This is a genomic window from Chitinophaga terrae (ex Kim and Jung 2007), assembly GCF_900107795.1.
Lineage (GTDB): Bacteria > Bacteroidota > Bacteroidia > Chitinophagales > Chitinophagaceae > Chitinophaga > Chitinophaga terrae.
On record NZ_FNRL01000034.1, the window covers coordinates 1 to 57,671 of the forward strand.

The following is a 57,671-nucleotide window of genomic DNA, read 5'->3' on the forward strand; positions in this document are numbered from 1 at the left end:
GGCGCTTTATCCAAACCCAGGTGGGACAACTTGCCCTCACAGGCCAACAGCCCCTCGCATAGCTCCCGCAGCCCGTTACAGTAACTGAACACCCCATACAGAAGGCTTACCAAATGAACCCGCAAGGGTAAGCGCTTATAATAACGGTTTGATTGATGCTTTCTGTTTGCCGCATTGATTATAGCACTGGGTATTACATCTAATATTTGAGATAATACCGGCTGTCCGGAAAAACTTTTATTTTCGCCCATGGTAATTTTAAGTGTGGTAACTCAAACTTACCAAATTGGGCGGTTCTTCGGAACTGCCTTTTTTCATCCTAAAACATTATTTTAGTCGGACAATAGTGATTTTTTTTATTTATTTTTAAGAAAAAGAACCCAAATCAACAGCCCTGTTAAAATACCCAAAGAGCAATCTATTTCATCTCAGCTTTTATATTAAATGCACTATGAAAAGAACTACTATTTTTTTTGTAACAACCCTGATTTTTTTCGGATATATTTTATTCCAAAGTTGTAAAAAAAATAATACTGAAATCTCTTACAAGCCTAAAGGTTTACCGGCAGAAATAGAAGAAATCAAGAAAGAATTTACTGCTCTAAATTATCAAGATAGGTTAGAATCAAAGTTAAATGATTCTGTAAATCAGGTTCTTTACCCCAATTGGAAGCTCGCGTTTCAAATAAGGCATGGTGATTCAGCAGTCTACACTTACATAAGGCTAAGACCTAACCTCTATATAAATGGTGCACCATTCAGCTACGTTTATAAAAATTCCAGCAGAGAATATCTTTTAGTTGAGAAGAAGAAAGGTAAAACTGTTTACTATAAAGCGACGGCGATGGATGCAAGAGATCCAACAATACCAGGTTTCAAAGGGGACTTGTTGTTGGAAAATCTTCAAAACCATAAAACTAATGTACTACATTTTGGGGACGAAAAATATAAGAAAACGGCCCTTTCAAGAATTCAAGCTACAGATGATCCTAAATGCTATTACTATTTCACTTGTAGTTGGGGAGGTGTTTGTAACGGAATAGTTACCATAGTTGGCACATATGGAGGTCCGTCAGTCTATAGTACCGTGACCTGTACTTATCCAAACATTTCAGAGTGCCCCAGTACTAGTTGGTCAATTAATCATTCGACAACAACTGTTGATTGTGATGATCCACCCCCAATGGTACCCCAACCTCCGACACCTGACCCAACCGGCACCGTAGGAGGAGGGTACATTCCACCGATAGGTACATCTATTCCTGGAACAGGCTTCAGCGTAGACCCAATAAAAGGCCATATGTGCGGTATTATCAACTGGCTTAAAGTTGGAGATGCTTACGTGGCGAATTTATCTGGGGTTGGCATTATGTTTATGCATCCACAATATGGTATATATAATTTTGAGATGAAAACACTTTGCATAACTATACCTGCATATTATATGACCAATCAACGTGGTGCGACAAATGCTTTCATTGCCAATTGGAATTGGACTGCGGATCAGGTGCTTGCCGAATTAAATGAGCATCCAACAGCGGTCCCCGTTGCTCAAACTCTCTTAAACAGATTTAAGTATTTACTAGTTCAGAATTTACAAAGTACAAATAGCGGTTCATCAATTAACTTTATGGGCCCCTGTATGAGTCCTGGAGTACCAACTACAAAGGCCCAATATGATTGCTACTAGGGATGTTATTAATTAATAATTACAAAAGTGATGAATAAAATGGAACAGGACGCAATATATTATCTCCTAAAGAAGGTTCACGAATTTTACCCAGTTGGAATGACTACTTTAGCCGAATATCCCGGGGAGAAAAAAATCATGGAAATAATTGAAAAGAAAATTAATGCAATGATTGCTGAAGAAGATACCTTGGGCTCTGCGCTCCGGGAAGCCATTAAGCTTTCAACTGGAGATTACCAACTTTTTGATCTTTCATCCCGACAGTTTCCGTGTTATTTGATTGGTATTTTTTATGAAGAAGATACTTCCGGAGATTTAAGCCGAAGAACATTCTTATTATTTACCATCTCCCTATTATGTAATTGTTACACTTATTTTATTCATGACTATTATAGGGTATTTGGACAAATAACGTTTTCCCAACGAAGGAAGATGTATCCAATAGATTCTGTATCCCTTGTAAGCCATGCTAGTTTTGAAAAGATTAAACCTATTGTTGAAAGTGTTTCAATGAAAATTGAAAATATTTTACCTACCTACAAATACGTTAGTCATCTTCAACTTTTTGGCTCTAAGGTTACTGGGGCTGCACCATATGGAAAATCAATAGATGATAATCCAACACAATCATATTCGATCTACCATTTTCTTTTTGATAGTTATTTTGAAGAAAATCCGCATGTCGCACCTTAAAATCAAGATTGGAACTATCTATATCTTAAAAATGATTGCTATATACAACCCGCTAGATCTGTTATTCAAACAATTTACTGAGAGTTGTCCTTTCATAGGCTTTCCTTTTTAAATTACAGTTGAATATCATTATTGTTCGGTAAAAAAAAGTTAATACAGCCGTAATCATGACCCGGTATGGGTTACGGCTGTATTAACTTTTTTTTTACCGGATAACAATGCGTTTTTAATATTAAGCAAGCGTTTCAGTAATTTTCTCCTATTCAGTGTTATTTACTGTATGATTATAATGATTAGAAATAATGTTGGATCTATCTCCACAATTCTCGTAGAAGTTAATCGTATTATACTGTATTTTGTTATTAGTAAAATCCAGCAACCCTTGCTCTGTAACACCCAAAGCAGATGCGATTTCTTTAATCCTACTAACATCAATACTTTCAAGCTACTCTAGTAAAGACACTTCGTCTGTCGATATACCCAGGTAGTTCCTAATTCCATTTGACTAATGCTCGCAATTGACGAATACCCTGAACACATCGACCAAAATGCTTTATAGATTAAGTTCTGTCATTGAACGCCTGGTTTCCTACTCTTCAGTTTATCAGCTTTAACTTTCTCACCTGCAAGAAGTTTTTCATATAGCGACATTGCTTGATGAATGTCAAATGTGTTTAAATTCTCAATATTATTGCAGCAAATCCCTGAAGCAGACACGCTTTTATGGCTACCTTCTTTACCTTGTATAGCGTTGATGGTATAGGGTCGAAACAGCGGCTGCCCATTTATACTTAACAATGCAGGCGGTTGTGCAATTTTCTTACGTGAAGCCTTTTTTACCTGCTCCACATTCTTTTCAAGAACTTTTAATTCTTCGTCAATGGTTTTTCTTTCGGTGAAATTCATGGCTATGTTTAATTACGAATAATGTAAAATACATTGATTCCAAATTCCAAATGTTAATTATCTGTAAACGCCCACTAATTTTTTGGAATCAGGCTATCATGTTTGTGTAACAAATGCGTGTATGTATATATGTATATATAGCTATTGAAACACGCATACATTTATCGCGGGAGAAAGTCTGATTGGAGGGTGCGAATATACGCCATTGGAGACGCTCCGACAACCCTTTTTACCAGCCAGCCGTTCATTCGGTAAAAATCAACTGCATTTCGGTAAAAGTCAACACCCTCAAATTTAAGGAAATTTGCCAATTCGCGTATTTTCCGATTATACCTTAATGCTATCCCAATCCTCCCTCAAATATTTGCTGACAACCGATATAAAAAATGGTCTACGCAGCAGCTCGGCCAGCAGCTCAAAAAAACGGAGCTGCATCTTTATGAACTAGGAAAACGTATTGCTTTCATCAATCACATAGAGCCGAAAAACCTATTACAAAAATTCAAGCGGCAGCTCCTTATTTGCCAGATTGGTTACTACTTCGCTCTTTATGAACATCTATACGACATTTATATGGAAAAGGAGAAACTACAACTTATCAAGGATCGCCCAGGCATGAAAGTACTATTTGATAAGGGTATCGTAAAAGACATTCAAGACGTTATTACCCTTCGTCAAAAAGCGAAAAATAGACCCTCTAATCCTCCATGAGTAACTAAAAAGGCAATTAATTTTTTCAAGGATTTATTAAACGTTTTCTAAATTTTTAAAAGTTGTGGCACATAGATACATCTTGCTTTGTCCTGAACGATTGCACAATTGTCGTAAGACTTGAAAGGGCAACAAAACAATGCACTATCCTTAGTAATTTCGTTATATCCCTCGTAGCACTTGGTATTGTGAAGCATGAACAAGTGTGTGTTATGGACAAAAAAATGAAGCCGGAAACCGCAGTTAAGATACTCGGCGAACAGGGCATTACTGTATCTGTTGAAGAAGCCGCAGCCATCCTCGACATTATCTATCTATTTGCTGAAATTACAATCACTGAAATTTTAAGTCATGAAGAAAGCTGATTTATATCTGCGGGTAGCAGCCCGTGAGATTTCCGCCCAACAATTTAGTATTGCACAACAAGAAAAAGTACTTTCTCAATACTGTGCTACCCACCAGTTAGAAATACGGGAAAAAATATTTGACTATGGCTCCGCCCGTAACTTTGAAAGAAGCGGATGGTCAGAATACTACAAACGCCTTCATTCTACTGCTGCCAAACCGGATTTAATACTTTTTACATCGTGGGATAGGTTCAGTAGAAACTTTGTGGAATTGCAAAATGTCAGAGCTAATCTAAACAGAATGGGGATTACCGTTATGCCAATTGATGCTCTGGAATCCTTTGCCGACGCATGGAAAATATACGACCCTCAAAACGACAATTACGCACGAACAGTCATTGCTAATCAATTTTTTTTAAAAGTAACCATATGCAAGTAGCAGATTTATACATCAGAGTGAGTACAGACGACCAACGGGACAAAGGCTTCTCCCAACGAAGCCAAGAGGAAGTGCTGCGTAGATACTGCGATCACAATTTTATTCAAATACGCCAAGTTATTTTTGAGGATCACAGTGCCAAAACGTTCAATCGGCCACAGTGGAATAAGCTACTGTTTGATTGGCGGAAAAAGAAAAATCAGGTTGATCTTGTGCTTTTCACCAAATGGGACAGGTTTTCCCGTAATGCTGGAGATGCCTATCAAATGATTAGTACCATTCGCAAACTCGGGGTGGAACCGCAGGCTATCGAACAGCCGCTGGACATGACAATTCCCGAAAGCAAAATCATGATGGCTGTGTACTTGTCCACGCCCGAAGTCGAAAATGACAGGAGGGCGCTTAATGTTTTTTATGGAATGCGCCGCGCTCGAAAAGAAGGCCGCTGGATGGGTACAGCTCCAATCGGTTATCAAAACAAGACCGACGAAAGCGGCAAGATTAAATATATCTGCCCCAAACAACCGGAGGCAGATATTATGCGTTGGGTTTTTGAAGAAATTGCCTCCAACCGCTTCAATACAGAGCAGATCCTACAGATGGCCCGCAAACGTGGTTTAAAATGCAGCAAGAATAATTTTTGGGTAGCTATCCGCAATCCGATCTATTGTGGTAAAATTCATGTTCCTAAGTTCAAGGACGAGGAAAGTATCTTTGTACAGGGGAAACATCAGCCGATCATCTCTTCGACCTTGTTTTATCTAGTACAGGAGATTCTCGATGGAAGGCGTAAAGAGCAGCGCACAAAGATGGTCGTTGACAGCAAACTGCCGTTACGAGGTTTTTTAGTTTGCCCCCGTTGCGGCAGGGTGTTAACCGGTAGCGCGTCGAAGGGCAAATACAAGCATTATCACTATTACCATTGCATAACTTCATGCGGATGTCGCTTTCCCGCAGAGAGAGCAAATCAGCTTTTTTCAAAAGAGCTTCGCAAGTTTGTGCCACAGTCTCCATTCCGTGATATTTTCCGGCCTGCCCTTGAATACTATTTTAAGGCCCAAACCAAAAGCATCAATGACGAACGGGACAGCTTACTATCACAAATAGATACCTATACAGACCTGATAAGGGAAGCAAGGAAATGCCTGTTCCAACACAAAATCACTGACGAAGATTTTAGGCAAAGTAAAGAAGAGTATGAAAAAGCCATTTCAAAGCTAGAGGATCGTTTGGCCGAGATTCCGAAGAAAAACTATAATATCGAGGGCATTCTTGAAAAAGGTATGCGAAACCTTTCTCAGCTAGATACTTTATATGAAAGTGGTGGAGTAGAAACACAGCGACAGATCATAAGTTCGATATACCCCGATAAACTGGTATTTACTGGTGACGCATATCGAACTCCGAGAGTAAATTATGCGGTTCAGCTAATATACAGCATGGATAAGGCTTTGGCAGAAAAAGAAAATGGGACAAGCCTATCAGTTTTAGACTTGTCCCATAAGGTGATCCCGCTGGGACTCGAACCCAGGGCCCATACATTAAAAGTGTATTGCTCTACCAACTGAGCTACGGAATCATTCCCCTGAAGGGAGCGCAAAGGTAATCAATTATTTATTCCTTCCAAATTTTTACAGTAAAAAATTTTTATAACAGAAACGACTACACGCCTTTTTATTCTGTATTTTTATTCCTATGGAAGCACCTATCGTAACCTTTACCACGGCGGCAGATTGGGAAAAATGGCTCGCCAAACATCATACCCAGCCAGAAGGCGTATGGCTGCGTATCTATAAAAAGGCAAGCGGAAAACTTAGCGTCGATTACCAGCAAGCACTGGACGAAGCCCTCTGCTATGGCTGGATAGATGGGATAAAAAAATCCTATGATGAGGAATCTTTTATACAGAAATTCACGCCCCGCCGGCCTAAAAGCCTCTGGTCAGAAAAAAATACACAACGAATAGAACGACTGACCACCGCAGGTAAAATGAAACCTGCCGGTATTAGGGAAGTGGAAGCAGCAAAAGCAGATGGACGCTGGGAAAAAGCCTATGCTTCCGGATCTGATGCCCAGGTACCGGAAGATTTCTTAGCCGCATTAAAGAAGAACAAAAAGGCGAAAGCTTTTTACGAGACCCTCAATAAGCAGAATCAATATGCCATCTATCACCGGCTGCACACCGCCTCCAAACCTGAAACCAGGGCAAAGCGACTGGCCGCCATCATCGAGAAACTGGAGAAACAGGAGAAATTCCATTAAACAGGAAAGCCACCTGTAAACTTATACAGATGGCTTTGATTAAAAAATTTTAGGATCAACCCATCGCGTTGCTGTAGATCTGTTTTGCGTCGTTTTTAGACTTGCGCATATATTTCCGGATGGTACCCTGCGCATCCTTTGCCGCTTCTGCGCCTTCTTCCATTAAACGTTGACCTGTACGGCTCCTGCGAAAATACATTATCATGGAGGCAGCGGCTCCTACTGCTGCGGCAGCGATCAGTAACTTTTTCATATTCCACAATTTTGGTACGCCTTCCTAAAATCCAATAGTCATGCCAACGGGAGCACCCTCTGCCAATCCCGCACTCCCTAATACACCTCCTTCCCGAATGGCGTAAACGCCAATGATACCAGCTTAAAATGCTGAACGGCAAAAGGAATTCCGATAATCGTAAGACACAGGATCACCCCAAAGAACAGGTGCGTTAATGCAATACCGATCCCCGCGCTCAAAGCCCAAATGATATTCAGGATGGCAGAAAAACAGCCCGCACTGGAAGGCATATTCCGGATCTCGCGGCCAAAAGGTAGCAATATGAAGAGGGCAATCTTGAAACACTGCAGACCAAATGGTATCCCTATAACAGTTAAACACAAAAGGAACCCCGCAAGCATATATTGAATAAATGAAATGAACCCTCCAAAGATCAACCAGATAATATTTCCTATAAAATTCATCGTGATAAGAATGTCGTCTTTTTTAATAATTGGTTTTTAATGTATCAGAACTGCAATTAACCGGTATAAGTGCCAATTCTATATTAAAGACTATATCATTAGATAAAAGTTGCTTCAAATAGATTGAAATAACTTATTCATATTAATTAATAAAATATACCAAATGCATATAGACCATACATAAACTGCTCACAAGATAAATTAATGACATATATAATTATAAATCAACAAGATAACAAACAATACAGCCATTTTAATATAATATTATTAAAATAAATATATAGCATATTAATAGGCAATTGCGGCATTTTTTAGGCATAATTCAAAAAATTAAATGAATTAAATAATTTATTCTTCTACTTTTATACTTAAGTACAATGATCGATCAACCAAAAAAGTACTTAAGTACCTTAATTCATTTTTAATTACTTTTTTATGAAATCTGCCATCCTTATCATCACACTAAGTTCCCTTTCTTTCATTGCAAAAGCCGAAAATGATCCTCCCATTAAGAACAAAAAGAAAAAAGGAAGTTACCTCATAGAACTTCCCGCTTCCTTAAACACAGACAGTACGACCGCCTCCGTTTCCCTGCCAGACATAGACGTACCATTCAAACCTTCCATACAACTGGGAGCAATCGTACACATGTTTGTTTCAGGAGAACAATCAGGCTTCAGCGCTCCCTCTAACGACAAAAGCGCGAAAGACTGGAACAAAGGATTTTCCCTTTACCGCGCCCGGGTACTGGTAGGCGGACAACTTACCAAAAAAGCCAGCTTCTTCATGGAAACAGAAATACCCTCCCCTATCGGTATTCAATCCAACGGCGAAAAAAATGTGAAAGTCGCCCCTATCATCCTCGACGCGCAACTGGAATATACCTTCTCCAATGCCTTTCAACTGATAGCCGGCATGCAACTCGTTTCCAATAACCGCAACGGCCTGCAAGGCGCCGCCGGCTTAATGGCCAACGACTTCACCTACTTCCAGTACCCCTACAACCTCTTCGCCAACAGTCCCCTCCAGGGAAACTTCGGCCGGGACCTGGGAATCAACGCCCGCGGCTTCCTCGCTAACGACAAACTGGAATACCGCCTGGGCGTTTTCACCGGCCGGAACATCGACGGCGGCGCCCCGCTACGCACCGTTGGCCGCCTTGCCTACAACTTCCTGGATGCTGAAAAAGACTTCTACTATGCCGGCACCAAACTGGGCAAAGGCAAAACCCTGGCCTGGGCCGTAGGCTTCGACGAACAAGCCAACTATGTCAACTACAGCACCGACGTATTCTTCGACCACCCGCTTGGCAACGCCGGCTCCATCACCGCCAACGCTGCCTTCCAATATATGTCTGGCGGTACCGATCTTTCGTCCAAATATTCCTTTGCCACCCTTATTCCTAAACAAACTGTCCAATACCTGGAACTGGGTTATTATTTCAAAGGACCTAAACTCCAACCCTGGATCCGGTACGAAAACCAGGCTATAAAATCCGAACCCGAACAAGCAGGCAGCATTAAGCCTTCCTCTTTCGATAAGGTCAATTCCAGCAGCGTAATGGGAGGCGGGTTAAACTACTTCTTCAACGGAACCGGTACAAACCTCCGCCTGTCATACACCACCCGGACCTACAACGTAGCAACGGCGCCCGACGACTATACGAAAAAAACATTCGGGCAACTCTGGCTGCAGGCCCAATTCTTCATTTTCTAAACTATCAACCATCTGATCATTATAAAATACAGGCTCATGAAATGCTCAATGTTTAAATCATTCTCCCTGCTTCTACTCGGCGCTGCTGTAAGTTTTTCTTCGTGCCAGCAAGGCGCATCCAAATCCGGCACTACCGACTCTACTGCCACAGCCAGCAAAGAAACCGTTAAGATCGGCGTATTGCACTCTCTCAGCGGTACCATGGCTATTTCAGAAGTTTCACTGAAAGATGCCGTTCAAATGGCCGTGGATGAGATCAACGCCAAAGGCGGCGTGCTAGGCAAACAAATAGAACCTGTGATAGTAGACCCCGCCTCCGACTGGGACCTGTTTGCAGAGAAAGCTAAAGAACTGCTGATAGATAAAAAGGTTTCCGCTGTATTCGGCTGCTGGACCAGCGTTTCCCGCAAATCTGTTCTCCCGGTTTTTGAACAGAACAATGGCCTCCTCTTCTACCCTGTACAATATGAAGGGGAAGAATGCTCCAACAGCGTGATCTACACCGGCGCTACGCCTAACCAGCAGCTCATCCCGGCGGCAGAATACCTGATGAGCGAGAAAGGCGGCGGATACAAAAAATTCTACCTCCTGGGTACCGATTATGTATTTCCCCGCACCGCCAACAAGATCCTGAAAGCATACCTGCTTTCCAAAGGCATTCCTAAAGAGAATATCGTGGAAGAATACACGCCGTTCCACCACCAGGACTACCAAACCATTATCTCCAAGATCAAACGCTTCGCAGCCGATGGTAAAGCTTGTATCCTGTCGACTATCAACGGCGACTCCAACGTGCCATTCTATAAAGAGTTCGCCAACCAGGGCCTTTCTGCCGCCACCTGCCCTATTATGGCCTTCTCTGTAGCGGAAGACGAATTAAGATCTATGGATACGGAATTCCTTGTTGGCCACCTCGCTGCCTGGAACTATTTCCAATCCAACGATCTGCCCGAAAACAAAAAATTCGTGGAAGACTTCAAAGCCTTCTGCGCGAAGAAAGGATTACCCGGCGGCGACAAACGCGTAACCGACGACCCGATCTGCTGGGCCTACACCGGCGTATACCTCTGGGCTAAAGCCGCCGAAAAAGCCGGCTCCTTTGAAGTATCAAAAGTTCGCAACGCCTTATACAGCCTGGAATTCGATTCGCCCGACGGCCTTGTGAAAATGGACCCGCGCAATCACCATTTAGCCAAGCCAGTGGTGATCGGGGAAATCAAACCAGACGGACAGTTCGATATCATCTGGAAATCTGCAGGCCTGGTAGATCCTCAACCCTGGTCGCCGCTTACCTCTCCAGATAAAGATTGCGATTGGGTGAACCACAACGGCACTTATGCGAAAAAATAAGCGCCGATCACCAGACAGGCTTTTTCCAAACCAAGAAATTATGAAGCTATGAGACATTTCCTCAGACCAGGATGGATACTATTATTCCTGCTCTGCTCCCTCCGGGGCCGCAGCCAGGACAGCGCCTCCATTTATGTAAACCAAATACTACAGCCGAGTGCCGACTCCGTGCGTACCAATGCCATTCACAGGCTGGTCGCTCTCCGCGATCCGTCTACCTTCCCTCTCCTGATGGCAATCAATGATAAAAAGTTGTATTTGCTCGACAATAAAGCGGTTACGACTGATAGCAAACCATCCGGCGACGGAAACTACAGGCTTTATACTGTCTATCCCACTTACCAACTATTACAAAACAGCAGCGGGCAACCGCTGCTGTTGCCTCCGGGCAAACTAACGGCAGTGGATATCCCAAGAGCCGACAGGCTGGCATTAGTGGGCATTGCTCCCTTACTGAACCTCTTCAGCAACGACGTGCAGAAAAGAATGCTGGCATACAGCCAGGTCGGCAACCTGCAGGATCAGTCAACACTCCAACTGGTAGCCGCCGCAGTGAACAGGGAAACCGACGAAAACGTACAGCGCATAGGCAGGGAAGCGCTATATGCCGCCAGGCTCTATGCGGCCAAAGATGAAACTAACGCCAAAGTATATATCGACAGCATTGCACTTAACTGGAGCGATAACGCCGCTACCTTGTTAACATCATACAGCAAAGAAAAAGCATTCAGTCCTGCTGCCGGCAGCTATGCACTGGCGAAAGCATCCAGGCTGGAAAAGAAATACGACAACCTGCAACGCATACAAAACCTCTTCAGCGGTTTAAGCCTGGGCAGCATCCTTATCCTGATAGCGCTGGGCCTATCCATTGTGTATGGCCTCGCTGGGATCATTAATATGGCGCACGGAGAATTCATGATGATAGGCGCCTATACTACTTATTGCATGCAACTGGTGTTCGGTCACCAGGCAGGCGATTGGTTTTACGTAGCCGCATTACCGCTTTCGTTTATCAGCGCCGGTATCATGGGCCTCATACTCGAACGGCTGGTGATCCGGCATCTCTATAGCAAACCGCTGGAAAGCCTCCTGGCTACCTGGGGGATCAGCCTCATTCTCGTACAAACTGCCAGGCTGATATTCGGCGATCTTACCGCTGTAAAAACGCCCCAGCTCCTGGCCGGCGGATGGCAGGTAGCGCCGCATCTTACCCTTCCCTATAACAGGATCTTCATTATAGTACTGACGCTGGTAATGGTTTTACTCACCTACCTGATGTTATTTAAAACTAAACTGGGCCTGCAGATCAGGGCTGTTACACAGAACCGGCAGATGAGCGCCTGCCTGGGCGTTGAAACCCGCCAGGTTGCTGCGCTTACCTTCTTTATCGGGTCAGGATTAGCGGGGCTGGCGGGATGCGCCATCACTCTTATCGGCAACGTGGTACCCGACATGGGTCAGACCTATATTGTAGACTCCTTCCTCGTTGTTGTAACAGGCGGCGTAGGAAAACTGGCCGGAACCATCGTTTCGGGGCTGGGCATAGGATTCTTCACGAAAATATCGGAAGCTTTCTTCCAGGCGGTATACGGGAAAGTGTTCATCCTTTTATTCATTATGCTGTTCATGCAGTATAAACCCAAAGGATTGTTCCCGGACAAAGGACGTATTGCAGAAGAATAAAACCAGGATTATGAAAACGAATAACAAACCACTTTACTATATATTATTTGTCGCCATCTTCGCGATATTATTACCGGCCGCCTATCTTTCAGGCCTGCTCTCTATCAATACCATTTCCATCTGGGGCAGGTACTTCTGCTTTGCGATCGCGGCGCTGGGTATTGACCTGATCTGGGGATATACCGGCATCCTCTCTATGTGCCAGGCTTTCTTTTTCTGCCTGGGAAGTTATGGCATTGCCATGCACCTGGTGCTGCAAAAAACTTCGCTGCCTGATTTCATGGCATGGAATAAGATCACCGAACTTCCTTTTTTCTGGCAACCATTTCACAACGCAGGTGTAACGTTTGCATTGTGCCTGATCATTCCTGCGCTGTTTGCCTTTTTTATCGGGTACGTACTTTTCAGGAGCAGGATACGGGGCGTTTATATGGCCATTATTACGCAGGCCTTAACCCTGGCCATGTGGCTGTTGTTCCTGCGCAACGAAACCAACCTGGGAGGCACCAACGGCCTGACGGATTTTAAAACCCTCCTGGGCTTTGACCTGTCTTCCGCCCAGGTGAAACTAAGCCTGTACCTGGTATCGTTTGCAGTATTATGCCTGGCCTATATCGCCTGCCACCGCATTACCCGCTCAAAGTTTGGCAAAGTATTGCAGGCCATCAGGGACAGCGAATCCAGGGTGAGTTTCACCGCATACAAAACAGCGAATTTCAAACTGGCAGTTTTCGTACTGGCGGCACTGTTAGCAGCTGTGGGCGGTATGCTATACTTGCCCCAGACAGGTATTATCACCCCGGGCCGGATGGATGTAAAAGCCTCCGTGGAAATGGTGATGTGGGTAGCCCTGGGAGGAAGAGGCAACCTGAAAGGCGCAGTGATCGGCGCCCTGCTGGTAAACTTCCTGTACAGCCTTTGCACCAGCTGGTTCCCGGACTCCTGGCTCTTCATACTGGGCTTCCTGTTTGTATTGACAGTACTGTATTTCGATAAAGGACTGATAGGGCTGGTAGCTACTGTTCGTCAACGTATTCCCGGCCTGCATTTCAAAACCTCTCAAACTACCAACCGATATGTTGCTGACAGTAAATAATCTTTCCGTTTCCTTTGGCGGGGTACATGCCCTGCACCTGGATCATTTCAGCCTGGGAGAAAAAGAATTGCGCGTGATCATTGGTCCCAATGGCGCCGGCAAATCCACTTTCCTGGATATAATCTGCGGGAAAACAAAAGCTGATAGCGGGGAAGTGATCTTCAAAGGAAAACCGGTATTGGGTAAAAGCGAAGTACAGATCGCCGAACTGGGCATTGGCCGGAAGTTCCAGAAGCCAAGCGTTTTCCCTGAACTCACCGTATATGATAACCTGCTGCTGGCTGTAAAAACAAAGAAGGATATTTTTTCGACGCTTTTCTTTAAAGTATCGCCTGCCATTGCAGAACGGATTCATGATGTAGCAGCCCGCCTGCAACTGAACACGGTGATCTACAAACAGGCAGGCGCTTTGTCGCACGGGCAGAAACAATGGCTGGAAATCGCCATCGTCATGCTGCAGGACCCTACCCTGATGCTGATAGATGAACCTGCAGCAGGGATGTCGGACGAGGAAACAGAAAAAACAGGAGCCCTGCTCCTGGAGCTGGCCAATACACACAGCATCATCGTTATTGAACACGATATGAAGTTTGTTGAACAGATCGCCAATCACCTCGTTACCGTGCTTGTCAGGGGCAAAAGGCTCATGGAAGGAACTTTTGAAGAAGTAAAGAACGACCAGCGGGTGATCGATTGTTATTTAGGAAGAACCAACGCACAACTTGAAACATTATGATACATGCTTTTTCAGCCCCTGTCCTGGTTGTAGATAACCTGGTAGCGGCATACGACCAAAGTATCATTCTTCGGGGCACCAGCCTCGCTATGCAGAAAGGCGCCGTTACTACTGTAATGGGCAGGAATGGTGTAGGAAAAACTACCCTGCTGAAAACAATTATGGGCCTGTTGCCGGTACAGGAAGGCACTGTTACCTTCGGGAACGAAGACATCACTTTCATGCCTTCTCACAAAAAAGCTAAAAGCGGCATCGCCTATGTTCCGCAAGGCAGGGAAATCATTCCTAAACTGACTGTTTACGAAAACCTGCAACTGGGACTGACCGCGCATAAGGATAAAAATGCGAAAGTGCCGGAAGAGGAGATCTACCATCTTTTCCCCATCCTGAAGGACTTCAGGAAAAGGGCCGGCGGTAACCTGAGCGGAGGACAGCAACAGCAACTGGCTATTGCCAGGGCATTGGTCAGCAATCCAACTTTGTTATTGCTTGATGAACCAACCGAAGGCATTCAACCTTCCATTGCCCAGGAAATTGGCTGTATATTGCAGCAATTGGTTAAAGAGAAAGCAATTTCTGTATTGCTGGTAGAACAGAAGATCGATTTCGCCAACCAGGTGTCTGATCATTACTATTTTATGGACAGAGGTAAAATGGTAATGGACGGTGCCGCGGAAGAGCTGAAGCATACAGCATTAGAGAAACATATTTCCGTATAGCCGGTAACGTTTTATCATAATTGCATGGATCCAGCCAGTATATCTGCCGGCTGGATCCATATGCCTTTTAAAAAGCCTGGTAGTTATGCATCCTGTATCTGAAGACAGAAGCGTTTTCAAAATATTCACCATCCTTTATGCCGTTGCACTGACAACGATTGCATTGTTATCGGTATTCAGCCAGATAAAGATACAGCAGGCGCTCAATCACCAGATGAATGATTCGCATGTGATCAACTTCGCAGCCAGGTTGCGCACTTATAGCCAGACGCTAAGCAAGCTGGCACTGCTGCTGGAATCGGGCAGGGATATAGAAGATAACAGGAAAGAATTTATCAATACGCTTAAACAATGGCAAAAATCGCATGAAGGCTTGCAGGAAGGAAGCAACTTCCTTAACCTGCCGGCCAACGACCAGGATGAACTCAGGCAAATGTTCGAGATCATCAGAACTCCGCACCAGGAAATATGGAATGCCGCCAGCCAGATGATCACCGTATTGTATAGAGATACCGCCTTCAACCCGGCTCATATCAGGCCTTACGTACAAACCATCCTGGCTTATGAAAAGTCCTATCTCATAGGCATGGAGCTGATCGTGTTCGATTACGACAGGTTCAGTAAAGAGAGGATCAGGAACCTGAAAGAAATAGAATACATCGTATTAGGATTGGTACTGTTTACGCTGCTACTGGAAGTAGCGGTTATTTTTTACCCCCTCTCCACCCGCATCCGGAAGATCATACGCGGCTTGGTCACTGCCCAGGAAAAGGCCAGGCAGCTTACGGAACAGGTACAACTGGCCAACCAGGAAAAATTGCTGCGGCAGGAAACCGAGCAAATGATAAGGTCTTACTCTATTATTAACGGGGTAGAAAAAGAAAGAAAGAGAATAGCGACAGAAATACATGACGGGATAGGCCAGATGCTGACCAGTCTCAGGATGAAGCTGGAACAGGTAGAAGACAGAAGCCCGCAACCCGACCCCGAGATCACGCTCCTGAATAATATGATGCGCAGCATTATTACAGAAACAAGGCGCATCTGCGCCGACCTGCTGCCCAGCGTACTGGAAGACTTCGGGCTAAAGGCGGCTATAGAAGAGTTGATCAAAAACGCCAGGCTGACTGCTCCGGGTATTACTTTTTTACTGGAAGAAACCCTGGGCGGCGCTCCATTGCCAAGAGAGGTAGAAATTGGCATTTACCGTATCTTGCAGGAAGCATTGAACAATGCTATGAAACATTCGGGAGCCGACACGATAGAGATCGAGATAGACGGCAGTCCCGGTTGGTTACAACTAAGAGTAAGGGATAACGGATGCGGCTTCCATTTCGACAGTCACCAGCTGTTCTCAAAAGAGTTGGCAAAAAAAGTCAATGGTATCAGGAACATGAAAGAGAGAGCTGAACTGCTGGGAGGCAGCCTCCAGATCATATCAGCTCCCGGCGCCGGAACAATCGTACAGTTAGAATTAACTTATCAGCAATGAAAAAAATAAGTGTGTTTTTAGTAGATGATCATGAAATTTTCAGGAATGGATTGAAGCAACTGATCAACAGCGAACCTGACATGGAAGTTACAGGAGAAGCCAGCAGCGGCGAAGACGCCTTGCATATACTGGAAACAGCCAGACCCGATGTTATTATGATGGACATCCGCATGCCCGGACTGAACGGATTGGAAACCAGTTCCCGGTTATTGCAGAAAAATCCCCAGGGCAGGATACTTTTCTTCAGCCTGTTCGATGAACCCGATTATGTAGCTACCGCCCTTGAAATGGGAGGAAGAGGATATATATTGAAAGATACCAGCAACAAGATCCTGCTGAATGCTATTCGCACCATTCACCAGGGAAAGTATTATTTTATAGGGGAAGTAAGTGATGTACTGGTAAAAAAATACCTCGATGCAAGACAGGGTAATGGAGGCAGCCAGGATATCTCCTTGTCCAGGAGAGAGGAACAGATCATGGGAATGATCAACCAGGGGAAGAACAATAAAGATATTGCGGAGTCTTTGCAATTGAGTATCCGGACTATAGAAACGCACAGGATGAACATACTCCGCAAATTCCAGGTAAATAGTATCGAAGAAGCTATTGAATATTGCAAAACAAATAACCTGTTAAATTAGATGGAAGACGCGGAGGTTAGCAGTGCTCCGCGTCTTCCATTTCCTTATAAAGTTACTTTATTATCTTTCTCTGTAGCATCCATATACAAAACTCCATCTAACAGCACCTCTTTCACCTGTTTCTCTGCCTTCACTTTTAATGCAATCGTTTTCCCTGCTTTCCATACTGCAGGTGTCTGATGTACCCTGGAGCTGGTACCATCTGCGTAGGTAAGCACCACATCAAACGGGATAGCGAAACCGCCGGCGTTATTTATTTTCAACCCCAGTTCCTTTCCGCGCTGGCTGGCCGATACAATACCCAGGTCTATATAATTATTGCTGAAAAACCAGTTATTCCAGAACCAGTTCAGGTTCTGACCTGAGGCAGTATTGAAAGCGTAAAAGAAATCCCATGGGATTGGATGCTTGCCATTCCAGTTATCCATGTAGGCATGCAGGGATTTGCGGAAAAGCTGGTCGCCTAACAGGTCTTTCAACGCAAGATAAGCAAGGGAGGCTTTTCCGTAGGAGTTACTTCCATAGCCCATTCCGCTCACTTGTGTAGACATGCTGATAATAGGCTGGTCTTCCTCCGTCGATGGATCGCTTATATATTTCTTCACCCTGAATTTCCTGTAAAAATTATCGGCCACTTCTTTTCCCTTTTCTGCGATCGCAATCAGGTACTCGAATGTAGTGGCCCACCCTTCGTCCATAAAGGCGTACCTGGTTTCATTAATACCCATATAGAAAGGGAAATAGGTATGCGCCATTTCATGGTCCTGCACCAGTTGGGCAAAGGCCAGGTCGTTGCCCACGGAACCATCGTTCACCATCATAGGATATTCCATATCGGCGAAGCCCTGTACGGCTGTCATTACCGGGAAGGGATACGGCACCCCGGGCCAGTGGTGCGAAAACCAGTTCAGGGCATATTGGCCGAACTTCACGGAATTCCGGAAATCAACAGCCGTATCGTTATAGGCAGCCTGCATGCTGGCTCTGCGCATGTTGCTGCTGTCTACAACGGCGCTGGCGCCGTCCCAGACATAATGATTGCTCACCGCATAAGTTACATCTGCAATGTGTTTGGCCGTAAAATGCCAGGTATTCCAGTCCTGTTGCCTGGTTACTTTCTTCTGCTCCATCTCTGCTTTATCAGCAATATGGATCACTTCCTCGGAGGTATAAGATTTCTTCAACCTGCCGGCTATTTCCGGCTGCAGCACTTCAGCGGCATTCAGCAGATCGCCGGTTCCCCATACCACGTAGTCTTTAGGTGCTGTCACCATAACATCATAATCATTGAAGTCGGAATAGAATTCAGCCCTGTCTGAATGCTCCAGCATATCCCAGCCGTTATAATCATCATACACTGAGATCCTCGGGTAAGCGTAAGCGAGGAATGCGCTGGTAGCATCCAGCATGCCTTCCCTCCCGCTCAGCACGGAGAGATCGTAGCGGTATTTAATGAAAACGTTTGCCTGCTCTCCGTGTTTCAAAGGCTGAGGCAATTTTACTTTTCCGATCGTTCCTATATCGTTATTGAAAGGGATCAATGTACCATTGATCACCAGGCTGTCGATAACCATCCCGTCTGTCAGGAAATCTTTGGCTGTATACCCTGAGCGGGTGGCTTGCGGTTTGTGAATATTGACCAGTATCCTGATTGCGAGATCCTTCAGGGTATCGGGGCTGTTGTTGATATACCTGATCGCCGTAGTGCCGGTAACCTTCCTGGAAGGCGGATCAACGGTGATATGCAGTTGGTAGATCCCTTTATTCTGCCAGTAGTTCTTTCCGGGCGCCCCGGTCACAGACCGGGTATTGTTCTTATACGCCTGGCGGATATTGCGGGGCATATACAATTCCTGTGCTGTTACAACGCTGTTCACATACAAGAATGCCAGCAGCATAACACATAGTTTCTTCATAAGCCGTATTGGATTGTTGTGGGCTTAAAAATAGCCAATCATCCTGAAATGGCACAAATGCCCCCGAAAAAAGGCGCAATTACCGACGTTCCAAGTCGTACGAACTTCAGACATTTGTATCACATCAAAAGCAGATCACTATGCAAACAAATGCGACGACTGGTTTTAAAGATGAGTTAGTTAAACCCAGTCCTGCCTCCAGAGCAGTTTCACATACCGACTGGCTGATCGCCAGAAAAAAACTTTTGCTGAAGGAAAAAGAATTAACCAGGCTGCAAGATGAAGTTGCAAGGGCCAGGGCGGCAATGCCCTGGGAAAAAGTGGAGAAAGCATATACGTTTAACAGTCCTGACGGCCCTGTTACCCTGGCCGATCTTTTCGATGGGCGCCGGCAGCTGATCGTTCAGCACTTTATGTTCGGCCCGGACGATGCAGAAGGTTGCCCGGGCTGCTCTTTATCTGCCGACAGCATAGACGGCGCACTGCCGCACCTCGAAAATAACGATGTAAGCGTAGTTGCAGTTTCCAGGGCGCCGCTGGCCAAACTTAACGCTTATAAGAAAAGAATGGGCTGGCATTTTAACTGGGTATCGTCAGAGAACAATGATTTCAACTACGATTACAATGTATCCTGGACCAAGGCCGACCTGGCAAAAGGATACATCACCTACAACTACGCAGCAATAGAAAATCCTTCAACTGAGACGGAAGACCTGCCCGGCGTAAGTGTTTTTTATAAAGATGAGAACGGGGATATTTACCATACCTATTCCACGTTTGCAAGAGGCGGCGAATTCCAGGCAGTGGCTTTAAGGTATTTCGAGATTGCGCCATTGGGCAGAAGCCTGGCGCCTTTTGATCAATGGATCCGGCGGCACGACAGTTATACGACTCCCAATACAACAGCTTCCTGCTGCAGTTCAAAATAATACGAACATGAAAAGAAGTTGCGCCTGCGGCACTCAAACGGGCAAGAGTGCCGGCAGGCAAACAGCTGCCACAAGCCCCCGCAGTATCGCGCAAAAAATTAGCACATCAGTCCGGTGGCTGATCCCGGGCATCACCCTGGTACTGATCCCTAAATGCCCGATCTGCCTGGCGGCGTATATCGCAATAGGTACCGGCGTTACGCTATCGGTAACCACGGCTAGCTACCTGCGTACCGGGCTCGTGGTATTTTCTGCCGGCATGTTGGCTATAATGGCTTTACTGCTGGCCAGGAAACTAATGGCCCGCAAAGAGGTGAAATAGGCTGATGATTATTTCCAGCCTTCAAAAAGGAGTTTTTTGAACAAAAGCAGTGGCTCACTTTCTCCCGCCGGCTGAATAGTGCCATGCTGGTTAAATCCAAGCCTGGTAAGCAAACGGCCCGAGCGACGGTTTTCAGGATGGGTGATTGCATAGATCATCGGCAAATGCAGCTGCCGTTGCGAATATTCCAATGCCGCTACCGAGGCTTCATACGCATACCCTTTGCCTTCCGCATCGGGTAAAAAAGCAAAACCGAGGTCGGGGTGTTCCAGGTACCGGCGCTTAAACAAGCCGCAAATACCGATAGGTTGTTCTGTTTCCTTCAGCACTACTACCCAGGCGCCGTAGCCCTGGTCTTTATACAACCTCAACAAACTGTTCATGATATAACGTTGCGCATCTTTCAGGGTCTTTACTTTCCGGTCGCCGATATACTTCAGCCATGAGGGAGTGTTCAGCAACGACAATACAAATGCATCATCATCTGCGGAGAAAGTACGTAATTGCAGTTGCGGTGTTTCTGTGATAGTTTTCATAGCGAAACGGGAAAATACAGCTTTTGAATTAATGCTACAAATCAACTTCCAACTGATTAACTACTCTCACATAATCGTATTGCAGGTCGGGATGTAAAGAAGCAATTACCTTAACGGATTTTTTCAGCAGTTGCATGTAGATGTTCTGCACCTGCACGTTTCGCCTGTTCACCATATACGCATCTTTCATATGTTGACATATATACAGCAATAACTCCGGCTCAGCCTCTTTATTTCCCATATAGCGTATATACTTGTTCGTTATACGGATGATCTTCCTTAGCTTTTTCTTCGCCAGGTAGGTACGATCCCTCCCTATTTCCGCGAAGGCCTCGTCTATTTCCTCCTTCACGCTGGCAATAAAGCCACGAACGTCATTTGCCTCGAACAGCAGGTAAGTAAGCAACTCCTTGTTTTCCGCTTTGAATTTTGCCAGTCGTAAACAAATTGCCAGCAACTCCGATGGAGGCAATGTCTGCAATTCCTTTTTAATATCGCTAACCGATGCGGCTTTCATATATTTCTAAATTACTCTTTTGCATGTATTCCGTTCTTACCAGCCAGCCAGGAGGTGAACACGGTATAGAATACTGCCATAATAATGGCGCCTTTGAATATCCCTGTGAATCCCCAGGCTGCCAGTCCTCCTATTACCCCCAGGAACAGTACCAGGAAAGGGAGCTTGCCGCTCCTGGCGATCAGCAGGGGTTTTAAAATGTATTCTCCTATCTGCAAACCTGCGCCATAGATCACCAGGAACAATGTCATGCCCGGGTGCCCTTGCGTGGCCATCCAGATTATTACCGGTATCCAGATCACCAACGGGCCTATCTGGATCAACACTACAAAGAACACCAATGCTGATAATCCCAAAGCGAAAGGTACGCCTCCTATGGCAAACCCGATCCAGGAAACGATGCCTGTTATGAAAGCAGTGCCCATCACGCCGATAGACACGCCTTTGATAGCCATGATCGTTGCATCCAACAATTCTTCACCGTCTTTTTTCCCCAGCAGGTGCTGGATGGTCGATTTAACCGGCTTTACGGCATTGTTGCCGCCTACGAGGAAGAATGCAGAGATAATGATCCCGATGATCAGCTGCAGGGCTGCGGCTACGATTCCGGCGCCTCCGCTCAATACATGCCTTATCACCACGCCTACCTGTTTTTCGTGCCCGCTCATAGTAGCCCGCGGACTTTCCTGCAGGTGCTGCCAGAAGGTATTGATATCCGGCCCGATGTATGGAAGCGCCACCAGCCAGGAAGGCAAAGGCGGCAACCCATTCTGCCGGGTATCGTTCACCCAGTCCACTATTTCACGCATGTGCTTGCTCAGCGCACTGATGATAAAAGTAACGGGCAGGGCTATTATCGCTATCAAAACAATGGTATAAAGCACTGCTACCAGCTTTCTTCTTCCTTTCATCTTCAACACTACCTTTTCGAATAAAGGATGAAAAGAAACGGAAAAAATAAGAGCAAACGTCAGCACACCGAAAAATATATGCAGGACCTGGTACAAGGCAAACAGTAATCCCAGCAACAATAACAGAACAAGAACCGTTTCAATCAGGTTCCGGGAACCTTGACGAAAATGCGTATTCATAAGCGCTTCTTTACAGTTACATGAATTTACTAATTTATCGTCTTATGCGTATCAATACAGCAGGTTAGCCCACCAGCGCCTTGCGGAGGTACGACAACACTTCTTCATTCAGGTCTTCTTTGCTGTACATCCTGAAATGATGATTGTATTGGTTTTGTCCCGGCACCTGGGCTATTTTCTGGAAACAGAGGTTATCCGGGTACTGTTCTTTAAAAGGGAAAACGATATGTACAAAATTCTTTCCCAGCTGTGTGATCCATACTTTCCCTTTCCCTGTACCGACGCTGATCATTGTCTTGGCCGGGGAAACAGAAACGGCGGCCTGTTGGCTGCAGGCCTCCAGGAAATGCGATAATAAGGAAAGGGTAACATCCGACTTGCCACTGGTAAATTTTACAAGTTCAGGGTCCTCGTACAACGATTGCATCTTTTTTTCGCTGAAAGATAGGATAAAAAGATTTGCCAGCCTTGAAAGGCCGGCAGTGCATATCAGGTCGAATAATAAACAATTACGCATTGCGCCTTCTCCCCGGCGCGTGGCCGAAGAGAGGCGCAGCTTTATAGTGAGCTATTTTTTGCGGTAAAGCACATAATCTTTCAGGTTAGCTCCTCCCGTTTCAAACACGAACTTCACCAGGTGCCTGCCTGCTTTCATCCTGATAGTTGTATGCACATAGGCGTATTTCTGCCAGTCGCCAGTATTGGGAATGTCTATTGAACCTGTCTGGTTTTCATCATCAACTTCCACGTGCATTTTCTGGTCGTTATTCGGCGAGGCGATGCCGATAGCGAAATCCCATTCTCCGTCTGCCGGCGCTTCAACCGTATATTTCATCCATTCACCGCCTCCCGTGAAACCAATATTATTTCCATTTCCTTCAATATCCACTCCCTCGTTTGGCCTGTAAGTACCCGGCTGGTTGTTGGGATCATTGTCGTGGTACCCCCAGCCTTCGCCGCCCAGGTCGAAATCGGCGGCTTTGATGGTTATGCTGCCCGACGCGCCAATGGAAGCCGGCAACAGGAACGGAACGCCCAGGTAAGGATTGTATTTTAACCCATCTGCATCCACCAGTAGAACGATGGTACGCCTGGCCGAATCGATCTTGTACATGCTCGGTTGCACCAGGTCTACTGCCAACGCCACTTTTTTACCCGGGTTAGCTGTAAAATTGGCCAGGTTGACATTTACCGGGAAACTCAAAGTATTATTGAAATCCCTGAACGTGATGGAGTCTGGCAATGCAAACCCGCCTCCTGTCAATGCCACTGTGTTCGGCAACGCTCCCGAGGCTATCAGTTTAGGCACCGTATCCAGGTTTGGAGTTACCTTCAGGTAGAAGGATTTCCCGGCGCTGCTGGTATAACTTACACTCAGCGGCACCTGTACAATACCGTTTCCAACCACGTAATTCTTAGGTTTTTCTACCGGTACATCTATCCGCTTTCCAAAATCTGTAAAGTAAACGTAATGGATCTGGTCTACCGGCACTATAGCCGTGGTATTGATCTGCACGATCACTGTTTTCTTACCTTCTTCCAGCGAATTGTTCTTGGTAGGGTCTTTCAGCTCTACTGCTAATGCCAGCCGCTGCCCGTAATATTTTTCAAAGGTGCCCAGGTTCACTTTCAACTTGAAAGAGGCATTTTCAGAGCCAAACGGCACGGTGATGCGGTAAGGCAGCGAATAATCTTCCGGCTGCAGTAATACCGCGTTTTCCAATGCACCCTGTGCTATCAGGTTAGTGATGGTATCGTTATTCACGGAAACGCCTATATCAAATATGGAAGGCGCGGCATCAGAGAGTTTGACAGTTAACGGAATATCCACCGTGAAGGCCTCCTTTACATAGCCGGTATCCGCCACTGGTACCATCAACATGCCATTATTGCTTTGCAGGGCCACGCTTACTTTCTGAACATTGATCTCTTCGCCTTTAATATCCTTCTTTTCGCAGGAATACATTGCTGCCAGCAACAGGGGCAAAGAGAAGTATTTAGTGTATTTCATCCTGTTATCTTTAAGGCTAAATGCCTGGTTAGTTATTAATCATGCTTACATACCGGGTAGTCCATACCTTGCCATCGAGGTTCCAGGCCGGGTCTATGGCCACCTGCATCCAGTCCATTACCTGGCGACTTACATCGATCGACTGCGGCATGGTCTGGGCAATGTTATTGGGAGAAGCAGGACAGATTAGATTGTCGAAGTTGATCCAGCTGAAAGATCCATGCACGGTGAAATCAGTCAACAAGGTACTTTGGTCTTTCAGGCTTGCTCCCTGCCCATCCCTTGCGGGCCAATAGCCCAGGAGTTTTGTGTACAGGGGGTGTGATGTTGGCATGGAAGTCTGGCAGGCATAGTCGGCGATGTTCTGATCGGTAGCATCTTCCAGGAAGATCTTCACTTCTGTAACATACGCATCCGGGGCCGGGTAACTACCCGCGTATGGGAGGTATCCCAACCGTAATGGCGCTGTACTGTTCAGGTTGCCCGAACCTGTCAGATCGCCGCTGTTATTAGGTTTGCCATCGGTATAGGTTTTCAGGGTACGGGCGCCGCTGGCGCTATCCGTAACAATAACGGCGGCAACATCATGCCAGTTGCCATCGCTGATATCCGCGCCATTCACTACCACGTTATCTGTTTTTCCCGGCGCATTGCGGCCTACATTCACCTGCCAGCCTTTCTGGTTCAACACTATGGCCCAACCAATTTCTCCTGCATCCAGCGATGCTCTTTTCGACAGGATAGCGGTATTGGAATAGGTATAGTCCCCGTTTACCCCCGGCATAACCTTGATCTTCAGTTCAATGGTCAACCCGCTCTTTTCATCTATATCATAATTCCGGCTATTGTCTATCGTCGCATAAACGGCGTTCGCTGCATCGCCCGACAGGTGCAGGCCTTTACCTGCATAACGGTTACCGGTATACGGTTTGTCGATGAACGACGGGAGATAGTCTTCGGTGTAAAAGAGGATGAAGTTATTGACATTAGGATTGCTCAGGATGGTATGATCATCTTCTTCCGGGGCAATGGCAAAAGGCCCGCCATGGCTCGACATAACCACTACCAGCCACTTCTCCTGCTTATATGTTTTACGTTGCCTGACAGCCGACAACAAAGCTCCCAGGTTATCATCCGCTTTTTCCAGGGCGGCGCGATACTGCGGAACGCTCAGGTCGAACCCGAACTGCTTTCCTTTTGTATTCATATCGCTGTACTGGATCATTACGATCCCTGCGCTGTCATTCTTCAGTTCGCCCAGCGCTGCCTCTGTGGCAGCATCGTCATCGTTGATGAACGCCCGGTTATCATCAGCGTCCGTGATCAGCTTACTGCCTATTTCCCCCACTGTTGTATAAGCTGCAATACGGGTAGATGGCTGTCTTTGTTTGATATATTTAAAGAAAACCGGGAAGTTGTTCAGGTTAGTGTTGGTCAGGTCGGTACCGTAAACGCTATGTTTATCTTTAGTCACCCCTGTAAGAATATCCGCCCAGGTTGTATAACCATTGATGTCTGCATCCGAGATCGCGTTCCAGGAATAGATGGCATGTTCTGTGAGTGCGCTGATGTTTATACTATTAAGATCGCGTACCGACTGGCCCCTGGCGCCATCCAGCACTACCATCAATACCTTGGGGCGTTTACTCACAGCGCTGGTAGTATCGCTGTTCTCTCCAGGTGGCAACACTCTTTCAAATCCTTTATTACATGCCAGCCACATTACCGGCGCCAATGCCAGCAACAACAGCCATCTTCCTTTTTGTTTCCAGTTATATTTCTGCATGTTCAATGAATTAATCATTTTAATAAAATCCTCGTAACATTACCCGCAGGTTGCTCGTCAAACTTGTCGAAGCCTCCTGTCAGCAACACCTGTATCTGTCCCGCAAAATTTTTTGTTTCATAAATATGCCTTACCACTCCTCCCAGGTCGCCATTGGTATTGTACCCTTTCAGCAAGGCGCCTTTCTGGTCCAGCACCATGAAGTTGCCGCGATGTACCCCCCCGTAATTCCTGAAGTTGCCGCTTACGATCATCCAGCCGTTCGATAGCTGGGCGGCAAACTCGTATACATCCGTATTTTCCTTTGTAGATCCTTTGAATGCCTGGTCCAGCGACCCGTCTTCCTTTAACAGCGCCAGCCCGTTTTGTTCTACCCCGTCGAAAGTGGTGAAATTGCCCGCCAGCGTAAACCGGTGAGTAAACTTATTATAGGTGATGGATGAAATGTCGAGATCCGATCCGTTGCCGCTTTTGAATGTACGGTCTATGCTGCCGTCGGCATTTAATCTTACAATATTGTTAGCCGCCTCGTTGTTGTATTTGGTGAAGCGTCCCACGAGTATCAGTTTGCCGTCTTCCTGCATAAACCCGTCATTGATGGGGCCATTCGGTCCGTCGAAGCTCTTATGCAGCGCGAGGTTATAGTTGAAGGAAGAATCCAGCGATCCGTCAGGGAAGAAACGCACGAGGTTTTTGATCCGTACGGAATCAATGGCCAGCGAATCATATTTCCCCCTGTAGTCGCCATAGCCGTATACCCGTTGCAGGTAGAAATTGAAGCCGCCTATCGCTGTAATGGAGTTGCCGTTTGTAAACACCTTCCTGATGCTGCCATCTACGCCGCCGTTAAAAGCCGGTACCGTATCCTGGTTGGTAAACGTTCTTACCACCATGCTATCGATAGTTCCGTTGCTGTTCAGTACTGTAATATTGCTGATCTCTCCCAGGTGTATGTTATAGGAAGAAAAACCTCCTCCTATTACCATTTTTCCGTTTGGCAGGGAGGCAATGCTGGATATATAACCGGGAGACCCGCCGTCGGTCAGCAGGCTGCGATCCAGGTCGCCGTCTTTCGTGGTCATAAGGATACGGTTAATAGGTTTTACCGTTCCTTTCCTTTCATAGTCGGTAAAATCTCCTACCATGATCATCCTTCCATCAGCCAAAACCAATACATCGGTGATCACCCGGTCGGCGCCTACTGTGGCTTTGAAACTATTATCCAGCTGCAGTTTTCCCGTCACCCGGAATACCGGGCCGAACACGATTCTGTCGTCTACCGCTACGGCTCCCACCCCGGTACTGGCAGATTCGGGCACTTTCACCTGGATGCCAGTACTGTCGATCCCCACCACTTCGGCAGGCTCGCCATTCAGGAGGAACCTAAGCGTGTTCTTGTAAGGTAAAAGTCCTGTAGCCTTAAACTTAACCACAGATCCCGGCTCTCCCATCCTGGGTTCAGGATAATCGGTGCTCATCCTGATGCCTAATACAGGTCGTCCTCCTGCATAGGGATCTTCGTATGTTTTTTCTTTTGTTGTGCAACTGGTGCTAAAGCCTATATAGATCATCAGCGCCAGCAGGATATAACGAAATTTGAAACTCATCTGCATAATGTTTAATAGATTATTTACCCGCCGCAGTGAGCGCGGCAGCAACATCCCTGGAAAATCTCTGCTGGTCGAAACCGAAATAGGAATGTGCGGTGCTTAACACATGTACCACCCCGTTATCTGTGAGTATGTTGCAGGAAGCCACCGAAGCTGTTCTCCAGCCATCCATCGGTTTGGAGGCATCGGGTATAAAGGAAATGGTCAGTTGCCGGTACCCTACATACTTTACCCCGTTTGCATCGTTGTAGACAACCCCGATGTTCATAGGTTGCTTATCCCATGAGTAATAAGCCTGCCCGGGGTAATTGATAAGCAGGTTGAAGTCTATCTGCGGGTAATCCTTCAACTGGTTAGCCCCGTGAAATATGTACAGGTTCAGGTATTTGCGCCAGATAGCGGCAGGAATTTCCTGCAACGCGCGGATAGTATCATAACCATTTTCGTACAGCGATTTATTTGTTTCAACTATCAGGTTGCGGATACTGTAGTCCAGCGGCGAGAAAAAAGTAACGGTATCTGACTTCAATACCTCCTTCATCCCTGCCAGGTCGATGATGGTGGATACAGAATCGAAGAGGAAAGGTTGCGCATCCAGGTAATCGATCACCGAGCCTTTAAAGTAAGGGTTGGCTAAACCTGAATCCAGGTAATAATCCTTCTCTTTCTGACAGGCGCTGAAGCCAAGCAGCGCAAGCAAGAGGATCAATAAATATTTATGATGTGAATACATAGTTGCTGGTTTTATTTGAGCCAATATAAATTAAGCTGGATGTATGGATTCTGGTTCTGAACCGATGCGTCCAAAGGCCATGTCCATCCTCCCTGGTCGAACTGCAGTTGCGTGAACGGGCGGTAAGTCCATTTAGAGCTGAATATCCTCCCGGTTCTTACCAGGTCGAAGAAATAGTGGCCTTCTCCCATCAGTTCCCTGGCCCGCTCCGCGAAAATGGCATCTTTCAGGGCCTCGCCTGTCAAACCTGAAACGGGCGCTGCAAACGCCCTTGTTCTTACTTCATTCAGTCTTGCCATTGCATCATCATCCCTTCCTCCTACTTCAGCCAGCGCTTCGGCTAATAGCAGCAAAGCATCCGCATACCTGAAAATGATCACGTTGCCATCGGGGTTATAATCTTCATCGTCGGTAATGGCATAGATATTCACAAACTTCAGGTATTGAAAATCCCCGTTGTCTGCAAACATGTTTTCATCAAACCATACCTGCGTACGGCCGTCCGGCGATCCCGGCGGGAATAGCATAGTCAGGAAAGAAGCGCGGTAATACGAGTAACTCCACTGGTGCGTTGCTACGGGGCGCTTATAAGGAAAATGCAGTACCAGGTCAGAAAAGGTGTTATACCTGATCACTTCATTATAGTTGGAGTTCTGCGCTATTTCAAACAGGCTTTCACGGGTACGGCCCTGGAACAGCTGGCGGTATTCGCTCAATGGCAGCAGGCTGTATTGGCCGCTGTTCACCACTTCCGTACCGGCATCCACTGCCTGCTGGAAATACTTCTTTGCATTGGCTTTATCAAAACCTGCCGCCCAGGCATCCAGTTCCATAATGAGGGTAAGTAATGCGCCTTTGGTGGCGCGTACACCCAAATAAGCGGCATTGCCATAGTTCCATGGCAGATCGTCTTTTACCTTCATCAGGTCGTCCAGGCAGTTTTTAGCCACCGTCACATGGTTTTCCCTGGGTAGCGGATCTATATGATAGGCGTCTGTATAGTAGGGTACATCTCCCCATACTCTTATCATTATCCAATAGGTAACGCAGCGAAGGAAAACCGCTTCCGCCTGGTAGGCTTTTGCCTGGGCTTCAGAAACGCCGCCGATCTTGCGAACGCCCAATTCGTAATACAGGTTGTTAGCCGCCTGTATCACCTTATAAAATCCCTGCCATTTGGTTAATTCATTCCAGTGATATAAACCATCATTACCACGGATAGCGATAAAGTTAGCCAGGTCATTTTCTGATACGAAGTGTACATAGTTGCGTTGCTTCTCTTCCGGCGATTCTGCCATCATTCCCGAACGCACGTCTCCTGCATTCGGAAGAAAAGGACAGGATCCCAGCTTATCTCTCAGCAATCCGTAAGTATCCCAAAGATTATTCTCCACATCCTGTTTGGTCTGCAGAAAAGCGTTTCCTGAAAGTCTGTCCAGCGGCTTTACGTCCAGGAACTTTTTGCAACTGCCCGGAACAACCGAGAGCAATGCGAGTAAACAGATAATCCTGCGGTTCATGTTCAATTTCTTTTAGGTAAAAATTATCTTAAAACTGTACGTTAAGCCCGAAGTTCCAGGACCGGGCAATCGGGTAACCGTTAGACTGGTCGCGGCCCAGTGACGATACGTTCTCCGGGTTGGGACCACTGTAATTACTGAATGTTTTCACGTTATTGCAGGTCAGGTAGAAACGAACCGTGTTCAGGCCGAACCGTTCCGTGATATATTTATTAAGCGTATACCCCAGCGTGATGGTATTGATCTTGAAATAAGATCCGTCTTCCTGGAACAGGGTCTGATCGCCGCGGAAAGGATTGATAGCGCCTGCTCTCGTGTAGTCGAAAGGGTTAGGATACCTGGCATTCCCGCCGTAAGCTTTCCAGTAATTGATGGAATTGAAATCAACAATGGAACGCTGATCAAACGGCTGGCCGAGGTATTGCATCCTTTGTACCAGCGCGTCGTTCAGGATATCCCTTTTTGCAGTAAAAGAAGCGTTCATATTAAAGGAGAATCCTTTGTAGGTAAGCATCGACTGCATACCTCCTGTAACCAGGGGTTGGGAGTTACCTGCAATCGTATAGTCGTTGGCGTCGAGGATGTAGTTGCCGTCCCTGTCTTCCCAGTACGGATCACCTGCTTTAAAGAAAGTACCATTATCGGCCCGGTAACGCAAACCGGTTGCCGGATCTACCGGTACATCATCGAAATTGCCATATACGCCTTTAGTGGTCAGCAGGTAATTGCTGAGCGAGTTCCTGCCTACGCGGAATACCGTGTACTGACCCTGGTCTGTCTGGATAAGCTGCCTTGCATCGCCCGGCAGGCGGGTAAGGATATCCTTGTTCAGGGCGCCATTAACGGAAATGCTCCATTGAACAGGATTGGTTGGAGGAAGAGGCCTGAAGGTCAGCGACAGCTCGTAACCATAGTTCACCAGCGAGGTTTCATTCGTGATCACACTGTTGAAGCCTGTAATATCCGGCAGGGGCTTGGAACGAAGCAGGTTGAGAACAGATTTGTAATACACGTCAAACACCATTTCCAGCCTGCCTTTAAAGAACCCTGCTTCCACGCCGCCATTGTATTGCGTGGTAGTAGTTGGTTTCAGATCAGGATTCGGCATCTGCCCGAAATCCGTACCTATTCTCGGGTTGCCGTTATATGTACCCCTTGGGCCATAAGCTCCGTAGATGGCAAAGAGGTCGGCCATCGGAACAATGTTCTGCCCCCAGCTCCCGCGTAAGGAACCGTAGTATAACCAGTTGGATGAATTTTCCAGGAATTTCTCCTTACTGAAGTTCCATCTTAAACCTATTGAAGGGTTTTTAGAGTAAGGATCTTTGAAGCCTGTAGCGGAAGTCCCGTCCATCCTGTAACTGGCGTCCAGGATATATTTCTGCATGTAGTTATAGGAGAAAGTCCCTGCAAAAGAAGCCGTATGGCCTTGTGAAAAGTTATCCAGCAATCCGCCGCCGTTGGAACCTTCTTTACCGTAGCCCAGCGGCCCCTGGTATTGATCGTTAGGCATTTTATCCTGCCGGATCACACGGGCCTGCATTCCCCTGTTATAGATCTCGTTGAACCCCATTACAGTGAAATTGTGCTTCTTGTTGATGCTTTTATAGTAAGTGATGCTGTTGCGGTTATAGAGCGTAAAGTTGCGGTCGTCATACGCTTCTACCTGTGAATAGTCGTTATTGGCGGCTGCCGGCACAAACTTGTCGGAAGTATTGGACGCATAGGTATAACTAACGCTGGAGCCTAAACTAAGCCCGTCTATCAACTGGTAACTGGCGTCGATGCTGCTGGTGATGTTCAGCGTTTTGTTATTGTTCTGTACTTCCAAAGCTCCCAGCATATCTGAGGTAGTAAGGAAGAAAGAAGGATCGGGTAAGAGGGAAGATGACTGCCCGTTGCTTGCAACACCCGTTTGCAGCAAGCCATTGCCGCTGCCCAGCTTCCGGTTACCCACCTGCGTATTCAGCATGGCAAATACTTTCAGCTTGGGTGTAGGCTGGTAGTTCATGTTGGTGTTGATAGAATACCTGTCAAAACCTGTATTGCGGATAATGCCGTTCTCATGGTAGTACGAGAGATCCGTCTTATAGTTAAATGTAGGATCCCCTCCGCTGATGTTAACGTTATGCGTCTGGTTATAGGTTGTTCTATAGAAGATGCCCTGCCAGTTGGTAGAACTGTTGTAATAGGGATTAAGACTGTCTGAAAGGAAAGGCGTCTGCGAAATGCGCTGCCAGTCGGCATAGGTGCCGTTCTGCATGATCTCCTTGATCCGGATCTGCCGTTCCATGTTACCTCCTATGGTTGCTCTTAACTCCGGCGGCGTGTTCATAAAGAAGTTGCCAGTATAACGCACTACCGGCACTTTGGAACTACCTCTGCGGGTCGTGATCACGATCACCCCATAGGCGGCGCGGGAACCATACAAGGCTGTCGCCTGTGCATCTTTAAGCACTTCAAATGTTTGTATATCTTCCGGCGGAATGAGAGACAAAGGGCTCACACCGGGACCCGGCGTCTGGAACCCGTATGTAAAGTTGGCATCTGCATCTATCGGTACTCCGTCTATCACGTATAAAGGAGAAGTCGGGGTCAGGAAAGAATTACTACCGCTTCCTGTAACAGTAATATTGGAAAGACCACGGATCGCGATCATACCACGACCGCCCGGGGCGCCTGTATTGTTCTGGATATTCAGACCCGCTACCCTGCCCTGCATAAGCTGTTCAACGTTGGAAACCGGCACGTCCTGCAGGTCCTTACCACTGATCACCACGGAGCTGCCTGTTGTCAGCTCCCTGGTTTTGGTCTGGTAACCGATGATCACCGTTTCTGTAAGTTTGTTTTCACGAATGGACATACGAACATCCAGGCGGCGGGATGTGCCTATCTTGGCGGTATATTCCCTGTACCCTACAAAACGGAAGGTAAGGGAAGCCTCGGGCGACACCTGGACGCTGAAGTTTCCTTTTGCGTCTGTTACGCCAATCACTTTCGACGTTTTGCCTATCACCTCCATGATGCCTACGCCTATCATTGCTTCCGTCGACTCCTTATCGCTCACCGTACCGGTAACCGTGATCTTGGGTTGCTGGGCCTGCGCAACTGTTGTAAGCAGGAGCATTGCCAGCAGCCAACCTACCGCTTTGCCCTGCCTGTATGTTTTATGAAGAATTGAATTTTTATATGGTTTCATAACATCAGATCGTTTAGAATAATTTAATTCGCTTTATATACCCTCATCACTCGTCCCTGAACCTTGGGGTGTCGCTGGCAAAGAAGAAAATGACATCCCAGTCTCCTTTCTGGTATATGGCAAATTGAAAGTTAAGCGTGGCCCTGATCGTACGCCCTCCAAACCCTTTCCTGTCAAACGCAAAGCTGACATTGGCCTGGGAGCCGTCTGAAGTTGTCCACCTGGTAGGAAAATTCACTACCGGGATGGGGTATGCCACGTCGTAGCGGATAGCGGTCGCAGAGCGTTTGGCATTAAACCCGTGTATGAGACTATCCAGGGGTTGCGTTTTTGTAAACAGCGCGGGGTCCATGAGCACTGAATCCTTGTTCAGGAATTTAAAGCTCACTGAACTGCCGTTGCCGGTTTTACGGAAAAGCACTCTCACGCTGTCGTTTATAATAGGCAATTCGGTACTGTCGCCTATCATATTCGAAACCGAAGGATGATTATAGATCAATACCGTCTGGTTGGTATCATTCACATACTTCTCTGTCATTGGCTGGCCTGTCAGCGGGTTTATATCCTTTGCAGGGCTATAAGGCAACTGCCACATCGGAGCCAGGGAAATATCCTTGTATGTGTTGGTGCCGCCGGAGTTGGTAACAACAACATCGAACAGGTAGCCCGGGTCAGGCATCTGCCGCAGCATAGTACTGTCGGCTGTATTCCAGAGAATAAAGTCGCCCGACTTTTCCCTGATCTCCCAAACCGGGTGATTTTCCTGGGTTCTTTTGGCATCGATCTCGGCTACTGATTTCTCATCGCCTGTATATGCTTTCTTCCAAACCCACACCGGCACCATCTTTTCCAGGTCGTGGGTAATTTCTCCCGTGCTTTTCAACCTCACGTTCACGATCCTGAACGACAGCGGCGTAGTGGAATTATCGGTATTAAAAACCCTTGAATACACGGTGGTACGGCCTAATACCGGGTTAAATACTTTCTGGGTGTACCCGGCCTTAGGACTCAGGTAGTCCAGGTCTTCAGGCAGCCATTTCCTGCAGGCGCCGAGCGTAACAGCCAACAGCAATACAAGGCTGATGAAATAATATTTTGGTTGTCCTGACATAACTTTCATCATTTAGTTTCACTAATTGTAAATGACCTGATATTATAGTTCCCGTTCTCGAGGAAGAATTTCATTTTGTATGTTCCTTTCTTCAGTGATACAGGCCGTGCGGATACCACGTCTGTCCAGTTTTCCCAGCCCCCGGTGTTAGGACAGGTCATAGGCCCTGTAACATCCTGGCCGTCTATCTCGAAGTGGAAGCGGCTATTGCCGTTAGGATCATTGGGGCTGCCTACTCTTGCTTTGAAGAAGTAATCGCCATCTTTAATGACACGGATAGAATACATGAGCCATTCTCCATCGCTGGTCCATCCAACATTATATCCGCCGCCTTCTTTCGTTTGTGAGATATCCACGCCTTCGTTTGTCCTGTATTTGCCGCCATTGTTGGAAGCATCCGCATCGTGGTATCCCACGCCTTCGCCGCCCTGGTCAAATTCTTCCACGGCAATGGTACCCGGTACAGGGAATACGCTGTCTAACGGCAGGAACCGCATAAAACGGAGGTTATAGAAAGCCAGGTCATAACTTACCTTCAGCACGTGTTTCCCTGCTGTGAGCTCCCTGGTTATCACTTCATGCTCTACCCAGTTCTGGTCGCCTTCCGTTCCTTTGATCTTGATGGCAGGGGTAACGGTTGTTCCGTCCAGTTCCATGTGCAGGGTACCGCCGCCCTGTGCCGGCGTTCTGTTGGCGGCGGCCCGAACGAGCAGCCTGTACTTGTTGGTTTCACTTACCATCACGGTGTATTTCAACCATTCGCCGGATGATGTCCAGCCTATGTTATAGCCATTCTCTCCATTGCCTGCATCCTGGATATCCACTCCTTCGTTTGGCCTGAACTTACCGCCGTTATTGGGGCCGTCGTTGTCGTGGTAGCCAACAGACTCGCCGCCTTTATCGAACAGCTCGAACCCGATAGTACCGGGGATAGGTAAAGGATAACCGTAGAAAGGAGCCGGCAATGTGGGATTAATGCGGCCGATAAATTCATCGAACCCGAAGATGTGGTTCCTGTCCATTACGTTCACCAAACCGTTGCTGGTTTTGATATCTACCGCCACCGTGTTGCTGGTGCTCCACTGGCGGGTGTACACTACGTTCTTGGTGTTGCTGAATTCTATAATTCCCGGCCCTCCTTTCACATATCCTTCCGAGCGGGTGCTGCGATATTTGCCATGCATCCTGAACCCGTACCTGGCGCTCAGGAAGTCGATGCCATCCTGTGTAGCCATGCTGTCGGAAGGAATAATGCCGGGGATGATATAGCAGGCCACCATCGAATCCAACTGGTTAGGCGCGGAGGTAGACAGGTAAAGCATAGGCCGTCCCTGCGCTTTACGAAGATTGTTCATATTGGAAATGGCTTCCTGGAAACTGGCGTTTGTCGGCGCAAATACCGTGTAGGAACCATTTATAAGGCTATCGGCGAATCCGGTCTTATCGATCACATAGAGGAAAGAATCGTAAACTCCCGGCTGGCTTTTCAAAAACTCGTAGGTATTGCCTGAAAATTCATGGACCACATTCTCATAATCGTAATACCCGCTGTCTTTCTTACAACCGATGTACGAGAAGAGTATTACCAGGATGGCCAGCCCACTAAAACGAAATATATTCTTTTGCATAAGAAATAATTTGGTTACCTGTTTAGCCAGTAAGGCTGTTGAGAGATCAAATGATTTGTAGACAATACATCATCCGCTATCGGCCAGTAGATCCCACCTTCATTCATCATTTTCAGGAAAGCAGGGTCGTTATGTTTGATCTTATTATACCGGATAATGTCGAACCATCTCCATCCTTCTCCTATCAGCTCTTTCCTTCGTTCCTTGAAAATGGCGTCTACCAGGTCGCCTTCCAGTGCGGCATTGTACTTGCCGATCTTGCGCAGATCGCGTATCTGGTTCAACTGGTCAATCGCTCCCTGCGTATTTCCCAGGACCGCAAGGGCTTCGGCCCTTAACAGGGTGAGTTCCTCCATTCTTGTAACGATAATGGCGCTGGCAAATATCCTGTAGTTGGGATTGGCCACGCTTCCATCCTGCACTACTTTGATTTTGGAGAAGATGGGCATATGATTGCTGAAGGCGGTAAAATACCTGTCGCTGGTCGGGAAGCCGGTGATGCTATCCAGCGCGAAACGTTCGTCGGTAAGCTGATCAAAGAGTTTCAGCACCGTGTCTTTAGGCACATAGATCTCGGGCAGGTTCTTCGAAATAACGGGAGCCGCCAGGGTCAGTTCTTCCAGATGCCCTGAATAGGCGGCTTCTCCTTTTGCATATTCCGAATTAATGCACCAGATGGGGATCTGGTTGCCAACCGCTTTGGATGTTCCTGTAAAGAAGCCGCTGCCCTTGGTCAGGTCGTCGGTTTTCATAAAACTATGCGGTACTTTGCCGGCATTGTCCAGTACAAACCTCGTATAGGCTTCCACGAGAGAATACTTTCCCTGCCAGGCCGCCACGTGCGCCATTACTGCATATACGCTGGTCTTCTTCACCAATACATCATTCCACTTATCGCCTCCTACATTATAGTACTGGCCTTGTTGCTGCACATCGCCGCTGCTGTATTTATACGGCAATACATTAGCCGCGCCCTGCATTTCCTGTTCAATAAATGCGAGAATTTTATCCTGGCTGTCTTTCGCTTTATCGGCAAACTCACCATCATGCGAGGTAGTGATCAATGGCGCATCGCCCCAGATCCTGACGAGCCAGAAATATGCATAGGCCCGCAGGAAACGCACCTGCGCTATGTCAACATTCATGTTCTGCTCACTATACTTGGGATCTCTTGCTTTCACCTCGCCTACATGTTCCAGGAACAAATTGGCGGCGTTGATAATTGCATAGAACCTGCGCCAGTTCGAGAGGTCTTTTAACAGATCCATAGGCGCATGCAGGTTGTTATTGATAATGGCATCCAGGTCCTGGCGGTTAACCGACGAGAAATCGCCGCTCCGTAATTCGCCATACATCCAGTATGCGTTGTTGTTAGCCAAAGCCGCACGGGTCAATCCATATACCCCTATCAGCGCCGCACGGGTATCTTCATGCGAGTTCCACATATTAGCTTCTGAAACAGCATGATTGGATTCGATATCCAGCAGTTTTTTGCAGCCTGTGAACAATAAGCTGCACAGGAGCGCCAGCGGCAAAAGCCGGGTCTTGCACTTACTGCTGAGATTAGGAATTAAATACTTCATCCGATAAAAATTTTGCAGTACTTTTTAAAAATCCATTTTTACACCCACGGTATATGATTTAGGTATAGGTTGCCCGTAACCGTTATCAACCCCGTTGAAATAGATCAGTTCCGGGTCTCCTCCTGTGTATGGCGTGATAGTGAAAAGATTGCTTGCCGTGCCGTAAATCGTAAGCCCGTGGATGGGCGATCTCTTACTCCAGGTGCGGATCTTTGTCAAGTCATATTGCAGCGATACATTTCTGAGTTTCAAAAAGGAACCGTCTTCCAGGAACAGGTCCTGGTCCGCTCGGTAGCCTACTACCTTGCTCCATGGATTATAAAGCGGGTAACGGTTATAATCGCCGGTCTTCTGCCAGAAGGTGATCTCTTTGATCGCATCCATAGTGATCTGTCCTTCATGGTTAATAAAATCCAGCTTATTGGCCATTTCCTGGTTCAGTACCTGTTTGCCCAATGCGAAATAGAAAGAGAAGCTGAAAGTGAAATTGCGATAGGTCAGATCGCTGCCAAACCCTCCGCTCACTTTAGGCAAATAATGCCCTTTCATTACCTTGTCGTCATCGGTAATACTGTAATCGCCGTTCACGTCTCTCCAGACCGGGTCGCCGGCCGCTACAGGCGTACTCTTATAATTCAGTTTCCTTTGAGTTTTCGGATCTACCGGGATATCTCTTTCCCTGTTATATATTCCCTTATTTTCCAGCAACCAGAACTGGTCTATGCTGTTGCCTACTTTCAGGAGACGGGCATTAACCCCGCTGCCGATCACCATCTGGTCAATGCCTCCGGGCAATGCCAGCAACGTGTTCTGGTTGTAGTTGAGGTTAGCGTTAGGTATCCATTGCAGGGAACTGGAACCAGGCAGTACATTGGCCTGGATGGCCAGGTCTGCTCCCCTGTTCCTTACCTTCATCCCATTCTGGTAAACAGACGTATAGCCGTACTCGTACCCGCCAGGGATGTTCATCAGCATATTGTTATCTGACTTATTGTAAACATCCAGGGAAATATTCAGGCGGCTGCCGGCCAGGGAAGCGTCAAAGCCCAGATCCAGCTGGTCTGAATACGGCCATTTGATGCCGTTGCCGATATAACCGCTGTTATAAGGTCTCGACAGTCCTGCCAGCCCGTTATAGCTATAATAGTATGGGTTGTTGTTGTAAGAAAGCTCGGATGCATACTGCGACCCTTCTCCGAACCGATCGTCTGTCATCAGGCGGGCGATACGGCCATAGCTGGCATGCAGCCTGAGATCGTTCAGCCAGCCTGCATCTGCCATTAATCCTTTTTTCAGGTTATAACCAACTGAAAAAGTGGGAGAAGTGTACCACCAGTTATCCGGTTGTGCGCTGGAAGAACCATCGGCACGTACCAATACCATCAGGTCAAGTACATCACGGTACTTGTAGCCCGCCTTGCCATAGAACGAAACCAGGCGGTGACGCTGCTTATCAACGAACATAGCGATCAATGCAGCCTGGTAGGCTTTCGGGCTCGTGTAGTCGGGACTGTTAGGATCGGATACGATCTGGTTCAGTTTTATAAGGTCGTTCGGCCCATTGTAAGCATAGCTGTAGTTATAACGGTTATAGTCTGCCTCAAATACCTGCCCTGCTTCCAGCGAAACGGTGTGTTTGTTATTGTACAGGTGTTGGAACGATAAAGTGTTGTTCACGCCTACCCGCTGGTTGTAACCAAAATAGTTGGATACGTAGTTAACTGTTTCCAGCAGGGTACCGGGGAAGAACAGGTCCCGCGTTCCTTCGTTATAATCGGCCACCATGCTGGAGGTAAGGCTCCAGTCTTTGGAGAACTGTGCTTTGAGCCTGAAATAACCGTTGATAACGTTGGAACGGTTGTTATCGAAGCTCTGGTTAAACTCGTCGAGGTAGGCTGCATAAGCCGCTTTATTAGGCGCCAGCGGTGAGGTGAGATCCGGCAGGTACTGCATTTCCTCGAACCGGTCCCTCAACGACCTGTTGCGACGCCGTTCCAGCCGGGTTGCATTGATCATGGTCGACATAGTAAGCCAGGGCACCGGCACCATGTTGATTTCGAACATGGCATTATACCTGTCCAGACGGGTATTGTCGCCCGGGTTCTGCGTTTGCTCATTGCCCGCAGCGAAGCGGAAATTAGCCAGTTGGGTACCGCTCGACAGGCTGGCGTTCACCCCGCGGGTGATCTTGTTCCTGTAATAGAGATCCGTCCAGTTGGCGGGACCGTAATAGGCGCTGTTTGCCGAATCGCGCAGGTAGGTTGGATAAGCGATGATATTCTCCAGCGTGGCGTAGCGGTTATAATACGGCTGCCTGAACGCGTTTTCGTATTGTGCATTGGTAGTAGAAATATGAGGTTTCTGCGATATTCCTACCCAGGAATTGAAAGATATTTTGCGGCCGCCGATCACCGGGGCTTTCGTTTTAATGGAAATGACCCCGCCATTGGCAGCCCTGGGGCCGTAGATAGCCGCATCAGCATAATCTTTCAATACTTCTATGGAAGCGATATTATTGGGATCAATGGCGGCCAGCAGGTTGGTAGCAGGCCCCATCCTGTTGTAGTCGTATAATTTAACATCAAATGCGAACGGATGATCGCCGGTTAACGGGATGCCATTCAGCAATACCAGCGGCTGGGCGTTGTACACATCTTTATGCGACACAAGGGGGATAGCGGTACCGCGGATCATCATTCCCATTTCAGTACCTGGTTCGCCGCTTGGTTCCTGGACGTATACGCCGGCCACTTCGCCTTTCAGCATCTGCTGCAGGGAGTTAAAGGGATAAATAGCCGCCTTCTGCATATCCAGGCTTTGTTTCCTGAATACTGTCAGTTTATAGGTATTGGTATCAACAGGCGTTTGAGCATTACGGATGCTATCCTGTTTTGCTTTGCCTGTCAGTGGTTTCTTAACTGAGTCCTGCATCCCCTGCAATGTTCCGGATATTGATACATCCGCTCTCAGTAACGCGCGTTCAGGAGTTGCTGAAGCGGCAGTTACTGCGCCGCTGATCAGCATACCTAACATGCAACGTTGCACGATGAAATGCATATAGTAATGTTTTTTGTGAGAAATAATGTGATTGCAACGTTTACCAGGTCACGCTAAGGGTTATACGAAGCGTATTTGCCAGCGGGTTAAGCGGGGCGCCTCCTGCCGGTACCAGGTAAGAGAAATCCAATCCTGCCAGTTTATATTTCAGTCCAAACCCTGCCGTCAGGTATTTCCTGTTCCCTTTGTTGCGGTGTTCGTTGTAATAGCCTGCACGGATAGCTAACAGGTGATCATACTGGTATTCCAGGCCGGAAGAATACATCAGTTCCTGGAACTCCTCTTTCAGCCCTCCCGGCGCATCGCCGAACGATCCGAAAACGCCGCTCAGCAAACCTTTCTGCCTGTAATCAGGCGTCCCATCTTTGTTTGTGTCAACAGTATCAGGGCTAGGCGCCATCAGCTTGTTAATATCCAGTGTCAGGGCCAGGGAGTTCTTACCATCGAACCTGTAAGTATAGCTGCCGCCGATACCCAGGTTGGCAGGCAGGAAGTATTTATCCTGTACATCTTTACTGTAGCTGATCTTTGTCCCGATATTAGAGAGTACCGCGCCGAATCTCCAGGTTCCTGTTCCCTCTTCTTCTTCCGTGGTTGAGATATAAGAGAAACTGAGATCGCCGGCGAAGGCATTGCCTGCCCGGTAAGAACCTGACCCACCGGCTTTTGCACCGCTGGCCAGCTTGGAATGGATATAGCGGAATGCAAGTCCCACGCCCCAATGTTCGTTCAGCCGGCGGGCATACCCGCCTTCCAGTGAAAATTCACTTGGCCTTACATTTCCCTGGGTCTGGCCCTGGAAATCCGTCAGCTCAATACTACCCAGGTTGAAAAAGCGGAAGCCGGCGCCAATGGCCTGGTTCTCGTCCAGCTTCCTGTAGCCGGATAAATTGGCCAGGTATACATCGCTGGCCATTGACCGCAGCCAGGGAGAAAAACTACCTGCAACGCTCCTTTCATCGCGGCTGAATGGCAGGGTGGAGAGATTATGGAAAACGGCATTGGCATCGGGCGACAAGGCCATCCCCGCATCGCCCAGTGCAGCGCTTCTCGCATCGGGAGTGATCCTGAGAAAAGGAACAGCGGTACTGATGGCATTCGTGCGTCCATCGGTGTTGCCGAGCGAGATTTGTGCGGTTGCAGTGCGGGCTGCCAATATCAGAGCAATGCAAAGCATCCCTCTTACTAATGGTTGATAAAAACCTGCATACATCATTTCAAAAATTTTAGCAATCATGACTCTCATTTTTTCTATCGGGCCACAATCATTTTTCCTTTAGCAATTGAATTACCTGACTGTACTTTCACGAAGTATACGCCTTCTGCCAGTGTGCTGGTGTTGAACTGGTAGTAGGTATACCCGCCCTGTACCAGGGTTGTATTGACTACCGCTCCCCTGCTGTCAGTGATCACTACCCGGAAACCGTCTTTTGTTGTGATCACGCCCGACCAACTGATCCTGGCCATCCCACTGGCCGGATTCGGCGAGATGGTTAGCTTCGGAGCAGGAAGATTGGTATTGATGAGGGAAGTATCGCGCGCTTCCGCAGTAACGTAATAAACACCTGTTGCAACAGCAGAATTCTTCATGCCTGGCTTCATGGCAATGGCATTGATCTTCGCGCTGTCTGTAACCGGTATCAGCGCGTAATAAACAGGCGAGTTCTCATCTGGTATCGTACCATCGAGAGTATAGTGAATAGTAGCGCCTTTGGTATTTGTATAGATGCCTACCTGGCGGATACTGTTATACGTTCCGGGCGGTATGCTGAATTCAGGCGTACTTACCGGGTCGTCGGTTCCGATAGTATAGGTAGCGATAGCCGGTTTGGAATCGCTCAGTCCCGCAGCTGTTGCATAAGCCTTTACTGTAGTAGTGGTTTTGATCTCCAGCGGCGTTGTGTAAACCGGTGAAGCAGAACTTAGCACTTCATCGTTCAGTGCATAATGAATAACCGCTCCCGGTGTAGAAGAAGAAATGCTGACCGTCTGCGTTCCTGTATAAGCGCCTTCCGGCAGGCTGAATACCGGTACCGCTGCGCCGTCTGGTACAATAGTATAAGTACCTGCTACCACCTGGGAAGGCGACCGGCCGTCTTTTACCGCATAGGCTTTAATGCGCGTAGTGGAATCAATTAAAATTTCGCTGGTATATAGGTTGGATGAAGTAGTTGGAGTGCTGCCATCAGTGGTATAATAAACGGAAGACCCGGGTACGCCTACACTCAGTTTAATTTTTACGCGACCCTGGTATACGCCGGCAGAAGGCGTAAATACAGGATTGGGCAATGCCGGAGGCATTACGGTAACAGCGCCTGTAGTCACTTCAGATACAAACATATCTTCTTTATACGCGCTGGCCTTAATAGTATATGTTACAGGCTCGTTGGCAGCTGTCAACTTAACGGGGTTCAGCGGATCGTAGACCGGCGAGTTGATCGTTGGCGTAGTGCCGTCTAATGTATAATGTATTTCAGCACCGGGCGTAGTAGAAGAAAGTACAATGTTCACGCTGCCTTCAAACAGGCCACGGTCCGGCGATATTTTAGGCCGGGCAGCTTCAGGAGGCTGCATGGCGTAAAAGTATTGAGAATAAACCTGCTGTTTGGGAAGATTGGGAGCCGTCCAGGTAAAGTACATGATGTTGGCGCCGCCGCCTTTTTCGAAGAACTCTACCTCTATCGGGTAAAGTTTTCCTGCTTCCAGGTCAACAGTTCCGGAAACATCGCGACAACATCCGCCGCCGTTATCAACGATCACCCGCCCTGCGTCGGCTCTCCTGTTCTTAAAATCTTTTATGATGAATTTTATGCCATCGTCTGCATTCGTATTAAAGGTATAGGTACCTGTAACCGGGGCGCGCAACAATGCGATCCAGCGTACCGAGAAATTATCGTCTGTCAGCCCGTAGCCGGGATTTCCTCCCTGCCAGTTAAAACAAAAGGAGGTATCATATACGCCGCCTTTCACCAGGGTAGTAAATGGATTGCCACCGTTGTCCTGGTAATAATATCCTATCAATCCCCGGATCGTGTCCGGAGGCGGCGCCAGCATACTGCGTATACCCGGCTCCGTTGGCCTTACTTTTGCCTGTACCCACCCGATAAGGAGGCACAAAAGCATAAACAACGCACTTCTAAATTGTTTCATACTTAATAAATGAGTTTATATTCAAAACTATCTGCCCATCCTATTTTATTAGTAGTCCTAACTAATCAAACAAACATGACAATCCCCGCACCTGCATGCAGGCGAAAAAACACAGACAAAAAAATCCCTGAAGGCCCTGGCGGGTCTTTAAATTCAGATGATCAGCATATCATCGGCGCAACGGCCGATGTATGCACATTATGGTCTTAAAATTCCCGGATAATGGAAATAGGGATGCCGTTCCATTTTTTTGGAAAATTTTAGTTGATAAAAATCTTATTCTATGCCAAACTAACTGCTACCGGATAAACGATATCCGTCAAATAATGCCTCCAGCACAGGATACATAGGGGTAACACAGTACCACCAAGGTGTTTCCTGGGCAAAAAATGTGATAAACTAATTGATTTGTTCAATCATTTAATGGAGTGTTCATAGCCTTAAATTTCCGGGATTTCAGCACCTTTGGAGCAGTAAGGAAGAAAAAGGAACTGCAGTGCAAAAACAGATCGTGGAACCTGAGGAAAACTTTACGTATGAACCTGAGTAAATGAGCGCAACAAATGCCTAAAACGTGGAATCGTGGAATCTTTCTTTCGTCAAAAGTAACATTAAATCATAGTCTGGAATTAATACTTTTAATTTTTTTTAATAAGCACATTCGTGTAAATGCTAAAACGTTTTAACGTTTACTAAAGTACGATAACTAATTTAAATTCCAAAAGTTTTTGCAAAAAATATTTTGCAACCGCGTATAGTCGCATGCGTGTTGCCACAGCAACTATACGCGGTAAATGAATTATTTCCGCACTGGAATTGACTCGCTATAATTTCCTTTACCATGAAACCAGTTGGCTGCCTGACCGGTTAACCATAAATAGAAATCGCTGCCCAAATTATCTTCAACACCTACAAACCCTGTTTCTCCATTCAACGGTAAGTGTGAAGCAGTTGCACATTTAAAGATAGCGGTGCCTTCATTCACTTCGTCGAACATCGCCACATACAGCATTTGCGCGCCTGCTTTTTTCGCCGCCGCAACCTGCCGCCAGAAGAAATTACCCTGCTCGCGGGGGATGCTGTTAGCTTTGGGTCCGTTCATGTTCTTCCAGCTGAAACCGGGAAACGCCAGCGGCGCATAATCCACCTGCGCTTCTTTGCACCAGGCCACGTCTGCTGCAATTAAATCCTTGAACTGGTCATAACTTCTCCCGTTATACCTGCCAACAAACCATGGCATAATAATATCCGACCGTTTGATCAGGTCATGCAACTGCGGATCACTGATGCAGTCCTGTTTTCCTTCTCTCCAATAAGTAGGCACCCCAAGCATCACGCTGTATCCCCGTTCTTTCAGCCCGTTTACAATCGTGGCAGATTCTGTTAATCCATATGCCCGCCTGTCGTTAAACCCGATGCCCCACACCACTACCAATGGTTTATTATTATGATGCAGGTAAGTAGGCACTTTCTTTCCTTTCAATAATCCATACTGTTCATTCAGTTCGTCGATGTCTTTCAGCACAGTTTGCTCTTCACCGGGGCGCATGCCACTGAGATCGTACATGATGCATATTGCCCGGTCGTACTTCCCAGCCGCCTGCATGGCGTTGCTCAACACGGTGTTGAAGTGCTTTTTGCCGCCGGGGTTCCGTATCTCTGCAACAAACCTCTGCATAAATACGCCATCGAGACCATACTCTTTCATCCATTTGAAATGAAGGTCGACCGTGCTTTTATCATGCGCGCTGAACACGGCAGCGGGACTGCCGTCGGCGTATTTAAAAGGAGTTGGATAAGTGATCTTGTATTCGCTTACATCTGGCCAGAAATCTATTTCACAGGAGCCGGGTGCAAAAGTACCCCGGTGCTGGTAATGATACCATCCCCTGCCGGCGCTGTCGCCGGGCGTGTTGAACCATCCCTGGTAGCCGGCCATTACCAGGCCTTTATAAGATGGATACCTGGTTTTTCGTTGAGCCGTTAACGATACAGGAATGAATGCCAGTAAAACAAATGTGGTTAAAAATCGCCTGAGTGTCATTTCAAATTCTTTTTTGAAAATTCTTGTTGTGGAATATTAATATGAGATGCATAGTATCTCCTTGGGGATAAAGATAATAGCTTACAAAAAGGCTTGCCTGTAAATGTGAACAACGGTAAAAGCGCCGGGTTTCCGGTATGTAATAAAAAAGAGAGCGGCATCATTTATACCGCTCTCCTTTGATCATGATCTTTTTTATAAACTGGCTATCCACTGCCGGGCTGTCAAAACCCTGGCGAGTCGGGGAATGGTATTTGTCATCAGGTCATGGTGTACAGCCGTTTCGGGATCTCCGCATCCATCACTGATCACGGTAAGGTCATAATCCCTCTCGGCTATTTCGCGTACCGTATTCAGTACTGTTCCGCTGGTGGGATAACCGGTCACTGCAAGTTTGGTGAAGCCCCGGCGGCCAAGTACCGTATCAATATCCTTACCGGTAAGGATACTGTCCGGACCTTTAACAAAGATGATATCTCCCTCTATTGGTGCAACAGCTGAATGTATGCCTGACTCGGGCAATCGCTCCAGGAACATGCGGCGGGGCGACCGGCGGCCCGGATCACCGGGCATGTTCGCATGCTCTGAACTACATTTGAGGTATGCTACCTGGATATCAACCATCCTTGCCTTTGAAATTGCTTCTTGTATGTTATATATCAGGGGCTGCGAATCGGGGAACCCTGAGAATGAATTGGATTGTACATCCAATACCAGTAAAGCCGTGTCTGAATGGTTGATCTTCATATGTTGGTTTGATTTTGTTGATACTATAAATACGGTAACAACAAAAAAATAGATTGCCGTTTGCTGAAGTTCCCTGCCGAATTTTTCAAAGATGACAGAGGTTCTCTTAGTTCAATAAACTATATGTCAAATATCAAACTATCATATCAAATTCATATGTTAGTTATCCTTATCACCAACAGCACGTCCACCCGCCTCTCCATGTTTTAATACGAACCTGCCGGCGATGGTCTTCAATCCTCTTCAGCCAGGTTAAAAGGAATAGGTTTTCCGACATCAGGGTTCTCCTGGTCTTTCCCCGGAAAGTGACCCCGGGCGCCGGGAAAACATCTTCCAACTGCCGTTTATCAAAAAAATCCTCAAAAAACTTGCAAACTTAAACGTTTAAGCATATTTTTAAAAAATGAAGAAGGTATCGCTCAAAGACATTGCAACTGCAGCCGGCGTTTCTACGGCGCTGGTGTCTTATGTGCTGACCAACAAGGAGAAAGAAGCGCGGATAGGCGAAGAAATGGCCAAAAAGATCCGGGAAATAGCCAGGCAACTGAACTACCAGCCCAATCATATTGCCAGGAGCCTTAAAAGCGGCCGGTCCTTTACCATAGGCCTGGTAATGGCGGATATTTCCAATGCCTTCTTCGCCAATATTGCCAGGACAATTGAAGATGAGGCTAAACGTAATAATTATACGGTGATCTTCGGGAGTTCTGACGAGAACGTAGACAAGTCGCAGGACCTTATTAATGTATTGCTGAACAGGCAGGTAGATGGGTTGATCATTACCCCTACCGAAGGCTCTGAAAAACAGATCGCCTGGCTGCAGGAACAACATGTGCCGTTTGTGCTGATAGACCGGTTCTTCCCGGGCATCAACGCCAATCATATTGCCGTCAACAATTTTGAATCGGCCTACCAGGCGGTAACGCACCTGGTAAAGGCAGGACGGAAACGTATAGGTATGATCGCCTATGAAACAACCCTGCATCATATCGCTGAACGGAAAAGAGGCTACCTGGAAGCGATGCGCGACCACCGGATGCCGGATGCGGAGAAACGGCTTAAAACCGCCCGTTATTCGCATCTAAAGACCGATATACGCACGGCGATCGACCAGCTGTGCACGGGTCCCGACAGGGCAGACGCCATCTTCTTTGCCACCAACAGCCTGGCTATTGAAGGGCTTAAATATATTAATGAACTACGTATACGCGTACCCGATATCCTGGCTATTATTGCCTTCGACGAGGGCGAAGCGTTCGACCTGTTCTATTCACCCGTCACCTACATCCAGCAACCTATTTTACAAATGGGAAAAGAAGCCGTTCGCGTGTTGCTGGAACAGATCAAAGATCAACAGAAAACAGTAGAAAACATTTTTATCGATACAACGCTGGTGGTACGACAATCATGCGGCAGCAAACGCTGATCTTGTGCCCCCGGGATTTAATTACTTAAATAACTATTGCTTAAACGTTAAAGCAGGTACTAATTGCACGTATTATGAAAAAGTTACTCTTGCTGACTTTATGCGCCAGCCTATGCTGTTCACTGTATGCGCAACAACAGCCATTCAACGGCTTAGACATGAACATCGGGAACATTTTCCGCTTGTCTGACGCCAAAACCAGGTCTATCAGTCCTGAAAATTTCAGCGGTCAACCCGGCAAAGGCGGTATGGCCACCCTGGAAGAAGGTACTGCCAGGGCTGCTGCCAGGGAATTGGGACAAGGATGGAAAGTGAATCCTTACATCAACATTGAACCGGGACAAACCTTCACGCTGGCCGAAATTACCGGCCCGGGCTCCATCCAGCACATCTGGATGACGCCAACAGGCAACTGGCGCTATTCCATTCTCCGCTTCTACTGGGACGATGAAACCACGCCTTCTGTAGAAGTACCGGTAGGCGATTTCTTCGGCATGGGCTGGGGAGAATATGCACCTTTGAATTCGCTTGCCGTTTGCGTAAACCCGGGATCTGCTTTCAACTGCTACTGGCCTATGCCATTCCGCAGGAAATGCAAGATCACCATGGAAAACATCAACACGGAAAGAATGACCTTATACTACCAGATCGACTATACGTTAACGGACGTACCGGAAGATGCGGGGTATTTCCACGCACAGTTCCGCCGCAACAACCCTGTTAAAGGCGCCGACTATACGCTGGTAGACGGGATCAAAGGAAAAGGGCAATACGTGGGAACCTACCTGGCCTGGGGCGTTAACAACAACGGCTGGTGGGGAGAAGGAGAAATAAAATTCTTCATGGACGGCGATAAGAAATTCCCGACCATCTGCGGAACAGGAACTGAAGATTATTTCTGTGGTTCTTATAACTTTGATACCAAAGGAAAATACCAGGAGTTCTCTACTGCTTATACAGGTTTGCCGCAGGTGATCCGCCCGGATGGCCTGTACAGGTCGCAGCAACGTTTCGGGCTGTATCGCTGGCATATCATGGACCCTATCCGTTTTGAAAAAGAGCTGAAAGTAACTATCCAGGACCTGGGGTGGCGCAGCGGCGGCAGGTATTTGCCTCAGCAATCCGATATCAGCAGCGTAGTATACTGGTATCAACGCGAGCCTCACGCTCCTTTCCCTCCGCTTCCTGCGAAGAACGACCTGGAAGTGAACTGACCTTAATTAAAACATTGATATGTCTACAGGCTTACAACTTATCGGGAACAACTATTCGGGTGAAGGCGCCAATACTTTCCGCGCCTTTAACCCACGGTTGCAGGAATGGATAGCCACTGAATTCAGGGAGGCTACCAGTAAAGAAATTGACCAGGCGCTGGAACTGGCCAGCAAAGCGTTTCCTGTGGCCAAGAAAATAACGCCCGCTAACCGGGCAAAATTCCTGCATGCTATTACTGAAGAAATAATGGCATTGGGAGATGAATTGCTGAACACTGCCGCCAACGAAACAGGATTACCCCTGGCCCGTTTGCAGGGAGAGCGCGACAGGACCACGGGACAGCTAAAGCTTTTTGCAGACCTTATCGCTGAAGGCTCCTGGGTGAACGCCCGGATCAATACCGGCACTCCTGATACCCGCCAAATGCAGATCCCGCTGGGAGTGATCGGCATATTCGGCGCCAGTAATTTCCCGCTTGCCTTTTCAGTGGCAGGAGGAGATACAGCAGCAGCCCTGGCTGCCGGCTGCACCGTTGTTTTTAAAGCGCATCCGGCGCATCCGCATACTTCTCATTTAGTTGGCACTGCTATTATCGCAGCCGCCAAACGCACCGGAATGCCTGAAGGCATCTTTTCCCTGATCCATGGCGCCTCTAACGAAACAGGGCAATACCTGGCTGCGCATCCCGCAGTAGCGGCCCTGGCATTCACCGGTTCTTTCAGGGGCGGGAAGGCCCTCTACGAAACGGCTACACGCCGCCCTACTCCTATTCCCGTATATGCAGAAATGGGAAGCGTGAACCCCGTGTTCTTCCTGCCGGGAATACTGGCAGAGAAAGGCAATGAACTGGCTGCCCAGTTCCTGCAATCGGTAACCCTGGGAGTAGGACAGTTCTGTACTAATCCGGGCCTGTTCCTCACCGTAGGCAAGGCTGCCGAACTGGTAGATCAACTGAAAGATAAGATTGCAGGACAGCAGGCAGGTTATATGCTTACATCCGGCATCCTGAAAGCATACCAGGAAGGCATCAGCCAATTGAAGAAGGAAGGCGCAGAACTGATCGGCGCCGCGCCTGAAGCGGCCCACCAGGCCAATGCACACCTGCTGCAGGTATCTGTTGGCCAGGCGCTGGCAAAACCGGAGATCTGCGGGGAAGTGTTCGGCCCCTCATCCGTTCATATCACCGCTTCCGGCAAAGAGGAACTATACCGGTTTGCCTCCTCGCTGGAAGGACAGCTTACAGCCACCATTCATGGTACCACTGCCGACCTGGAAGAGTATGCACCATTGATCGATATTCTCCGCGAGAAAGCAGGCCGACTTATTATCAACGGTTTTCCTACAGGCGTTGCCGTTAATCATTCCATGGTTCATGGAGGCCCATGGCCGGCCTGTACACCGGCTGCCGGCACCTCTGTTGGCACCATGGCAATTTACCGGTTTTGCAGACCTGTCTGCTTCCAGGACTTCCCGGAATTCCTCCTGCCTGATGAATTGAAAAACGGGAACCCTATGGGCATATGGCGCTTCCTGAATGGCGACTTCACCAAAGCCACCTGCTAACAGCTGGCTGATTAAATACTGGTTATGGATTTAGGTCTAAAAGATAATATCATCATAGTATCCGGCGGCGCCAAAGGTATAGGCGCTGCCATCGCCGCCGTTCTGGCGGCGGAAGGCGCCTTTCCCGTTATTGTAGGACGCAGCGCTTCCGACAATGAACAACACCTGGAAAATATCCGTAAAGCCGGCGGGAACGGCGATCATGCAGTAGCAGAACTCACCGATCCCAAAGCTTGCGAAACCGCAGTGCAAACCATTGCAGCCAAATACGGAAGAATAGACGGGCTGGTGAACAACGCAGGGATCAACGATGGCGTTGGCCTGGAAAAGGGATCGTACGAAGGGTTCATGCAATCGTTGCACCGCAACCTCGTACATTACTACCTCCTCGCGCATCACGCCCTTCCTTATCTTAAAAAAAGTAAAGGCGCTATTGTAAACATCAGTTCCAAAACCGCTGAAACAGGCCAGGGTAACACCTCTGCCTACGCCGCGGCCAATGGAGGCAGGAATGCGCTGACCCGCGAATGGGCTGTAGAACTGCTTCCTTACAGCATCCGTGTTAACGCTATCATCGTAGCCGAGTCGTGGACCCCGCTCTACGAAAGCTGGATCAATACATTTGCAGACAAAGAAGCCAAACTGGCCAGCATCGTCGAACGCATTCCCCTGGAGAAACGCATGACGTTACCGGAAGAAATCGCGCAAATGGCCGCCTTCCTCTTATCAAAACGTTCCAGTCATACTACCGGGCAACTAATCCATGTCGACGGCGGGTATGTGCACCTGGACAGAGCCCTGGTTTAAGATCCAATGATATACAATGAAACAGACAATCCTAAGCATACAGCCTGCCGATAACGTTTGGGTAGCTTTGCAGGATATTCCTGCCGGCACTACGCTGACCATCGGCGCACAAACCATTACCACTTTACAGGCAATTGCCGCCAAACACAAGGTAACGGCAACGGACATACCGAAAGACGGCGCTATTACCATGTACGGCGTACTGGTTGGACTGGCCAATGAAGATCTTCCTGCCGGCACGCTGATAACCACCAAAAATATCAGGCATGCGTCCGGCCAGTTCGCGGTAAGCGAAAACAGGAAAACAAACTGGACGCCGCCGGATGTATCCGCCTGGCGCGACCGTACATTCATGGGCTACCACAGAACAGACGGCCGTGTAGGCACCGGCAACTATTGGGTGATCATTCCCCTTGTATTCTGCGAGAACAGGAATGTGCAGCTGCTTCACGAAGTGCTGACCAAACAACTGGGATACCAACGCCAACACCCCTACGAAAATATGTTACAAGGACTGCTTGCCGATTTCAAGGCAGGCAAAACAACCAGCACCAAAGATTTTACAGAAACTGTTATCACGCCTACCCGCACTTTCCCGAATATCGATGGTATTAAACTGCTCACGCATACCATGGGATGCGGAGGCACGAAAGACGATGCGCGGACCCTTTGCGGGTTGCTGGCAGGTTACATTACCCATCCTAACGTAGCCGGAGCTACCGTGCTAAGCCTGGGTTGCCAGAATGCCCAGATAGCGATGCTGAAAGAAGAGATTGAAAAACGCGTACCGGGTTTCGACAGAACGGTGATCTACCTGGAACAACAACAGGCAGGCAGCGAAAAGGCATTAATGACCATGGCTATCCAGCAAACGTTTGAAGGATTATCTAAAGCTAACCAGCAGGAAAGAAAACCTGCGCCGTTAAGCAAGTTATGTATAGGCATGGAATGCGGGGGCAGCGATGGTTTTTCAGGCATTTCCGCCAACCCGGCAGTTGGCCTGGTTGCCGACAAGCTCATAGCACTGGGCGGCAGCGTGATCCTTTCCGAATTCCCTGAGCTTTGCGGCGTGGAACAGGAACTAAGCGACCGTTGCATCAACACTACCCTGGCCGCAAAATATGTTCAGCTCATGCGCGATTATGCCAGCAGCGCAGAAGCGGTGGGATCAGGTTTCGACTCCAATCCCTCCGCCGGCAATATCCGCGACGGCTTGATCACCGATGCCATTAAATCGGCCGGCGCTGCCAAGAAAGGCGGTTCTTCGCCGGTCACCGATGTTATTGATTACCCGGGAAGGGTACAGCATCCGGGCCTTGCATTGCTATGCACACCGGGCAGCGATGTGGAATCAACTACCGCCGAAGTAGGCGCCGGCGCTACGGTTGTATTGTTCACTACCGGTTTGGGAACGCCTACAGGCAATCCTATCACCCCTGTTATCAAACTATCCACCAACAGCAAACTGGCGGCCAGGATGCCCGACATTATCGATATCGATACCGGCAGCATCATTGAAGGCAGCAGCACCCTGGAACAGATGTCGGACCGGCTACTTGAACTGGTTATAGCAACAGCCAGCGGTACTTACAAGACAAAAGCACAGGAGCTTGGGCAGGATGATTTTATTCCATGGAAAAGAGGCATTTCTTTATAAACACAAACAATTCTACGCTATGAAATCTATGCTGATCGCTGGTTGTATCACGGCTGCAGGTTTATCTGCCTGCAACACCCATACCACGCCTAAAGCCGCCAATACTTTTGGCGAGGATGTGGCATTCCTGAAGCAACATCTGCAGAACGTAATAGTACTAAAGCATCCTGACAGCCAAAGCCAGGTAGTGGTAACCGGCGATTACCAGGCCAGGGTAATGACCAGTACTACCGGGGGCGACGCCGGCAACAGCTACGGATGGATCAATTATAACCTGGTTGCTTCTCATCAACTGAACAAACATATCAACGCATTCGGCGGCGAAGAGCGTTTCTGGCTTGGACCCGAAGGCGGCCAATATGGACTTTATTTTCCTCCCGGCAAACCTTTCGATTTCGATAACTGGCAAACCCCTCCCCTCATCGACACGGTACATTACCAGATGGTTGCCCAATCGGATACCTCCGTATCCTACGAACAAAGCGGCGTTTTACAGAACTACCAGGGCAGCAGCTTCCCTGTTAAAATAAACAGGACTGTCAGCCTGCTGGGCAACGAACAGATCTCTTCCAAACTGGGCTTTGCATTACCTGGAGGCATTAACGGTGTAGCCTATGAAACCAGCAACACCGTGACCAATACAGGCGACAGCAGCTGGCAACCGGAAACCGGTTTGCTGAGCATCTGGCTGCTGGGCATGTTCAGGCCTTCAGATCAAACAGCCATCGTTGCACCGTTCAAGGGGCTTCCTAACGCTAACGGCTATATTACGGATGACTATTTTGGAAAGATAGCGGCAAAGAACCTGCAGGTAAAGGACAGTTTGCTGCTGTTCAGGGCCGATGGCAAGAACAGGGGAAAACTGGGTTTATCGCCTGTTATCGCGAAACCGGGCGCCGGCAGCATAGACCTGGAACATAATACCGTTACCGTATTGCTCTACGAAATAGTGCCTGACGGCAGGTATGTAAACTCGAAATGGGAGATCCAGAAAGAACCGTATAAAGGCGATGCGGTAAACTGTTATAACGACGGACCAATTGCCGACGGGTCGCAAATGGGGCCTTTCTATGAAGTGGAATCGTCGTCGGCCGCGCAGCCGCTGAAGCCGGGCGAATCAATGAGCTACAGGCAAACCACTATGCATTTCCAGGGCGACAGAACAGCTATCCAGGCCCTGGCCAAAGAGCTCTGGCAACTATCGCTCGATGATGTTCAACATTTCTTAAACAATAAATAGCAGGCAATGGAAATCATCCGTCTATATAATACCCGTTCGGCCATCCTTGCCGGATATGATCAACAGTACTACCAGCTGAATGGGAGCTGGAATGAAATAGTGAACCGTAAAGGCCTGTTCCCATTCCTGCAACAAGCCATCAAGCAACAAACGGCGATCCCGTCATCAACAGCCGCAGAGATGATCGCCGGTCAGCTTATTGCGCCTATAGGCAGCCAGGAAGTCTGGGCTGCGGGCGTAACCTACTATCGCAGCCGTACCGCCAGGATGGAAGAATCGGAGATCTCGGGCGGCGCTACGTTTTATGATAAGGTATACGTGGCCGAACGCCCGGAGCTTTTCTTTAAAGCAACCCCGCATAGGGTATCAGGGCATGGACAGGAAGTGTATATCCGTGAAGATTCGACCTGGGATGTGCCGGAACCGGAGCTGACATTATTCATCAGCAGCGAAGGCAGCATCGAAGGCTATACGATCGGCAACGATATGAGCTCCAGGAGTATCGAAGGCGAAAACCCGCTGTATCTTCCGCAGGCCAAGGTGTATGAAAAATGCGCCGGTATGGGCCCCTGCCTGATGGTTCCTTCCTCGCCCATCCCTCCCGACACGCAGATCAGCTTATCTATATTCCGCGATAACAAAGTGGTGTATACCGACAGTGTTCCTATCAGCCAGATGAAGCGCGGACACCAGGAACTGGTTGATTTTCTTTACAGGGGATGCGCGTTTCCTGATGGCTGTTACCTGATGACAGGCACCTGCCTGGTGCCGGATAACAGCTTTACGTTGCAGGATCATGATAGAGTAGAGATCAGTATCGATCACATCGGACAACTAACCAACCATGTGATGACCTACAGGAAGTAAGTTCGTTTAATATAGCAGAACGGAGACCGGCTGGCCGGTCTCCGTTTTTGTTTATACCAATTGCAAAGGCGCTTCTTTGCCTGCCACCATAGCCCTGGCAGCGGGGATAGTTCCCTGTACTGCTTTAACTGTTACCTTGCCCTGGCGCAGGGAAACAGTGCCAAAACCTGTATTGGTGGCCAGGAAGCCGGTAAAGTCGCCTACCTTCGAATCTACATGCAACACTTTATCTACCGCATCGTAACGCAGCCCGGTCAACGCCTGTAACAGCCCGTAACTCGACATAGCCCTTGCGTACCAGTGCCCGCATTCGTATTCATTGAACGGGTTCCTTACTGTTCCGTCGTACCGTTGCCTGCATTGCTTTACGATCTCCAGGCCTTTTTCCACTTCTCCATGAAAGATAAGATGGCTGGCTACCTGGTATTCGATGCCTGTCCATACTTCGTTGCTGTAAACAAAAGGAAGCGATAATTTACCCCCTTTAGGCCAGGAGCAGAGCAGCAGTCCTCCTTCCGTTCCCAGCGCATAGGTAGGACGTTGGGGGTTCACATGTTTACTGAGATCTTTCCTGAAATTATACCGGTGTACCGCCAGCAGATGGCTTTTAGCCTTTGCTGCGTCTATCGGTTCATCCAGCCCGCAAACCTTTGCGATCCACGCGCCGAGGATGCCGTCAGATAAACAGCCGTTCCCGTATTGATACTTTGGCCCTTCTTTTTGCAGTACCGTCAGCGCTTCAGGAGAATACCCCGTGTTAAATGACTGGCTTTTAACCGGGTCGGGGGCTTGCAGGCCTGTCCACCTGATCTGCTGGATGAAGTATTCGCCGTTATACAATTCCTTTTCCAGGTAAGCTTTCCCCTGTTGCAGGAGGGTACTGTAACCAGCTACATTCTTCCCCAAATACTGCCCCATTTCTATGAAAGCGGTAAGAGCGCCCAGGTAGAAAGTAGTACACATGCTGGTAGGTCCCCAGAATTCAATATCGTAGGTATTATGATGGGGTTCTTCCACGATCCCTTTCCTTTTCGGGTCCCAGGTTTTGATACAGTAGTCCATACTGGTCTTAACCTTTGGATAAAGCTCTTCCAGCCATTGTTTATCGCCGCTGATCCGCCAGTCGCGGTATACTTTCATTATTCCGCCAAGTTGACCATCGGCAGCCGAGTGGAAATTATGAACAAGGGGTGAGATAGGAATATTAGCACGAAACCCCTGGTGCCCTTCGGCGTTTTGATTTTCGTTGAATTCCGTATGCCTCAAACTTCTTTCCAGTGCGGGGAACAAATGAGGTACGGCCTGGGCATAATTCCAGACGTGCGTACAGCTGCCATGGCAACTGCCCCAGCTATCGCCGCTGCCTTCCCAGCACCAGAATCGGCCATCATGTTGCCGCATAACGGTTGGGGATTTCAGGATGGTAAGATTGGCTGCTACTGCTTCCAGCACTTCTGTTGGCAAGGTGCTGTTGTAGAAAGTATCGGTGAAGAGGGCTGTTTGTTTTTTTAAGGTATCGTATTGTTCTTTCCAGTGAGCCGCTACTTCCTGCACGTCAGCAAAACGGCTGCTGTACCAGGGCCGGTAGCAGGATTCAGGATCGCTTTTGCCGCTGGCATCCTCTCCTATCCTCAGTTTGGAATCTGGCACATACCAGGCCATCTGCAACCTGATCGTTTTCCTTTCACCGGGTTTTAGAGTAAAAGGAACAAAGAGGGAGCCGCCGGGAGCGTCGTTCTCCACGGGAGCGGATTGCCTGGTTTCTCCATCGGCAATGGTATTCCATACCATGGTAAGCGGATCGAACCAACCGCCCCTGAACCAGCAATGGTCCACAATTGCCTTTTCGTTTGTATAGATGGCGAATTGGCCGTTCTTTTCCGGCGCGTTAGGCATGGGGGCCTGGGAGAGTATAAACCCGTTATCCAGGGGCTTCACGGTTTGCCCGGTATCTGCCTGCCGCATAAAGTTGCGGGCATGGTATGAGAAGATGAATTCTTCTGTTTGCGCTCCTTTGTTAGTGATCTCGTATTCAAGTGCGCCAACAGGCATACTGGCGTTATCTTCCGCGCCGGGAGTAAAAGGGCTCCAGCCGGTTATCTTTACGGCAATAGGAATGTCGGCATCGCGGAGGTTGACTTCAGCAAAGGGGAAACGGGCCCGGAACTCCGCAGACCTGTACCTGGGCAAGCCCCAGCTTGCGCCGCCTGTACCGCCGAGGCC

Annotated in this window: 47 protein-coding genes, 1 tRNA gene and 1 pseudogene (1 of these 49 running past the window's edge); 24 read left to right on the plus strand and 25 right to left on the minus strand. The window is 47.8% G+C overall.

Going from position 1 to position 57,671, the window contains the following annotated elements:
* The coding region (locus tag BLV62_RS29030; protein WP_139170118.1) for a DUF4372 domain-containing protein at positions 1-251 on the minus strand (251 nt) is incomplete at its 3' end.
* Positions 252-451: 200 nt separating this feature from the next.
* Between BLV62_RS29030 and BLV62_RS24825 the strand changes: the two genes are divergently transcribed.
* Positions 452-1,690, plus strand: coding sequence for a hypothetical protein (locus BLV62_RS24825; protein WP_089765310.1), 1,239 nt, complete (start codon positions 452-454; stop codon positions 1,688-1,690).
* Between the two features lie 39 nt (positions 1,691-1,729).
* Positions 1,730-2,383, plus strand: a complete 654-nt coding sequence (locus BLV62_RS24830) for a hypothetical protein (RefSeq protein ID WP_139170391.1) — start codon at positions 1,730-1,732, stop codon at positions 2,381-2,383.
* Between the two features lie 570 nt (positions 2,384-2,953).
* Here BLV62_RS24830 and BLV62_RS24835 read toward each other — a convergent pair.
* Entirely contained in the window at positions 2,954-3,289 is a 336-nt protein-coding gene (locus tag BLV62_RS24835; RefSeq protein ID WP_089765315.1) for a hypothetical protein, read from the minus strand.
* Positions 3,290-3,862: 573 nt separating this feature from the next.
* Between BLV62_RS24835 and BLV62_RS28420 the strand changes: the two genes are divergently transcribed.
* From BLV62_RS28420 to BLV62_RS29035, 4 genes and pseudogenes are all read left to right on the plus strand, one after another.
* A complete protein-coding gene (locus BLV62_RS28420; RefSeq protein ID WP_168927987.1) occupies positions 3,863-4,000 on the plus strand; it encodes a hypothetical protein in 138 nt (45 codons plus the stop codon).
* A gap of 212 nt (positions 4,001-4,212) precedes the next feature.
* Complete coding sequence (locus BLV62_RS28425; protein WP_168873158.1) at positions 4,213-4,365, plus strand: hypothetical protein; 153 nt, start codon at positions 4,213-4,215, stop codon at positions 4,363-4,365.
* Positions 4,352-4,786, plus strand: a complete 435-nt coding sequence (locus BLV62_RS24840) for a recombinase family protein (protein ID WP_089765316.1) — start codon at positions 4,352-4,354, stop codon at positions 4,784-4,786. Before BLV62_RS28425 ends, BLV62_RS24840 begins: the two co-directional genes overlap by 14 nt.
* Positions 4,777-5,763: pseudogene (locus BLV62_RS29035) on the plus strand (recombinase family protein); the annotation flags it as partial. The gene BLV62_RS24840 and the pseudogene BLV62_RS29035, both read left to right, overlap by 10 nt.
* Before the next feature lie 529 nt (positions 5,764-6,292).
* Here the strand turns inward: BLV62_RS29035 and BLV62_RS24850 are convergent.
* A tRNA-Lys gene (locus tag BLV62_RS24850) sits at positions 6,293-6,365 on the minus strand.
* Positions 6,366-6,481: 116 nt separating this feature from the next.
* Between BLV62_RS24850 and BLV62_RS24855 the strand changes: the two genes are divergently transcribed.
* A complete protein-coding gene (locus BLV62_RS24855) occupies positions 6,482-7,048 on the plus strand; it encodes a YdeI/OmpD-associated family protein (protein WP_089765318.1) in 567 nt (188 codons plus the stop codon).
* Between the two features lie 55 nt (positions 7,049-7,103).
* Here the strand turns inward: BLV62_RS24855 and BLV62_RS24860 are convergent, their stop codons facing one another.
* Together BLV62_RS24860 and BLV62_RS24865 are read right to left on the minus strand one after the other, a co-directional pair.
* Positions 7,104-7,301, minus strand: a complete 198-nt coding sequence (locus BLV62_RS24860) for a hypothetical protein (protein ID WP_089765320.1) — start codon at positions 7,299-7,301, stop codon at positions 7,104-7,106.
* Between the two features lie 77 nt (positions 7,302-7,378).
* Complete coding sequence (locus BLV62_RS24865) at positions 7,379-7,747, minus strand: YccF domain-containing protein (protein ID WP_089765322.1); 369 nt, start codon at positions 7,745-7,747, stop codon at positions 7,379-7,381.
* Between the two features lie 435 nt (positions 7,748-8,182).
* On the opposite strand from BLV62_RS24865, the gene BLV62_RS24870 reads away from it, so the two are divergent.
* The 8 genes from BLV62_RS24870 (at position 8,183) to BLV62_RS24905 (ending at position 17,183) form a co-directional block, all read left to right on the plus strand.
* Complete coding sequence (locus BLV62_RS24870; protein WP_089765324.1) at positions 8,183-9,463, plus strand: porin family protein; 1,281 nt, start codon at positions 8,183-8,185, stop codon at positions 9,461-9,463.
* A 36-nt stretch (positions 9,464-9,499) separates the two neighbouring features.
* A complete protein-coding gene (gene urtA / locus BLV62_RS24875) occupies positions 9,500-10,813 on the plus strand; it encodes an urea ABC transporter substrate-binding protein (RefSeq protein WP_211117968.1) in 1,314 nt (437 codons plus the stop codon).
* Between the two features lie 48 nt (positions 10,814-10,861).
* Complete coding sequence (urtB, locus tag BLV62_RS24880; RefSeq protein WP_211117966.1) at positions 10,862-12,496, plus strand: urea ABC transporter permease subunit UrtB; 1,635 nt, start codon at positions 10,862-10,864, stop codon at positions 12,494-12,496.
* A 10-nt stretch (positions 12,497-12,506) separates the two neighbouring features.
* A complete protein-coding gene (urtC, locus tag BLV62_RS24885) occupies positions 12,507-13,592 on the plus strand; it encodes an urea ABC transporter permease subunit UrtC (RefSeq protein ID WP_089765389.1) in 1,086 nt (361 codons plus the stop codon).
* Positions 13,573-14,328 (plus strand): urea ABC transporter ATP-binding protein UrtD, encoded by a 756-nt coding sequence (gene urtD, locus BLV62_RS24890; protein ID WP_089765328.1) that lies wholly within the window; start codon positions 13,573-13,575, stop codon positions 14,326-14,328. The genes urtC and urtD overlap by 20 nt, the downstream gene beginning before the upstream one ends.
* Complete coding sequence (gene urtE, locus BLV62_RS24895; RefSeq protein ID WP_089765330.1) at positions 14,325-15,047, plus strand: urea ABC transporter ATP-binding subunit UrtE; 723 nt, start codon at positions 14,325-14,327, stop codon at positions 15,045-15,047. Before urtD ends, urtE begins: the two co-directional genes overlap by 4 nt.
* An 85-nt stretch (positions 15,048-15,132) precedes the next feature.
* On the plus strand, positions 15,133-16,539 hold the full coding sequence (locus BLV62_RS24900; RefSeq protein ID WP_089765332.1) for a sensor histidine kinase: 1,407 nt from the start codon (positions 15,133-15,135) through the stop codon (positions 16,537-16,539).
* The gene (locus BLV62_RS24905) at positions 16,536-17,183 is read left to right on the plus strand and encodes a response regulator transcription factor (protein ID WP_089765333.1); all 648 of its coding nucleotides are present in this window, start codon (positions 16,536-16,538) and stop codon (positions 17,181-17,183) included. Before BLV62_RS24900 ends, BLV62_RS24905 begins: the two co-directional genes overlap by 4 nt.
* A 44-nt stretch (positions 17,184-17,227) precedes the next feature.
* Here the strand turns inward: BLV62_RS24905 and BLV62_RS24910 are convergent, their stop codons facing one another.
* Positions 17,228-19,099: a M1 family metallopeptidase gene (locus BLV62_RS24910; RefSeq protein WP_089765335.1), complete on the minus strand. Its 1,872-nt coding sequence runs from the start codon at positions 19,097-19,099 to the stop codon at positions 17,228-17,230.
* A 140-nt stretch (positions 19,100-19,239) separates the two neighbouring features.
* On the opposite strand from BLV62_RS24910, the gene BLV62_RS24915 reads away from it, so the two are divergent.
* Both BLV62_RS24915 and BLV62_RS24920 read left to right on the plus strand, forming a co-directional pair.
* Positions 19,240-20,028 (plus strand): DUF899 domain-containing protein, encoded by a 789-nt coding sequence (locus BLV62_RS24915; protein WP_089765336.1) that lies wholly within the window; start codon positions 19,240-19,242, stop codon positions 20,026-20,028.
* A 7-nt stretch (positions 20,029-20,035) separates the two neighbouring features.
* Complete coding sequence (locus tag BLV62_RS24920; protein WP_089765338.1) at positions 20,036-20,350, plus strand: hypothetical protein; 315 nt, start codon at positions 20,036-20,038, stop codon at positions 20,348-20,350.
* Between the two features lie 8 nt (positions 20,351-20,358).
* On the opposite strand, the gene BLV62_RS24925 is transcribed toward BLV62_RS24920, so the two are convergent.
* From BLV62_RS24925 to BLV62_RS25010, 18 genes are all read right to left on the minus strand, one after another.
* Positions 20,359-20,886 carry a GNAT family N-acetyltransferase gene (locus tag BLV62_RS24925; protein WP_089765340.1) on the minus strand — a complete coding sequence of 176 codons (528 nt, stop codon included), beginning with the start codon at positions 20,884-20,886 and terminating at the stop codon, positions 20,359-20,361.
* Between the two features lie 34 nt (positions 20,887-20,920).
* Complete coding sequence (locus tag BLV62_RS24930) at positions 20,921-21,403, minus strand: hypothetical protein (protein WP_089765342.1); 483 nt, start codon at positions 21,401-21,403, stop codon at positions 20,921-20,923.
* 11 nt (positions 21,404-21,414) lie between these two features.
* The gene (locus BLV62_RS24935; RefSeq protein WP_089765344.1) at positions 21,415-22,494 is read right to left on the minus strand and encodes an AI-2E family transporter; all 1,080 of its coding nucleotides are present in this window, start codon (positions 22,492-22,494) and stop codon (positions 21,415-21,417) included.
* 64 nt (positions 22,495-22,558) lie between these two features.
* Entirely contained in the window at positions 22,559-22,921 is a 363-nt protein-coding gene (locus BLV62_RS24940) for a DUF5655 domain-containing protein (RefSeq protein WP_089765390.1), read from the minus strand.
* Between the two features lie 141 nt (positions 22,922-23,062).
* The gene (locus BLV62_RS24945; RefSeq protein WP_089765345.1) at positions 23,063-24,505 is read right to left on the minus strand and encodes a carbohydrate-binding protein; all 1,443 of its coding nucleotides are present in this window, start codon (positions 24,503-24,505) and stop codon (positions 23,063-23,065) included.
* Positions 24,506-24,533: 28 nt separating this feature from the next.
* Positions 24,534-26,291 carry a DUF4983 domain-containing protein gene (locus BLV62_RS24950; RefSeq protein WP_168927986.1) on the minus strand — a complete coding sequence of 586 codons (1,758 nt, stop codon included), beginning with the start codon at positions 26,289-26,291 and terminating at the stop codon, positions 24,534-24,536.
* A 14-nt stretch (positions 26,292-26,305) separates the two neighbouring features.
* Positions 26,306-27,898, minus strand: coding sequence for a DUF5008 domain-containing protein (locus tag BLV62_RS24955; RefSeq protein ID WP_168927985.1), 1,593 nt, complete (start codon positions 27,896-27,898; stop codon positions 26,306-26,308).
* Between the two features lie 19 nt (positions 27,899-27,917).
* On the minus strand, positions 27,918-28,634 hold the full coding sequence (locus tag BLV62_RS24960; RefSeq protein WP_089765350.1) for a hypothetical protein: 717 nt from the start codon (positions 28,632-28,634) through the stop codon (positions 27,918-27,920).
* A gap of 11 nt (positions 28,635-28,645) precedes the next feature.
* Positions 28,646-30,154 carry a RagB/SusD family nutrient uptake outer membrane protein gene (locus BLV62_RS24965; RefSeq protein WP_089765352.1) on the minus strand — a complete coding sequence of 503 codons (1,509 nt, stop codon included), beginning with the start codon at positions 30,152-30,154 and terminating at the stop codon, positions 28,646-28,648.
* A gap of 28 nt (positions 30,155-30,182) precedes the next feature.
* Positions 30,183-33,353: a SusC/RagA family TonB-linked outer membrane protein gene (locus BLV62_RS24970; protein WP_211117963.1), complete on the minus strand. Its 3,171-nt coding sequence runs from the start codon at positions 33,351-33,353 to the stop codon at positions 30,183-30,185.
* Positions 33,354-33,399: 46 nt separating this feature from the next.
* Positions 33,400-34,464, minus strand: a complete 1,065-nt coding sequence (locus BLV62_RS24975) for a DUF5007 domain-containing protein (protein ID WP_168927984.1) — start codon at positions 34,462-34,464, stop codon at positions 33,400-33,402.
* An 8-nt stretch (positions 34,465-34,472) separates the two neighbouring features.
* Positions 34,473-36,092 carry a carbohydrate-binding protein gene (locus BLV62_RS24980; RefSeq protein WP_089765355.1) on the minus strand — a complete coding sequence of 540 codons (1,620 nt, stop codon included), beginning with the start codon at positions 36,090-36,092 and terminating at the stop codon, positions 34,473-34,475.
* A gap of 14 nt (positions 36,093-36,106) precedes the next feature.
* The gene (locus BLV62_RS24985) at positions 36,107-37,675 is read right to left on the minus strand and encodes a RagB/SusD family nutrient uptake outer membrane protein (RefSeq protein ID WP_089765357.1); all 1,569 of its coding nucleotides are present in this window, start codon (positions 37,673-37,675) and stop codon (positions 36,107-36,109) included.
* Positions 37,676-37,699: 24 nt separating this feature from the next.
* On the minus strand, positions 37,700-40,732 hold the full coding sequence (locus tag BLV62_RS24990; protein WP_089765358.1) for a SusC/RagA family TonB-linked outer membrane protein: 3,033 nt from the start codon (positions 40,730-40,732) through the stop codon (positions 37,700-37,702).
* Positions 40,733-40,772: 40 nt separating this feature from the next.
* Positions 40,773-41,969, minus strand: coding sequence for a type IX secretion system outer membrane channel protein PorV (porV, locus tag BLV62_RS24995; protein WP_225889704.1), 1,197 nt, complete (start codon positions 41,967-41,969; stop codon positions 40,773-40,775).
* Between the two features lie 14 nt (positions 41,970-41,983).
* Complete coding sequence (locus tag BLV62_RS25000; RefSeq protein WP_089765360.1) at positions 41,984-43,882, minus strand: chitobiase/beta-hexosaminidase C-terminal domain-containing protein; 1,899 nt, start codon at positions 43,880-43,882, stop codon at positions 41,984-41,986.
* A gap of 799 nt (positions 43,883-44,681) precedes the next feature.
* Positions 44,682-45,926 carry a glycoside hydrolase family 71/99-like protein gene (locus BLV62_RS25005; RefSeq protein WP_089765361.1) on the minus strand — a complete coding sequence of 415 codons (1,245 nt, stop codon included), beginning with the start codon at positions 45,924-45,926 and terminating at the stop codon, positions 44,682-44,684.
* A gap of 195 nt (positions 45,927-46,121) precedes the next feature.
* Positions 46,122-46,673: a cysteine hydrolase family protein gene (locus tag BLV62_RS25010; RefSeq protein ID WP_089765363.1), complete on the minus strand. Its 552-nt coding sequence runs from the start codon at positions 46,671-46,673 to the stop codon at positions 46,122-46,124.
* A 403-nt stretch (positions 46,674-47,076) separates the two neighbouring features.
* Between BLV62_RS25010 and BLV62_RS25015 the strand changes: the two genes are divergently transcribed.
* From BLV62_RS25015 to BLV62_RS25045, 7 genes are all read left to right on the plus strand, one after another.
* The gene (locus tag BLV62_RS25015) at positions 47,077-48,099 is read left to right on the plus strand and encodes a LacI family DNA-binding transcriptional regulator (RefSeq protein ID WP_089765365.1); all 1,023 of its coding nucleotides are present in this window, start codon (positions 47,077-47,079) and stop codon (positions 48,097-48,099) included.
* 74 nt (positions 48,100-48,173) lie between these two features.
* A complete protein-coding gene (locus BLV62_RS25020; RefSeq protein ID WP_089765367.1) occupies positions 48,174-49,313 on the plus strand; it encodes a glycoside hydrolase family 172 protein in 1,140 nt (379 codons plus the stop codon).
* A gap of 19 nt (positions 49,314-49,332) precedes the next feature.
* Positions 49,333-50,877: an aldehyde dehydrogenase (NADP(+)) gene (locus tag BLV62_RS25025; RefSeq protein WP_089765369.1), complete on the plus strand. Its 1,545-nt coding sequence runs from the start codon at positions 49,333-49,335 to the stop codon at positions 50,875-50,877.
* Between the two features lie 24 nt (positions 50,878-50,901).
* Complete coding sequence (locus tag BLV62_RS25030; RefSeq protein ID WP_089765371.1) at positions 50,902-51,684, plus strand: L-fucose dehydrogenase; 783 nt, start codon at positions 50,902-50,904, stop codon at positions 51,682-51,684.
* Positions 51,685-51,700: 16 nt separating this feature from the next.
* Positions 51,701-53,341, plus strand: a complete 1,641-nt coding sequence (locus BLV62_RS25035) for a UxaA family hydrolase (RefSeq protein ID WP_089765373.1) — start codon at positions 51,701-51,703, stop codon at positions 53,339-53,341.
* Positions 53,342-53,360: 19 nt separating this feature from the next.
* Positions 53,361-54,581, plus strand: coding sequence for a DUF6786 family protein (locus tag BLV62_RS25040; protein WP_139170392.1), 1,221 nt, complete (start codon positions 53,361-53,363; stop codon positions 54,579-54,581).
* Positions 54,582-54,587: 6 nt separating this feature from the next.
* Positions 54,588-55,448, plus strand: a complete 861-nt coding sequence (locus BLV62_RS25045) for a fumarylacetoacetate hydrolase family protein (protein ID WP_089765377.1) — start codon at positions 54,588-54,590, stop codon at positions 55,446-55,448.
* A 51-nt stretch (positions 55,449-55,499) separates the two neighbouring features.
* On the opposite strand, the gene BLV62_RS25050 is transcribed toward BLV62_RS25045, so the two are convergent.
* Positions 55,500-57,671, minus strand: the 3' portion of a protein-coding gene (locus tag BLV62_RS25050) for a GH116 family glycosyl hydrolase (protein ID WP_089765379.1). The gene runs 369 nt beyond the window's last position; 2,172 of the gene's 2,541 nt are visible here — the last part of the coding sequence; its start codon lies beyond the right edge, outside the window; its stop codon occupies positions 55,500-55,502.

Bases quoted from the DNA above. Each gene is read 5' to 3' on its own strand.
- BLV62_RS24955 (WP_168927985.1), bottom strand. From the start codon at position 27,898: ATGAGTTTCAAATTTCGTTATATCCTGCTGGCGCTGATGATCTATATA.
- BLV62_RS25045 (WP_089765377.1), top strand. From the start codon at position 54,588: ATGGAAATCATCCGTCTATATAATACCCGTTCGGCCATCCTTGCCGGA.
- BLV62_RS24970 (WP_211117963.1), bottom strand. From the start codon at position 33,353: ATGAAACCATATAAAAATTCAATTCTTCATAAAACATACAGGCAGGGC.
- BLV62_RS25030 (WP_089765371.1), top strand. From the start codon at position 50,902: ATGGATTTAGGTCTAAAAGATAATATCATCATAGTATCCGGCGGCGCC.
- BLV62_RS24945 (WP_089765345.1), bottom strand. From the start codon at position 24,505: ATGAAATACACTAAATACTTCTCTTTGCCCCTGTTGCTGGCAGCAATG.
- BLV62_RS25025 (WP_089765369.1), top strand. From the start codon at position 49,333: ATGTCTACAGGCTTACAACTTATCGGGAACAACTATTCGGGTGAAGGC.
- BLV62_RS24910 (WP_089765335.1), bottom strand. From the start codon at position 19,099: ATGAAGAAACTATGTGTTATGCTGCTGGCATTCTTGTATGTGAACAGC.
- urtE (WP_089765330.1), top strand. From the start codon at position 14,325: ATGATACATGCTTTTTCAGCCCCTGTCCTGGTTGTAGATAACCTGGTA.
- BLV62_RS25040 (WP_139170392.1), top strand. From the start codon at position 53,361: ATGAAATCTATGCTGATCGCTGGTTGTATCACGGCTGCAGGTTTATCT.
- BLV62_RS24870 (WP_089765324.1), top strand. From the start codon at position 8,183: ATGAAATCTGCCATCCTTATCATCACACTAAGTTCCCTTTCTTTCATT.
- BLV62_RS25015 (WP_089765365.1), top strand. From the start codon at position 47,077: ATGAAGAAGGTATCGCTCAAAGACATTGCAACTGCAGCCGGCGTTTCT.
- BLV62_RS24925 (WP_089765340.1), bottom strand. From the start codon at position 20,886: ATGAAAACTATCACAGAAACACCGCAACTGCAATTACGTACTTTCTCC.
- BLV62_RS25020 (WP_089765367.1), top strand. From the start codon at position 48,174: ATGAAAAAGTTACTCTTGCTGACTTTATGCGCCAGCCTATGCTGTTCA.
- BLV62_RS24975 (WP_168927984.1), bottom strand. From the start codon at position 34,464: ATGTCAGGACAACCAAAATATTATTTCATCAGCCTTGTATTGCTGTTG.
- urtA (WP_211117968.1), top strand. From the start codon at position 9,500: ATGAAATGCTCAATGTTTAAATCATTCTCCCTGCTTCTACTCGGCGCT.
- porV (WP_225889704.1), bottom strand. From the start codon at position 41,969: ATGATTGCTAAAATTTTTGAAATGATGTATGCAGGTTTTTATCAACCA.
- BLV62_RS24920 (WP_089765338.1), top strand. From the start codon at position 20,036: ATGAAAAGAAGTTGCGCCTGCGGCACTCAAACGGGCAAGAGTGCCGGC.
- urtD (WP_089765328.1), top strand. From the start codon at position 13,573: ATGTTGCTGACAGTAAATAATCTTTCCGTTTCCTTTGGCGGGGTACAT.
- BLV62_RS24865 (WP_089765322.1), bottom strand. From the start codon at position 7,747: ATGAATTTTATAGGAAATATTATCTGGTTGATCTTTGGAGGGTTCATT.
- BLV62_RS28425 (WP_168873158.1), top strand. From the start codon at position 4,213: ATGGACAAAAAAATGAAGCCGGAAACCGCAGTTAAGATACTCGGCGAA.
- BLV62_RS24940 (WP_089765390.1), bottom strand. From the start codon at position 22,921: ATGCAATCGTTGTACGAGGACCCTGAACTTGTAAAATTTACCAGTGGC.
- urtB (WP_211117966.1), top strand. From the start codon at position 10,862: ATGAGACATTTCCTCAGACCAGGATGGATACTATTATTCCTGCTCTGC.
- BLV62_RS25035 (WP_089765373.1), top strand. From the start codon at position 51,701: ATGAAACAGACAATCCTAAGCATACAGCCTGCCGATAACGTTTGGGTA.
- BLV62_RS24990 (WP_089765358.1), bottom strand. From the start codon at position 40,732: ATGCATTTCATCGTGCAACGTTGCATGTTAGGTATGCTGATCAGCGGC.
- BLV62_RS24840 (WP_089765316.1), top strand. From the start codon at position 4,352: ATGAAGAAAGCTGATTTATATCTGCGGGTAGCAGCCCGTGAGATTTCC.
- BLV62_RS24930 (WP_089765342.1), bottom strand. From the start codon at position 21,403: ATGAAAGCCGCATCGGTTAGCGATATTAAAAAGGAATTGCAGACATTG.
- BLV62_RS24965 (WP_089765352.1), bottom strand. From the start codon at position 30,154: ATGAACCGCAGGATTATCTGTTTACTCGCATTGCTCTCGGTTGTTCCG.
- BLV62_RS24825 (WP_089765310.1), top strand. From the start codon at position 452: ATGAAAAGAACTACTATTTTTTTTGTAACAACCCTGATTTTTTTCGGA.
- BLV62_RS24980 (WP_089765355.1), bottom strand. From the start codon at position 36,092: ATGCAAAAGAATATATTTCGTTTTAGTGGGCTGGCCATCCTGGTAATA.
- BLV62_RS25010 (WP_089765363.1), bottom strand. From the start codon at position 46,673: ATGAAGATCAACCATTCAGACACGGCTTTACTGGTATTGGATGTACAA.
- BLV62_RS24835 (WP_089765315.1), bottom strand. From the start codon at position 3,289: ATGAATTTCACCGAAAGAAAAACCATTGACGAAGAATTAAAAGTTCTT.
- BLV62_RS24830 (WP_139170391.1), top strand. From the start codon at position 1,730: ATGGAACAGGACGCAATATATTATCTCCTAAAGAAGGTTCACGAATTT.
- BLV62_RS24905 (WP_089765333.1), top strand. From the start codon at position 16,536: ATGAAAAAAATAAGTGTGTTTTTAGTAGATGATCATGAAATTTTCAGG.
- urtC (WP_089765389.1), top strand. From the start codon at position 12,507: ATGAAAACGAATAACAAACCACTTTACTATATATTATTTGTCGCCATC.
- BLV62_RS24950 (WP_168927986.1), bottom strand. From the start codon at position 26,291: ATGCAGAAATATAACTGGAAACAAAAAGGAAGATGGCTGTTGTTGCTG.
- BLV62_RS25000 (WP_089765360.1), bottom strand. From the start codon at position 43,882: ATGAAACAATTTAGAAGTGCGTTGTTTATGCTTTTGTGCCTCCTTATC.
- BLV62_RS28420 (WP_168927987.1), top strand. From the start codon at position 3,863: ATGGAAAAGGAGAAACTACAACTTATCAAGGATCGCCCAGGCATGAAA.
- BLV62_RS24935 (WP_089765344.1), bottom strand. From the start codon at position 22,494: ATGAATACGCATTTTCGTCAAGGTTCCCGGAACCTGATTGAAACGGTT.
- BLV62_RS24985 (WP_089765357.1), bottom strand. From the start codon at position 37,675: ATGAAGTATTTAATTCCTAATCTCAGCAGTAAGTGCAAGACCCGGCTT.
- BLV62_RS24960 (WP_089765350.1), bottom strand. From the start codon at position 28,634: ATGTATTCACATCATAAATATTTATTGATCCTCTTGCTTGCGCTGCTT.
- BLV62_RS24855 (WP_089765318.1), top strand. From the start codon at position 6,482: ATGGAAGCACCTATCGTAACCTTTACCACGGCGGCAGATTGGGAAAAA.
- BLV62_RS24900 (WP_089765332.1), top strand. From the start codon at position 15,133: ATGCATCCTGTATCTGAAGACAGAAGCGTTTTCAAAATATTCACCATC.
- BLV62_RS25005 (WP_089765361.1), bottom strand. From the start codon at position 45,926: ATGACACTCAGGCGATTTTTAACCACATTTGTTTTACTGGCATTCATT.
- BLV62_RS24860 (WP_089765320.1), bottom strand. From the start codon at position 7,301: ATGAAAAAGTTACTGATCGCTGCCGCAGCAGTAGGAGCCGCTGCCTCC.
- BLV62_RS24915 (WP_089765336.1), top strand. From the start codon at position 19,240: ATGCAAACAAATGCGACGACTGGTTTTAAAGATGAGTTAGTTAAACCC.